Raw genomic sequence first — 57106 nt, 5'->3', positions numbered from 1 at the left:
CCACCGGCGCGGGCGCGCAGCAGGACATCGACGACGCCCGCCGCGTCTGCGAGGCCCTGGGCATCGAACACCGGGTTCTCGATTTGACCGATGCCTTCTGCCGCTGCGTGGTGGACGAGTTCGCCGCCGAATATCTGGCCGGCCGCACTCCCAACCCCTGCGTGACCTGCAACCGCACCATCAAGTTCGGCGCCATGCTGGACTACGCGCTGGAAAACGGCATGGACGGGGTGGCCACCGGCCATTACGCCCGCCGGGAATTTGACGCCGCCGCCGGCCGCTGGGCCCTGTACCGTGCCGATTTCCTCAAGGATCAGAGCTATGTCCTCTATGGCCTGAGCCAGGAGCAGCTGGCCCGCGTCCGCTTCCCCCTCTGGGGCTATGGGAAGGAAGAAGTGCGCGCCCTGGCTCGGGAGGCCTCCCTGCCCGTGGCCGATAAAGGGGACAGCATGGAAACCTGCTTTGTCCCGGATTCCGGCCACGCCGCCTTTATCGAGTGGTATACCGGCGCGGCCATGCAGCCGGGCGATTTCGTTGACGAGTCCGGCCATGTCCTCGGCCGCCACCAGGGGATCGGCCGCTACACCATCGGCCAGCGCAAGGGGCTGGGCGTGGCCCTGGGCCGTCCCATGTACGTCGTGGGCATCGACGCCTCCACCAATACCGTGATCCTGGGGGAGGAGGGCCGCCAGCTGGCCGATACCCTCACCGCCGGCCCGGTGAACTACGTCTCCATCGCTCCACCGGCCGCCCCCCTGCGGGTGCAGGCCAAAATCCGCTACCAGGCCCCCGCCGCCCCCGCCACCCTGACCCCTCTTCCCGGCGGCATGGCGCGGGTGACCTTCGACGCCCCCCAGCGCTCCGTCACCCCCGGTCAGTCGGTGGTGTTTTACGACGGGGATAAGCTGCTCGGCGGCGGCCGTATCGTGAAGGAGGCCGCGCTGTGATCGCGTTTCTGTCCCCGGCCAAGAACATGCGCCCCGCGCCCGCGCCTGGCGTGCCCCTGACCCGCCCCGTCTTTCAGAGGGAGGCCGACCGGCTGGCCGCCCTCCTGCGCAAATACAGCCCCTGGGAGCTGGAATCCCTCCTGCAAATCAACCCCTCCCTCGCCATGAAGGCGGCGGGCTATTACCAGGATTTTGCCGAAGCCCCCGCCTCCGCCGCCCTGTCGGCCTATTATGGGCTGGCCTTCCAGCACCTGGACGCCGCCTCCCTCACCCCGGAGGACTACGCGTGGGCCGGGGAACACCTGCGGATCCTCAGTGCCCTGTATGGCGTGCTCCGGCCCGCCGACGGCATCCGTCCCTACCGGCTGGAACTCCAGTCCCGCCTGCGGGTGGAGGGGCAAAGCCTTTACGCCTTTTGGGGGGAACGGATCGCCCGGGAGCTGTTCAAAACCGGGGAGCCGGTGATCCATCTGGCTTCCGGCGAGTACGCCCGGGCCGTGCTGCCCCACCGGCGGCCGGGAGATATCTGCATCACCTGCGAATTCTCCATCCTCCGCCGGGGCAAACGCACCACCTTGGCCACCGGCGCCAAAATGGCGAGGGGAGAGATGGCTCGCTTTCTCGTCAAAAACCGCCTGGAGCGGCCCACCGATCTGCAGGCCTTCGAGTGGGATGGCTACGCCTTCGCCCCCGCCTTGTCGGACGAAACCCGTTATGTTTTCCTGCAAGCGCCCGTTCGACAGGATACTACAAGGAATATGGAGTGATTTTAATACCATTTGTAAAATAAAATCGAATACCCGCGCCGGTTGTCCGTCCCTGTCCCCGCCGTCTGTCCTCGGTGCGGGCGGGGGCGGACAGGTTTTTCTAACGCGGGCTTGTCCCGCCGCATAGGATAGGCTGAAGATTGCAACAGAAAGGGGAGGGTTCCCATCCATCCCGAACAGCCCGCCGTCCCCGGCCAAGCGGCGGAAGCCCGCGGCCATTTCCTCTGCTACCGCTCCATGGCCCCCTATACCGCCGCCGCCTTTTTGCAGGAGGCGGGCGGCCGCGTGGAGGCCTCCGCCCGCTTCGAGCGGGCCGCAGGAGACGGCCCCGACGCCTCCCGCGGCGTTTGGTGCCTGTCCGTGAGGCTGTACACCGGGCAGGGCCCCCTGGATTTGCTGGGGGCCCACCTGCCTGTTTTTCCGGTGCGGGACGCGGTCAAATTTCCCCGCGCTCTGCGCGCCCTGTCCGGCGGGGCGGACAGCCTCTGGCGCTTTGTGGCCGAGAATCCCGAGGCTTTTCCCTTCGCCGTCTGGTACTTCTCCGACCTGGGTACCGTGGGCAGCCTGCGCCACATCCGCGCCTATGGAAGCCAGACCTGCCTGTGGCGGGGGCCGGAGGGCGTGCACATCGTTCGCTTCCACTGGATCCCGGTGGCGGGGGAGCAATGCCTCAGCCGGCGGGAGGCCGCTCGCCGCTCCGCGCTGGAGCCCGCCTGTGTCCGCCGCGACTTTCACGACACCCTAGCCCTGGGCCGGACGGTGGATTTTGACCTCTGCGTCCAGCTGATGACGCCGGAAGAGGGGGCAGCGCTGCCCTTCGACCCCCTGGATCCCACCAAGATCTGGGATGAGCTCCGCTTTCCCCTCCTGCCCGTGGGCCGCCTGATGCTGGAGCGGAAGGCGGCACCCGGCGAGACCGTGGTGGATTTCGCCCCCACCCGCCTGCCGCCGGGCTTCGCGATCGCCCCGGGCCGTCCGCCCCTTTGCTGGACCCGTCCGGTCCCCCTTGGCCGGGAGGTGCCGGTGCGCCCCGCCGGCCCTCGGCGCGGGGCCGATGGCTTCGTCCAGGCGGGGGAGCGGTACCGCTGCCTGCCCGCACGGGAGAAGGCTGCTCTCATCGATAATATGGCCGCCAGCCTGGCCGTCGAGCCCACCTCGGTGCGCCGCTGCGTGATCGGGTACGCCCGGCAGGCGGACGAGGCCTTTGGCGAGGCTCTGGCCGCGCAGATCCCGGCGTATCGGATCGACCCAGCTTGATGCCGCGCGCTTTTGTGCGAAAAAAATCCCGCACTTTTCGAACTGTTCGAAAAAGTGCGGGATTTTTCAGCTCTATCTGTGGTATTTCTGCATGGCTATTCATTTTGAGGAATAAAGATTAATGCTTTTCCACCGGCACCATATTGGTGTAAATTTTGGCCAGAAACTCGTCGGGATAGTGTTCGTCCAGGAAAGCGGCCACCGCGTTCCTGGCGGGAATCCCCTCTCGCCGCTCCGACTGGCGGTAGACGGCCATGGCGGAAATGGCGATGTCGGCGGCCATGAGCACCGCCAGCGTCCAGGTCAGCGCCACCCCGATTTTGTTGGGGATTTTTTCGATGAGTCTGGACAGCCGGGGATACAGCTCCTTGACCCACAGCAGCCCGAGCAGCCCCCACAGCAGCCCGTGCAGCAGGTTGATGCGCCCCTGCAGGTTGAGAACCGTGCCGTCATACTGCCAGGAGACCGAGCCGAACACCATTTCCTGGAACCAGGAGCAGGCGAATTCCGCCGCGCTGCCCAGCACGGCGCTGCCCAAAAAGACCCAGAGATCCCGCTTCTTGATCAGCCAGTGGAGCCCCACCGACAGTACCAGGGCGCCAAAGCCATAAACCGGGTTGAAGGGGCCGTAAATCAGGCCGGCCCGGCTCTCGAATTTTTGATACAGCACGGCGCACCAGATGAGCTCGATGATCACTCCCAGGAAGCAGCCGATAAGGAACACCCAGAACAGCTTGTAAAAGTTGAGCCCGTGAGCGAAGGAGCGCTCCCGCCGCTCGCCCGTGTCCGGCGGCTCGGAATTGGCCGTTTCCGGCGCCAGGACGGGATGGAGCAGCTCTTCCTCCTCCGGAGAGCGGACGGGCAGTTCGATGACAGACATGGGTACCTCCAGGTCAGCGCCGCGCGGGGCGGCGCGGTATTATGGTGTGTCGTCTGCGGACGGTGGGTCACCGTCCGGCACCGGGATCCCCCGGCGCGCCAGTCGGCGGTTGGTGCTGTCCCGCAGCAGGCTGTACAGCACGGAGCTCAAGGGAACGGCCACCAGCATGCCGAATATGCCCATCACCCCGCCGCCGACGGTCACCGCCGCCAGCACCCAGATGGAGGGCAGTCCCACCGAGGTGCCCACCACCTTGGGATAGATGAAATTGCCCTCGATTTGCTGCAATATCAGGAACATCACCACGAACCAGAAGGCCTGCATCGGGTCGCCCACGAAGATGAGGAAGGCCCCCACCACGCAGCCGATGATGGCTCCGAAAATTGGGATAAGGGCCAGCACGGCGATGAGCACCGCGATCATCAGGGCATAGGGGAAGCGGAAAATGCACATGGTGACGAAGAACATCAGCCCGAGGATCACCGCCTCCAGGCACTGCCCGGTGAGGAACCGGGAGAAGGTGCGGTTAGACAGCCGGCCGATTTCCAGCAGCCGGTCGGTCTTGGCGTCGGGCAGATGGGCCCGCAGCACGTTGGTGATCTGCCGGGCCAGCGTTTCCTTCTGCATCAGCACATACATGGCGAAAATCACGCCGAGGAAGAGGTTGAACACCCCGCTGAATATGGAGGTGGCCAGGCTGACGGTGGAGTTGAATAGATCCACCGCCCCGCTCTGCGCAAAGGCCAGCAGCTTCTGGGCAATGGCGTTCCAGTCCAGCTGCAGGTCGTTTATCCAGTCCTGCCACTGGGGGTATTTCTGTGCCAGCTCCGTCAGCCAGGCCTGGGCCCGGGCGATGAAGCCGGGGATGCTGTCCGCCAGCGTCCTCAGGCTGCGCCCCAGCTCCGGGATGATGAGGAACACCGCCGCCGCCAGCACCCCGAGGGCCAACAGCAGGGTCACGGTGGCCGCCAGCGGCCGGCGAATTTTCCGCCAAATCCGCCCGCATTTTTTGTCGAGCGGCCGGAACAGATGGGTTTCCACCGCCCGCATGGGGACGCTGAGGATAAAGGCGATGCACAGCCCGATAATAAACGGCATCAGCAGCCCGATGAGGATCTGCACGAAGCCCCAGACAGTGCCCAGGTTCTGTAGCCCGACGAACAGCAGGACGCCGAAGGCCACCAGGGCGAAAAGAACACGAATTTGCTTGCGGTTCCACGGCATGGCCGCTTACCTCCTTCGGCTAGCTAACAGTATTGGCCAACATGGCTCTAAATGTTGTCTTCTGCTTCCTCCCAGTCGGTCGCCGGCAGGGGATAGCCGCCCGCCGAATCGCCCAGGAGCATTTCCATGGCGTAGCGGGTGCGCAGCTGGAGGGCCTGGGCCGCGGCCTTGGGCCCCAGGGCCGGGTTGGGATACAGGGGCTCGCCGATGCGCAGGGTCATGTCGTCTCCCCGCCGGAAGAGGGCCCGCAGGCCGGTGGGCTTTCGGAAGACCACCGCCATGGGGACGATGGGACACCCGGCGCGGGCCGCGGTGAGAAACGCGCCGCCGTGGAAGGGGCGCAGCCCTTTGTGATACCGCACCAGCAGCCCTTCGGGATAAAAATGGACGAAATCCCCCTGCCGGATAGCTTGCTCCAGATGCCGCTGATAGGGCACCATGGTGCTGGCCGTCGGGGGCAGGGGCAGCCCGCCGCACAGCTTGACCAGCCACCCGGTGAAGGGCAGCTCCAGGTTGCGGCGCAGGCTGACGAAATACTGGCGGTGGGGGAAGGCGGCGATTTTGGCCATGGTGCAGTCCATGGGATGGACGTGGTTCATCACCGTCACCGCCCCGCCCCGTATTCCCCGCAGATGCCGCCGCCCCTCCACCCGCAGGCCGAAGAACAGCCCGTCGATGAACAGCAGCAGGGGGGTCAGAAAATTGGTCACCGCCCCGAACACCGCCTTTTTCAGCGCCGAGGCGTGATAAAACTGTTGGTTCGCCTTGTCCGGATCGGGGTGGGTCAGGCGGCGCAGCCGGCCCTGCCTGGGCGGCTTGTAGCCATGAAAGCGGCAGTCGTGGATGGCTTCCCGGTACATGTCCTCTGCCCGGGCCACGCAGGCGTCCACCCGCATCTCGTCCCCCCGGGCGGCGTAGGCCCGGCCCTGCGCCGCCCGCTCCTCCGGATGCTCGATCCAGTAGTCGATTTTGTCCGCCAGATCCCCGGCGTTGCCCGCTTGGAACAGGCTGCGATCGTCCAGCGCAAACTGGGGAGTGGCCGACAGGGGGGAATTGGCGATAACCGGCACCAGCCCGCATGCCAGCGCCTCCATGCAGGAGATGCCCTCGATTTCCGCGTCGGAGGCATGGACGTACAAATCGCAGCTGTTGAGCAGCCGCAGCAGCTCCTCCTGGCCGTAGAAGCCTATGACGGGCGGATGGGCCAGGCCCGCGCTCAGCCGGCGGTATTCCTTTTCCTTGGGTCCCTTGCCGGCGAACACCAGCTGGATTTTGTCGGCGTACCGGCTCTTTTTCGCCGCCTCGATAATGAGATCCTGCCGTTTCTCCCCGGACAGGCGGCCCACCATCAGGATGACGAATTTGCCCTCGAATTCCGGGGGCCGCGGGGTGTCCACCGGGCGGAACAGGGGATCCACCCCGTTGGAGATGACCCGCAATTCCGCGTCGTAGCCGTGGGCCTTCAGCTGCCCTGCGATGAACTCGCTTGGGCAGTGGATGTAGCGGAAGCGGTTGTAAAATTTCCGGTAGCACCAGTGGTAAAGAAAATCGTTGAGCCGTTTGCTTTTTCCCATGCCGATGCTGTAGGTGACGTTTTCGGGCTGCATGTGGAAGGCGGCCACGGTGGGCACGCGCATCTGCCGGGCGATTTCCTCCCCCCGGCGGCAAAAGCGGAAGGGCAGGTAGAAATGCACCACGTCGGCGTCCCGGAAGGCCTGGTAATACGCCTCCTCGTCCGGCTTGGCGAAGCCGAAGCCCTGCTTTTCGACCAGGGGCTGAAACACCGGAATTTTATGCACCGGCGCGCAGATCTTCCCCTCCGCCGCTTCTCCCCCTGCCAAAATGGTGACGCGATGGCCTCGCCGCCGCAGCTGCTCGGCGTAGCGCCTGGCGGTGATGGTGGTGCCGTTGTTGCCGTTGTCGAACTGGTCGATGACCAACACGATGTTCATAAAGCGCCTGCCTTTCTCTGGTGGTGATTCCAACAGGGGGTTACTTCGCCCGCCCGCCGCTTTCCAGCTTGCTTAAAAGCCGCCGGAAGGTGCCGGCGCAGGCGAGAAACTCCTGCTTTTCCTCCTCGGTGAACACGGCCATTTCGGGAGTCAGCTGCTCAGCGGCGTTCTCCAGCAGGCCGTCCACCACCTGCTTGCCCCGGTCGGTGATAGCGATCCGTACCTGGCGGCGGTTGTTCCGGTCATGGGTGCGGGTGACCAGGCCCTGATCCTCCATGGGATTGATGAGCTTAGTCAGCTGCTGCTTGGAAATGCCCATCTCCTCGGCCAGGGCCGACATGGTCAGCTCCCTCCCCGGGAACACCTGCAGGGTGAACAGCACGTCGAAGGCGCGGGAATGCAGCTTGATTTCCGCCAGCGGCGCCCGCGGCTTTTTCGATATGGCGAAGAAGAGCATCAGAAACTGAATACATTCTCGCGCCACCGAATGGTTGTCAACGATTTCCATATATACAGCTCCCTCCGTTCGTGTAAAAGTAAATATTCCACCCGGCGGATCGCCGGCTGTCTATCAGTATAAAACATGAGAGAATGATTGTCAAAGGTTTACTATTAAAATTTGATGAAGATCCGCGATCGAAACAGGAAAAAAGAGGAAAGCAGCCGTTCCCAGCTGCGCGGGAAAGCGCCGGTGCGCCCGCCAACCGCGAATCTTGTTGCCAGCGCGGGGGGAAGGATGTATAATGAAAGCACTTCCTGTTTGTATCAGCAATCGGGAAGAATGGAAGGGGCGTGGGAGGATGAAAACAGGCAGACGGCTCGCGGCAATTCTGGCGGCGGCCATGCTGCTCGCGGGGGCGGGCTGCACCAGCGGCCAGGGCGAGACCTCGGGGGAAACGGCGAAAACCGTGAAGCTGGATCCCAACAATCCGGTATCCATTACCCTGTGGCATTACTACAACGGATCCCAGAAAAACGCGCTGACCGACATGGTGGAGGAATTCAACAAGACCGACGGGCGGGACAAGGGCATCGTGGTGGAGGCCGTGAACCTGGGAAGCATCACCGAACTGAAAAACAGTATCCTGGATTCCGCCGCCGGCAAGGTCGGCAGCGATCCCGTGCCTAATATTTTCGCCGCCTATGCCGACACGGCCTATCAAATCGACAGCATGGGGCTGGTCACCGATCTCAGTCAGTACCTGACCCAGGCGGAAATCGACTCGTACATCCCCTCCTATATTGAGGAGGGCCGGATGGGCAAGGACAACGCCCTGAAGATTTTTCCCACTGCCAAATCCACGGAGGTGTTCATGCTCAACCGTACCGACTGGGACACCTTTGCCGCGGCGACCGGGGCGGATATCGGCAAGCTGTCCACCATCGAGGGGGTGACCGCAACCGCCAAGGCGTATTACGAATGGACGGACTCCCTGACGCCGGAGGTCAAGGACGACGGCAAGGCATTCTTCGGCCGGGACGCTGTCGCTAACTATTTTATCATCGGCTGCCGCCAGCTGGGGGCGGAAATCTTCCAGGTCAAGGACGGCGCGGTCACCTTCCAACTGGAGGAGAGCATGCTGCGCAAGTTATGGGATAACTATTATGTGCCCTTTATTCACGGGTATTTCGCCGCCAACGGCAAGTTCCGCTCGGACGACGCCAAAGTGGGCGATATTCTGGCGCTGGTGGGATCCTCCACCACGGCTTCCTATTTTCCGGCTGCGGTGATCAAGGGCGACAAGGACAGCTACGACATTAAGGCCACTGTTCTGCCCGCGCCCCGGTTCGAGGGCGGGCGGCCCTATGCCGTCCAGCAGGGGGCGGGGATGGTGGTCACCAACTCCACCGCGGAAAAAGAGTTTGCGTCGGTGGAGTTTCTCAAATGGTTCACCCAGGCGGATCGCAACCTGTCCTTCTCCGTTTCCTCCGGCTATCTGCCGGTGAAAAAGGAAGCCAACACCATGGAAAAGCTGGAGACGGCCATCGCCAAGCTCGGGCAGGATACCATTTCGGAGAATACCAAGGCCTGCCTGAAGGTGTCCATGCAGACCGTTTTGGACTGCAACCTGTACACTAACCGGGCGTTCAGCGGGGGCAACGAGGCCCGCAACGTGCTGGAGACCACGCTGACCAATCTGCTGAAAACGGACGGGGCGAAGGTGGCGGAGAAGGTCAAGGCCGGGGTGTCCCGCGGCGAAGCGGCCGCCGCCTTGACCACCGACGAGCATTTCCGCGAATGGACGGCCTCCCTGCGTAGGGCGCTGGACGCCGCCGTCAGCAGCGCCTCCGCGCAGGGGTAAACCGAAGCGCGGTTTTCCAGACAAGATAGCCGTTTGAGCCGGCAGGAGAAAGCAGGGTGAGATTCGATGACCTCTCGGAAAACGTCTATTATGAAGCGAATCCTGTGGCCGATCCTGCTGGTTTTCCTGGTGCAGGCGGGGATCTTTTTCGGTTCTATTCAGGTCAGCGGCGTTATTTCCGAGCTGCAGAAAAACGCCTTTGGCACCCTGACGGAAAAATCGTCCAGCCGTTCCAGCGATTTACAGAACCTGATGGTGCAGCGCTGGAGCAACGTGGGGGAGACTCTGAACCGGGTGCTGGCCTCCACGGAAACGGTGCTGGATGCTGCGGGAAAAACCCCGGCCGACATCACCGCCGACGGGGAGCTGACCCGGAAGCTGCTGGAAAAATACAGCAGCTCCATGGTGTATCTGCTGCGCCGGAACGCCGTGAGCGGCGCCTTCATCGTGCTGGACGGCAGCGCGGCGGATCGGGACGCGGACAGCCGGCTGCGCAAGCCGGGGCTGTATTTCCGGGACGCCGACCCGTCCACCGGGCCGACCGACAACTCGGATCTGCTGGCTGAGCGGGCCCCCTCGTATATCACCCAGAACACCAACATCGCCATGGATAGCCTGTGGATGCCCTATTTCACCTTCGACGAGCCGGCGGGCGGGGCGACGGCCGCCGCCTTTCCGGGGGACAGCAGCCAGGCGTTCTATTTCAAGCCTCTGCTGGCCGCCCGGGAGAACCCCGGCGCGGATTTCAGCGATTTGGGCTACTGGAGCCGTCCGTTTTATCTCAACGGCACAAATGGACGCGATGCCCGGGACGCGATGAAAATCATCACCTATTCGGTCCCCCTCCAGTACCGGGACGGGACGGTTTTTGGCGTGCTGGGGGTGGAAATCTCCCTGGAATACCTGAACAAATCCCTGCCCTCCGGCGAGGTGCAGACCGGCAACAAGGGAGGCTACCTGCTGGCCGTCCGGGAGGCGTCGGAGGATCCCGCGCAGTTTGCCTGCGCCCCGATCACCCAGAGCGGCTCCATGCTGGGCAACCTGCTGGGGGATTCGCCGGTCTTCACCTTTGAGAAAAGCGAGAAATTTGAAAACATTTACCACGCGCAGGCCGGCGGAAAGGAGCAGGCGGCCGCGACCGTTCACCCGCTCAAGCTGTATAACAGCCATACCCCATTCGAGGCGGATCAATGGGTGCTCGTCGGCGTGGCCAACCAGCAGGAGCTGCTGCGGTTTTCCCGTTCGGTGCAGAGGCTCATCGCCGTGGCGCTGCTCGCGTCCCTGGTGCTCGGCATCATCGGCATCGAGATTGTGGCCAAGCTCATCACCCGGCCCATCGCGGCGCTGGTGCGCAAGCTGCGGAACAGCGATCCCAGCCAGCCCATCCACCTGGAAGCGGTGCGCATCGCCGAAATTGACGAGCTGTCCGATGCGGTCCAGTCCCTCAGCCAGGAGGTGGCCGACGCGTCCTCCCGCCTGTCCGGCATCATAGAGATGGCGGGGATCGCCATCGGCGCGTTTGAATACGATAAGGAAACGCGGAAAGTGTACTGGACCGGGCAGCTGTTCGAGGTGCTGATGCAGGATCCGCCGCCCGAGGCCGTTCTCTCCGCGGACGAATTTGAGCGGCGGACAGAGGGCTTGAAGGACTGCTGTGAAGAAGTCTCCGAGGACGGGAGCCTGTGTATTTTCCGCCTGGAAAAGAGCGGGAATCCCCGCTGGGTGCGGCTGAAAGCCCTGGAGGCCGGCGATCGGTACATCGGGGTGTTCACCGACATCACCCAGGAGATGGTGGAAAAGAAGAAAATCGAATACGACCGGGATTACGACATCCTGACCAATCTGTATAACCGCCGGGCCTTCCACGAGCGGATGAAAGCGCTCTTTGCCCAGCCGGAAAAGCTACGGGTGTCCGCCCTGATGATGATGGATTTGGACAATCTGAAGTACATCAACGACACCTACGGGCATGATTACGGCGACAGCTATATCCGCCGGGCGGCGGACATGCTGCGGGACAATGCGGGGGATCAGGCGGTGGTATCCCGGCTCTCCGGCGACGAATTCGTGGTCTTTTTCCATGGGTTCGCGGATAAGGAAGGCATCCGGCGGGTGCTCGAGGGGATTCGCCAAGCCATGAAAACGGCGATCATCCGGCTGCCGGATCAGTCCTGCGTGCCGGTGCGGGCCTCGGCGGGGGTGTCGTGGTATCCGGACGATTCCCGGCAGTACGACGTTCTCATCCGGTACGCGGATTTTGCCATGTATATGGTCAAGCGCACCAATAAGGGCCAGTTCAATGAATTCGACCGCGAGAGGTATGTTCGGGAGGCCCACCTGCTGCAGTGCAAGGAGGAGCTCAACGACTTGCTGGAAAACGAGCGGGTGTCCTTCCAATTCCAGCCCATTGTGGACGCCCGTACCGGCGCGTTGTTCGGGGTGGAGGCGCTTATCCGGCCGCACACCGAAAATATCAAGACCCCCTATGAGCTGCTGAGCCTGGCCCGCTCCCAGTCCAAGCTGGGCGAGGTGGAGCGGCTGACCTGGTTCAAGGCGCTGGAGGGCTTCTCCCGTCTGCCGCTGGCGAACACGGGCTGCCGGATTTTCGTCAATTCCATTGCCAACCAGGTGCTGTCCGCCGATGAGCTGCAGCGGCTGGAAGAGACATACGCGCGGCTGCTTCCCCGCCTGGTGATGGAGCTGACCGAGGACGATCGTCCAGATGATCGCTTCACTGCTATCAAGCGGGAATTCGTGCGCCGCTGGAATGGGGCCCTGGCGCTGGACGACTACGGCACGGGCTACAACGGGGAATCCATTCTGGTGGATCTGTCCCCGGATTTCGTCAAGCTGGATATCGCTATCGTGCGCAACATCCATGCGGACAATAACCGTCTGCAGGTGCTGCGCAACCTGGTGTCCTATTCCCGGGAGCGGGGGATCCGTGTCATCGCGGAAGGGGTGGAATGCCAGGAAGAGATGGAGGTTCTCATTGAAAACGGGGTGGATTATCTCCAAGGCTTTTACCTCGGCCGCCCCGCCGATCAGCCCGGCCCGCTGCCGGAGGATATCGTGGGCTCCATCCGTGCCGCCGCGGCCCGCCGTACCGAACCATAAGAAAAGGACGCCGCTAAAACGGCGTCCTCAGGCTGTCGAAAAAGGGAATCCGCCATTCGTGAAACGAAAAAAGCGGAGGCGGGTTACCGATCGGTGTTTGCGAGGACATGTGCCTCGCAAACACACCTTATAGGCGAAAACCGGCGGAAACACATGTGTTTCCGCCGGTTTTCAAGAGCAGGGGTGGCACTGGCGGGGACAGAGGGAACAAGGCGAACGTCAGTGAGCCGCCGTGATCCGGCGTCCCCGTCCAGCAGCTTGTCGACAAAGTCGACAAGCTGAGGACGCCGCTAAAACGGCGTCCTTTTATGCGTTCAGCCCTTGGCGTCGTACCAGGTGGCGCCGGTGTGGACGTCCACGGCCAGCTTGACCTTCAGGCTGGCGGCGGCCTCCATCTCTTCCTTCAGAACGGCGGCGGCCCGCTCCGCCTCGGCGGCGGGCGCCTCCACGATGAGCTCGTCGTGCACCTGAAGGATCAGGCGGGCCTGCAGCCCCTCGGCGGCCAGCCGGTCAGACACCCGGATCATGGCGAATTTGATGATATCGGCCGCGGTGCCCTGGATGGGCATGTTGCGGGCCACCCGCTCACCGAAGGAACGGGTGACCCCGTTGGCGGCTTTCAGCTCAGGCAGGGGCCGGCGGCGGTGGAACAGGGTCTCGGCGCAGCCGGTTTCCTTCGCCCGCTCGATGAGGGCGTCCATGAAGCCCGCCACGGCGGCATAATGATGGAGGTACCCCTCGATATAGGCCTTGGCCTCGCCGTAGGAGACGCCGATGTCCTCGGAGAGGGAGTGGGCGCCGATGCCGTACACGATGCCGAAATTGACCGCCTTGGCCCGGGAGCGCATGAGGGGGGAGACCAGCTCCTCCGGCACCCCAAACACCTGGGAGGCGGTGATGCGGTGAATGTCCATGTCGGAGTTGAAGGCCTCGATCATCGTGGGATCTCCCGCCATGTGGGCCAGCACCCGCAGTTCGATTTGCGAATAGTCCGCGTCCACCAGCACCCAGCCATCCGGCGCACGGAAAAAGCGGCGCAGTTCCCGGCCCAGCTCCTGCCGGACGGGAATGTTCTGGAGATTGGGCTCGGTGGAGGAAATGCGGCCGGTGCGGGTTTCGGTCTGGTTGAAGGAGGAGTGGATCCGGCCGTCCGGTCCGATGACCTTCAGCAGGCCGTCGCAGTAGGTGGATTTCAGCTTGGCCAGCATCCGGTATTCCAGCAGCATGGAGACGGCGGGATGGGCGTCCCGCAGGCTTTCCAACACATCGGCGTTGGTGGAATAGCCGGACTTGGTCTTTTTCTTGGCCGGCAGGCCCAAATCCTCGAACAGGGCCTTGGCCAGCTGCTTGGGCGAATTGAGGTTGAAGGTATAGCCGACGGCGTCGTATATCTGCCGCTGGATGTCATCGATGCGGGCCTGCAGGGTTTCCCCAAAGGCGGCGATGCCGGGGCCGTCCGCCGCCACCCCGATGTGCTCCATGGCGGCCAATACCTGGGACAGGGGGATTTCCATGCCATTTAGCAGCTCCTCCAGTCCCTGGGCGGTGATTTCCTCGGCCAGGCGGTCGGCCGTGCCGGGCAGCAGGCGGATGGGTTCCGCCGCTGGATCCCCCTCGACGGCGTATTCCTGCGCCAGGCGGCCGAGCTCATAGCCGGAGGCCAGCGGGTTGAGCAGATAGGCGGCCAGCATGGTATCAAAGGAGAGGCCGGCCAGCCGGCGGCCCTGCCGCAGCAGCGCCGCGCCCAGCAGCTTGCCGTCGTGGGTGCGCTTGGCCACGGCGGGATCCTCGAGCAGCTCGAGCAGCCGCTCGAAACCGGGCGCGTCGGCGGGAATACAGGCCGTATGGCCCTCCCAGGCGGCGAACAGGCCAGTCAGTTCCCCGTCCGAGGTATCGGGAAGGACGTCCAGCCGCCCGCTCCGGCGGGCGGCTTCGCACAGGATGTCCAGCGCCTCCGGCCCTTCCATGGGCGGGGCGGCGGCCGGGGAAGTGTTCGCTCCGTTTTCGTCCAGCGCGGGGGTGGGCAGGGGGGCGTTCAGCCCCATTTTCTCTATCAGCTTGAAGAATTCCAGCTGGGCGAACAGGCGGGCCAGCGGCTCCCGCTGTACCGGACGGATTTGATAGGCGTCCATGGAGGTGTCCACCGGCGCGGTGCGGCAGATGGTGCCCAGCTCCCGGCTGAGATACGCGCTTTCCCGGCCGTTTTCCAGCTTCTGGCGCAGGCTGTCCCGAATCTCCAGAGCCGCGAGATCGCGGTAGATGGCGTCCAGCGAGCCGTATTTATGAAGCAGGTCCAGTGCGGTTTTTTCCCCCACCCCCGGCACGCCCGGGATGTTGTCGCTTGTGTCGCCCATCAGGGCTTTCAGATCGATGAGCTGATCCGGCGTCAGGCCGTATTTTTCCTGGATGGCGGCGGGGTCGTAGACGGTGGTTTCGGGCCGTCCCATTTTGGTGGCGGCCAGCAGGACGGTGACATGCTCGCCCACCAGCTGGAGGGAATCCCGGTCGCCGGTGGCTAAAAAGCAGTCGCCCTCCTTGGCGGCGGCGTCGGCCAGGGTGCCGAGAATGTCGTCCGCCTCGTACCCCTCGCGCTCCACCAGCGTGTAGCCCATCAGGGGCAGCAGCTGCTTGAGCACGGGGATTTGCTGCCGCAGCTCCTCCGGCATTCCCTTGCGTCCCGCCTTGTACGCGGCGTATTTCTCGTGCCGGAAGGTGGGGGCGGACAAATCAAAGGCCACGGCCACGTGATCGGGCTGGGCCATGTCCTGGAGCTTTTGGAGGATATTGAGAAAGCCGACCAGGGCGTTGGTGTATTGGCCGTCCTTGGTGGACAGCAGCTTGATGCCGTAGAACGCCCGGTTGACAATGCTGTTGCCGTCGATGACCAACAAGCGCATGCGAAGCGCCTCCTTCAAGGAAATTTTCGTTATCCGGATTAGTATAACACGTTTTCCGGAAAAATGAAACGACCGCCCGGCGCGAAAGAATACGCTTGTCCGGAATTCGTATAAAAAACCAGTTGACAGCGCCCGGCACGAATGCTATAATAACCCATGCATCCGAAAGGCGGACGCCTGGCGGAGCCATATGCGGTCGTGCTGGAACTGGCAGACAGGCACGTTTGAGGTGCGTGTGTCTTTGACGTACGGGTTCAAGTCCCGTCGACCGCACCAGACCCGTGGCCGGCAATTCGTAATGAGTTGCCGGCCATTTTTATTGTGTGGCTCGACCGCGAGCGGATATCTTGTTTGTCACCACAGTATATTTTGTCAAGAGAAGCCGATTGCTGTAAAACGATCGACTTCTTTTATTTTTATTACTTAGAATTACGTTAAGACTGGTCGCAGGATGGTCAGCCTGATACCGGGGTGGAATATATCGGCCGGTTCCTGGATAGGATAAGGCATATAGCGCGAAAGGGGATAGCCTTGCGATGGCATGGATTAAGAACATCGAGCACGAGAAATGCCTGGCCGTAACCGACGAGGTATCGTACCAGCCCGGGCAGATTGTCAGCAAAACGCTGGCGCAGACCCGCCACCACAGCCTGACGCTGTTTGCATTCGATCAAGGGGAGGCGATCAGCACCCATGAATCCGGCGGGGACGCCATGGTTCTGGGGCTGGACGGCCAGGGGGTCATCACCATCGACGGCCGGGAGCACCTGGTGCACGCCGGAGAAGCCATCGTTATGCCGGCCAAAAAGCCGCACGCGGTGTTGGCAACGGAGCCCTTCAAAATGCTGCTTATCGTCCTATTTCCGGAGGAGGTGTGACTATGAAAGTAAAAATTGATCGAGACGGCTGCATCGGCTGCGGGCTTTGCGCCGCCACCTGCCCGGAGGTGTTCCGCATGGCGGACGATGGGCTGGCGGAGGTGGCGGCCGCGCCGTCGCCGGATGTCGAGGACGGCGCGAAGGAAGCCGCCGACAACTGTCCGGTTCAGGTAATCGAAACGGAAGACTAACGCAGCTTTCATGCGGCAGAGCCCTCTGTGCGGGCTCTGCCGCTTTTTACTGTCCAAAAAATAAAACGGTGAAATATTCTGACGGGCAGCTCCTTTTGAGAACAAAAACAAAGAAATTTGCCCTGCAAATACCTGAATTTTATGGAAATACCCCGTCAATTTTTATCAGAATGATATTAAATGGGATTGAATATGCTACGCTATTTAAGCGGTTAAATAATGATGTGCCGCGGAAAGAAAGGAGAATCGGCATGAATCAGCTGGGGATTTTTCTGAATTTCTGGGAACAGAGCTGGGCGGCGGACCATGCGAAGTACATACGAAAGGCGGCGGCAATCGGCTACGACGTGCTGGAATTTCAGGCGCAGGCGCTGCTGGACATGGAGGAGGCCCGCCTGCTGGAGCTCAAGAATCTGGCCGGCGAGCAGGGGGTGGAGCTGACCTATAGCCTGGGGCTGGACCAGGCGTATGATATCTCCTCGCCGGATTCGGCGGTGCGGGAGCGAGGAATGGAGTACCTCTCCGCCATCATGGACCGGGTGGCCTTGATGGGCGGGCGAATCCTGTCCGGGGTGTCCTATGCCGGATGGGGCATTCCTGACGGGGCGATCGACAAGGAGGAACGGACGCGGCACAGCGTCGCGTGCATGAAAAAGCTGGCGGCCAAGGCGGAGGCGCTGGGGATTACCTACGGCATCGAGGCGGTGAACCGGTTTGAGGGCGTGGTGGTAAACACGGCCCGGGAGGCGGCGCGGTATGTGGACATGGTGGGCAGTCAGAACGTGGGGATCCTGCTGGATACCTACCACATGAATATCGAGGAGCCGTCCATCGGGGACGCCATAAGGCTGGCCGGAGACAAGCTCGTCGCCTTCCATGTGGGGGAGAATAACCGCAGCTGCCCGGGGCGGGGCCACCTGGACTGGGATGAAATTTTCGGGGCGCTGAAGGCCGTCGGGTATACCGGCCGCATTGTGGCGGAGCCGTTTGTGGCCGTGGGCGGCGAAGTGGGCCGCAGCGTCTGCAGCTGGCGCAGCCTGCTGGAGGATACGACGGAGGCGGCGCTGGACGCAGAAGCCGCCTATATGCTGGCGTTCGAGAAGGCCATGCTGAAAAAATGGGGGTTGTGAGATGCAAAAGACGACGATACGGCTGGGATACTGTCCGACCCGGCGGGATGTGTTCAGCCGGGAGGAGGCTATGCGGTACGGCCGGCTGGTGAAGGAGACGCTGGCGGGCCATCCGGTGGAGCTGGTGGATTTGGCGGGAATCAACGAGGAGGAGCTGCTGTTCCGGGACGCGGACGTGCCGGCGGTGGTGGAAAAATTCCGGGCGGCGGACGTCGACGCCCTGTTCTTCCCCCACTGCAATTTCGGTTCGGAGAACTGCGTGGCCCAGGTGGCACGGGAATTCCGGCTGCCGGTGCTGCTGTGGGGGCCGCGGGATGACGCGCCGGACGCGGAAGGCCTGCGCAGCCGGGATTCCCAGTGCGGCTTGTTCGCCACTGGCAAGGTGCTGCGCCGGCATAACGTCCCCTTCACTTATCTGACCAACTCCTGGGCAGACAGTCGGGAGTTTCATACGGGGATTGATAAATTCCTGCGGGTGGCCAGCGTGGTGAAGGCGGTGACCCGGCTGAAAATCCTGCAGATTTCCACCCGGCCGGCCCCCTTTTGCAGCGTCATCTGCAACGAGAACGAGCTCATCGAGAGGTTCGGCATCCAGTGCTGCCCGGTGACTTTGGACGACCTGGTTACCGAAATGGAGCGCGTCATGGCCGCGCGGGAGCCGGCGTTCCGGGAGACCGTGGAGTATATCCGCTCCATCAGCGCTGCCGGAAGCAAGGAGGGGATCGAAAAGACGGCGGGACTCAAGCTGGCCATGCGGTCACTGGCGGAGGCCCGCGGCTGCCGCGCCGTGGCGATTCAATGCTGGGATTCTCTGCAGCATCTGACGGGCGTCATGCCCTGCCTGTCCAACGCGCTGCTGTCGGACGAGGGACTCCCGGTGGTGTGCGAGACCGACATTCACGGGGCGATCACCGCCGTCATGACCCAGGCCCTGACCTTTAACACGGAGCCGCAGTTTTTCGCGGATTTGACCGTCCGCCATCCGAAGGACGACAACGCCGAACTGCTCTGGCACTGCGGCAACTTCCCCCGCTCCTTGGCGGGGGACCAGGCGAGCGCGACGGCGGGGCTGAATCGATACAACGCCGATCGCTACGGTGTGGCCCAATGGGAGCTGAAAAGCGGTGAGCTGACCATCGCGCGGTTCGACGGCGATCACGGGGATTACCGCCTGCTCATCGGGGAGGCGGTCACCACCGAGGGGCCGCGGAACCTGGGCAGTTATGTCTGGATGAAGGTGAAAAACTGGCCGCTGTGGGAGCACCGGCTGGTGGAAGGGCCCTACATTCACCATGTGTCCGGGGTGTACGGGCATTACGGCGACATTCTTCTAGAGGCCTGCCGATATATCCCCGGCCTGACGGCCGACGTGGTGGAGCCCGGCGCCGACGAACTGCGTCGTCGCTGGATGGCCTAGCCGCGCCGGTTGTCTGATCCCCCGGTTTGTGGTACACTCTGAGAAAACGCTGCTGGAAAGAGGGAAATGCCATGGCTGTGGAAAAGGCGTATAGGACAGACGCGGAGGCGATTCTGTCCCACCGATGGGATAACGGCGGCGATTTGTGGGCCACGCCGGATAAGAGGCTGCTCAAGGGCGCCCCTTTTTCCGCGCTGGAAAGTCCGCTGTACCTGCTGGAGCTGGGAATGGAGCCCGGTGATCCGCTTATGCATCAGGTCGCCGCGCTGTTTTTCAGCGTCTGGCAGGAGGACGGGCGCTTTAAGATGTATCCCCAGGGTGGCATCTATCCCTGCCAGACCATCCATGCGGCCGATCTGCTCTGCCATCTGGGTTATGCCGGCGACGCCCGGCTGCAAAGAACCTGGCGGCACCTGCTGGACACCCAGTGTGCCGACGGCGGCTGGCGCTGCCTGAAGTTCAGCTTCGGCCGCGGCCCGGAAACGGCGTATTCCAACCCTTACCCCACCCTGGTGGCGCTGGACGCCTTCCGCTTTACGGACAGGCTCAACCGGGAGCCGGCGCTGGACAGGGCGGTGGAGTTCCTGCTGGAGCACTGGCGGATAAAACGGCCCATCGGTCCCTGCCATTACGGCATCGGCACCCTGTTCATGCAAGTCGAGTACCCCTTCCGGAACTATAATCTGTTCCAATACCTCTATGTGCTCTCCTTTTACGAGCGGGCCCGGAAAGACGAGCGGTTTCTGGAAGCGCTGGCGGCGCTGGAAACCAAGCTGGACGACGGCCGGATCGTGGTGGAACGCGTGGTGCCCAAGCTGGCCGGCCTGAATTTCTGCCGCAAGGGACAGCCCAGCGAACTGGCCACCAGGCGGTACCGGGAGCTGCGGCGCAACCTGGGCCGGTGATGAGCCGCAGGCGCTGCCCGAACGGGCGGCGCTTTTTTCAAGGAATATTGTAAACCAAAAATAAATTATTGGTTTACAAACGGGACGGCGTATGCTACAATGGCATCATTCGATTCCGGACAAGGAGAGGTGCATATGGCGCTGAAAACCGCGTTGCTGCAAATTCTGGAGGAACATAGGGACGCGCCGGTGTCGGGGCAGGCGCTGGCCGATCGGCTGCACGTTTCCCGTGCTGCCGTCTGGAAAGCCATGAAAGCGCTTCAGGCCGAGGGGCACCGCATTACGGCGGTGACCAACCGGGGCTACCAGCTGGAGAGGGACAGCGACGTACTGACCCCCCAGGGGATCCGCTGCCGCCTGCGGCCCGCTTACCAGGACTGCGCCATCCGGGTGGACGCCCGCGTACCGTCCACCAACACGCAGGCCAAGAAGCTGGCGGCGGACGGGGAGGCCGCGCCCTCCCTGCTGCTGGCCGACGGGCAGACGGCCGGCCGGGGCCGGATGGGGCGGGCCTTTTTCTCCCCGCCCGGGACGGGGCTGTATATGAGCGTGCTGCTGCGCCCGGCGGTACAGGCGGAGGAGCTGCCACTGGTCACCTTGGCGGCGGCGGCCGCCGTCTGCGAGGCCGTGGAGGAAGCCGCCGGGGTGTCCACCCGTGTGAAATGGGTCAACGACATTCTTGTGGACGGCCGAAAGGTGGCGGGCATCCTGACCGAAGCGGTGGGGGATTTGGAGAGCGGCACCATGGAAAGCGTGGTGGTGGGCATCGGCGTCAATGTCAAAACGCCCGCCGACGCGTTCCCTGAGGAGCTGCGGGAGCGGGCCGGGTCCCTTTTGCCCGCCCAGGTGTCCCGCTGCGACCTGGCCGCCGGCATCGCCAACCGCCTGCTGACCTACGCCGATTCCCTGCCCGAGCGCCGGTATCTGGAGCCCTACCGGGAGCGGCTGGCCGTGCTGGGCAAGCCGGTACAGTATAAGCAGCGTGAGCGGTGGATGACCGGCCGTGCCGTGGACTTAAGAGAGGATGGCTGCCTGCTGGTGGAAGGGATCGGCGGCGTGGCCGCCCTGCGGGGCGGAGAAATTCGGATGGAGGGGGAATGGCAATGACAGCTTCGACGCGGGTGCGCCGCATGACCCTGTGCGGGTTGTTTTCCGCTCTGATCGCCATCGGGGCTTTTATCCAGATTCCCGTCCCCTTCATGGATTACTTCACCCTGCAGTTTTTGTTCGTCCTGCTGGCCGGCATGCTGCTCGGGCCGGTCAATGGAACCATCGCGGTGGCGGTGTACGTGGCCGTCGGGCTGGCAGGGGTGCCCATTTTTGCCGCGGGCGGCGGCATTTCGTATCTGTTCCGGCCCAGCTTCGGCTATCTGCTGGGCTTCATCGCCGCCGCCTGGCTGACCGGCTTTCTCTGCCGGAAAACCCGTGCGGCCCGAATGCGGCAGTTCCTGCCCGCCGCCTTCGCCGGCATGGCCGTGACATATGGCGTCGGTTTCCTGTACAAGTATCTTATCCTCAATCAATATTTGGGACAGCCCACCCCTCTGCTGGTGGTCGTTTTGTCCGCCTTTCCGCTGGATATGCCCGGGGACGCTGTGCTGTGCCTGGCCGCGTCGGCGCTGGCGGGCCGGCTGCGGGCTGTTCTGGTAAGGGAGCGGCTGGTATGATACAAAAGCTGAAGGACAGGGTGCTGTCCGGACAAGAGCTTACCGGGGAGGAGGCACTGTCCCTGGCGGAATCCGCGCCCCTGGCGCCTTTGTGCGCGGCGGCGGACGAGATCCGCTCGCATTTCTGCGGGAACCGGTTCGAGCTGTGTTCCATCGTCAACGGGAAATGCGGCCGGTGCTCGGAAAACTGCAAATTCTGCGCCCAATCGGCCCATTATCCCGTGGACACGGAGACCTATCCGCTGCTGGAGGCCGACGAGCTGGCGCGCCGCGCGGCGGCGGACGGGGCCAAGGGAGTGGGGCGCTTTTCGGTGGTCACGTCCGGCCGGACGCTGACCGACGGGGAGACGGAAGCCCTGTGCGGGGCGTACCGCCGGATACGGGACGAGGGGCGCGCGGCCCCCTGCGCCTCCCACGGGCTGCTGACGGAGCCGCAGCTCCGCCGCCTGCGGGGGGCCGGGGTGATCCGATATCACTGCAACCTCGAGACCTCCCGCCGGCATTTTCCCGCCGTCTGCACCACCCACAGCTACGACGACAAAATCGCCACCCTGCGCCGCGCCGGCCGGGCCGGCCTAGAGCTGTGCAGCGGCGGCATCCTGGGGCTGGGGGAGACCATGGCGGATCGGGTGGATATGGCGCTGGATCTGCGCCGGCTGGGGGTGCGCTCGGTGCCGCTCAACGTGCTGAACCCCATCCCTGGCACTCCCTTCGCCGGCTTTCCCCGGGTGACGGGAGAGGAGCTTTGCCGCACGGCGGCGGTGTTCCGCTTCCTGCTGCCCCGGGCCGCCATCCGCCTGGCCGGGGGCAGGGGGCTGCTCACGGACAAGGGAACGGCGGCCTTTCGTTCGGGGGCCAACGCCGCCATCACCGGGGACATGCTGACCACCGCCGGCATCACCATCGCGGAGGACTTGGAGCGGGTGAAGCGGCTGGGCTATGAGGTGGGATTGCTGTGAAACAAGGAATTTTCGTCACCGCCACCGGCACCGACGTGGGCAAAACCTATGTGTCCGGCTTGCTGGTCAAGGCCCTGCGGGCCCGCGGGATAAACGCCGGCTATTTCAAGCCCGCGCTCAGCGGCGCCGAAAGGGAAGGAGGGCGGCTGGTGCCCGGCGACGCCCGCTGGGTCTGCCGGACGGCGGGCCTTCCCGGGGATCCGGCGGATTATGTGGCGTATTTATACGAGCAGGCGGTGTCCCCTCATCTGGCGGCCCGGCTGGAGGGTCCGCCCATCGAGCTGGCGGCCATCCTGGAGCGGCAGCGCGCCGTGGGGGAGCGGTTCGCCTATCTGGTGGCCGAGGGCTGCGGCGGCCTGTTCTGTCCGCTCCGGGAGGGGGAGCCTCCCCTGCTGCTGGCCGATGTGGCCGCCGCCATCGGCTTCGATTTGCTGCTGGTGGCCCCGTCCGGCCTCGGTGCCATCCATGCGGCGGTGGTCACGGCGGCCTATGCCGAGCGCCTGGGCCTCCCGGTGCGAGGGATCCTGCTCAACCGCTTCGACGAGGAGAATATCATTCATCGGGACAACCGGGAGCAAATCGCCCGCTTTACCGGCCTGCCGGTGGCGGCCGTGCCGGAGGGCGCTGTGGAGTGGGATCCGCCTGCCTGGCTGCCCTGAACGGGGAAAAAGACAAATTCGGACAACTAAAAAGCGAAAACGGCTATAGCCGCCGGCGTTTTTTCCATATATAATGTGGATAAGACAGGAGAGGGGGAACCGGTATGCAAACCATCGGATTTATCGATTATTTTCTGGATGAATGGCACGCCAACAATTACCCGGAGTGGATTAAACAGGCGTCCGGCGGGGAGCTTCAAGTGGCGTACGCCTATGGGAAAATCGACAGTCCTCGGCCGGGCGGCCTGACCACCGACGACTGGTGCGCCAAGTACGGCATCACCCGCTGCGCGACCATCGAGGAAGTGGTGGAGAAAAGCGACTGCCTGCTGGTGCTGTCGCCCGATAACTGCGAGATGCACGAGGAGCTCTGTCAGATCCCTCTGCGTTCGGGCAAGCGCACCTATGTGGACAAGACCTTCGCGCCCGACCTGGCGGCGGCCGAACGGCTGTTTGCCATCGCCAGGCAGAGCGGCACCCCCTGCTATTCCACCTCGGCCCTCCGGTTCGCTGCGGAATACCGGGACATCCGGCCCGACGAGGTGACGGCCGTCAGCTGCTGGGGCCCCAACGATTTCGACACCTATTCCGTCCACCAGCTCGAGCCGCTGATGATGCTCATGGGGGCGGAGCCGGCCCGCGTGATGTGGCTGGACGGCGAAAAATGGATGTCCCTGGCCGTGCAGTTCCGGGACGGGCGCTGCGCCACCCTGTCCTGCTTTGCAGGAGGCTCCCCGTTTGTCACCAATGTGAGCCTGCGCTCCGGCAACCGCCTGATCACCGTGGAGTCGGACTTCTTCGCCGCGTTCATCGAGGAGCTCTGCCGCTTTTATCAAACCGGGGAGGTGCGGGTGCCGCACCGGGAAACCCTGGCGATTATGGCGGTGCGGGGCGCCGGCCTGCTGGCCGCTAAAACGCCCGGCGTCTGGGTGGACGTTCCCTCTCCGGCAGCTGCTACCGCCCTGTAATATGCGCCCCGTATGCCGCGAAAGCCGCCGGCATACGGGGCGTTTTTTGCAGGCTGCCGGCCCCCGAAAATCATCGGGCGGTTTCCAGCATAAACTCCCGCCCAAGCGCGTAAGATAATGGTTGTAAATTCAAAAGGGAAGTGCTATAATGTCCCAAGCAATGGTTCCGTACCGCTTCGTACGGGGACGCAATCCCCGTGGCTCTATGACACAGGGATGACCGCTGGGAGGCACCGAAAACCCATGTTGAAAGCCGTTTCTAAACGAATACGTTCACTCAGGCCGGTTCAAATCCTCACGCTGGGATTTTTATCGGTTGTTTTAATAGGCGCCGGCCTGCTGTGCATCCCCTTCGCCACGGTGAAGGAGGGGACGGACATCACCTTTATGGACGCGCTGTTCACCGCCACCTCCGCGGTCTGCGTGACCGGTCTGACGGTGGTGAACACCGGGCTGGTGTTCACCCTGTTCGGCAAGCTGGTCATCCTCTCGCTGATACAAATCGGCGGCCTGGGCTTTATGACCATCGCCTCCATCCTCTTTATGGTGGTGGGCAAGCGGATCTCCTTGAAGGAGCGGCTTCTGATTCAGGAGTCCTTCAATACCGATTCCCTGCAGGGCATGGTGCGCCTGGTGCGCAACGCCGTGGCGGTTACCTTCGCGGTGGAGGGGATTGCGGCCCTGATTCTCTGCGCCAGGCTCATCCCGGAATATGGAGTGGGGAAGGGGATTTTTCACGCGGTGTTCCTGTCCATCTCCGGCTTCTGCAACGCGGGCTTTGACGCCTTCGGCTTTGAGAACTCCATCGAGTACTATATGACCGACCCGGTAATCAATCTGGTGATCATGGCCCTCATCACCCTGGGCGGCATGGGCTTCGCGGTGATTATGGACGTGCTGCGCAACCGCCGGTTCAGCAAGCTGATGCTGCACAGCCGCGTGGTGCTGCTGATGTCCCTGGGGCTGTTCTTCACCGGCTTTATCCTCACGGCGCTGTTCGAGTGGAACAATCCCGGCACCTTGGCCAAGCCGGACGTCGGCCCCGGGGGGAAGGTTCTCGCCTCCGCGTTCCAGTCGGTGACGCTTAGGACCGCCGGCTTCGACACCCTGGGACAGGGGGATCTTACTCCCGCCATGCAGCTGGTGAGTATCATCCTGATGTTCATCGGCGCGTCCCCCGCGTCCACCGGCGGCGGCATTAAGACCACCACCTTTTTCGTGGTGATGCTCTCGGTTATCGCCACCGTCCGGCAGCGGCAGGATTACAATTACCACCACCGCCGTCTGGCGGAAGGGCTGGTCAAGCGGGCCCTGGCCCTGGCCACCCTCGCCCTGAGCCTGGTGATCATGGATACCGTCGTCATCAGCGCCATCGAATACTGGAGCGGCGGGCAGGAAAACATGGTGGATATCCTGTTCGAGGTGGTGTCCGCCTTCGGTACGGTGGGCCTGTCCACCGGCATTACGGCGGGGCTGCACGATGTGGCAAAATTCATGCTGATCATCACCATGTTCTGCGGCCGGGTGGGGCTGCTGACCGTGTCCATGGCCCTGTCGGGCGGCGGGAACAAGGCCAGCGCCGTCCGGTACCCGGAGGATCGGATGATGGTGGGCTGACCCCTCGGACGTATAAGACAGTGGTTTGAAAGAAAGCCGTTTGACTTTCAAACGGGTTGTGTGCCTTTCCGGCTTCGCCGGGATCGGCACATTCCCCGGACTCTGGAAAGGAATGAGCGATTAGTTTGAAACAGATTGCGGTATTGGGGCTCAGCCGGTTCGGCGCCAGCGTGGCCCGCGCCCTGACCAACATGGGCGTGGAAGTGATGGGGGTGGACAAAAACCCCGATAAGGTAGCGGATCTGGCCCACGACATCACCCACGCGGTGCAGGCCGACATTTTGGACGACGACGCCCTGGACTCCCTGGGGCTGCGGAATTTCGACGTGGTGGTGCTCAGCATCAAGGATGTGGAAATCAGCTGCATCGCCACCATGGCCCTCAAGGATCACGGCGCGGTCAAAATCGTCGCCCAGGCCGGTGGGGAGGCCCACGGCAAGATCCTGGAGCGTATCGGCGCCGACAAGGTGATTATGCCGGAAAAGGACATGGGTATCCGCCTGGCCCGCAGCCTGTCCAGCAACAACCTCATCGACTATATGGAATTGTCTGCCAAGCACAGTCTCATGGAGCTGGAGGCCATCGATGAATGGGTGGGCCGCACCCTGAAGCAGAGCAATATCCGCAACCGCTACAAAATCAACGTGGTGGCCATCCGTTCCGGCAAGGTTCTGCGTGTGGCTCCCGGCAGCGACGATATCATCCACGATGGCGATGTGCTGGTCGTCATCGGGGAAAACACGGACCTGGAACGGGTGAATAAGCTGGGCAAGCGCTGATTGGCCGCTGCCTGACGGGAAAGAGGGCGGGACCATGAAAACACGGTACACCGCGCTGCAGATTGCGCTGGAGGCCATAGGGGCCCTGCTGATCGTCTTGATGGCGGTGTTCGTCATCGTCCACTGGAATACCCTGCCGGAGGCGATCCCCGGCCACTACGACAGTCACGGGGACGTCGACCGCTGGGCCAGCCGGTGGGAAATATTCGTCATGCCGCTTATCGGTCTGGCTATTTATCTGCTGCTGACGGTCTTGGCCGTATTCCCGCGCTTGTGGGGGCTGCCCGACTCGTTGCCGCAGGCGCAGCGGCGCGCAATACATATCCGGGTGCGCACCATGCTGGGCGTGTTGAAGCTGGAGATCCTCGGCGCGATTTTCTACATCACGCTGCGTACCGTGGAAAGGATGCCGGTGCCCGGCTGGTTCCTGCTGGCGTTCCTGCTGCTGCTGGGCGGTACGCTGGCCGGTTTCCTGTTTAGTATCAGCCGGCTGAATAAACAGTAAAAAACCCGGCCCGCATCGTCAAGATACGGGCCGGGTTTTTTGCCTCTTTATGCCAGGGTCAGCGCCTGCATGTAGGCCGCGTCCACCCGGATGCTCTCCTCCGGCGGCATGGTGTACTGCTCCTGCTCCACAATGAGCTCCCGCGTCCCCTGGGCCAGCCCTGCCCGGGCCAGCGCCGCGAAGTCGAGACATCCCCGCCCCAGCTCCACGTTGGCGTTTTCCGCGCCGAACTCCTTAAAATGGAGCAGCGGCACCCGCCCGGCATAGGTCTGGATAAAGGCCAGCGGGTCCACCCCTGCATAGGCCGCCCAGAACACGTCCAGCTCGGCCCCTAGCTTGCTGGTGTTATGCAGCAGCACGTCAAACAGGGTTTCGCCGTTTCCCGCGTCCGCGAACTCGTGGGCATGGTTGTGGTAGGCGAAGGGAATTCCCTCGGCCCCGAACCGCTCGGCGCAGGCTTCCAGGAATTCCGCCTGGGCCAGCGCCTGATCCCGGTCGTTCATCTCACAGCCCGGACAGGCGGCGGAGGTGATCCCCGCCTCCAGGCAGTACCGCACGCAGCCGTCCAAATCGTCCCGCAGCGCGTCGTAGGCGATGTGGGAACCGGTGCCTCGCAGCCCCAGGGAGGCCAGCAGCCGGCGCATCTCGGGACCGGCTATGCCGTCGTAGCCGGCAAACTCCACCCCGGTATAGCCGGCCTGTGCCGCGATTTCCATCCGCTGGCGCAGGGTCGGCACCTCCCGCAGGGAATAAAGCTGTAGGCTGAAATCTTTCATCGTAATGACTCATCCTTTCGCAGGAATGTCTGGTTTGCAAAGCAAATTCACGCCGGGCTTCTGGCGCGAAAGGACAAAATTCCCGTTTGAAAGAAAGGCGAATGCCTTTCTTTCAAACTAGGACGCCTTCCTTTCTGCAGAGGTTTTTACTCGAAATACACAGCCTTGCCGGTCTTGGCGGAGGTATAGATGGCCTCCAGAATCTGGGTGACCACCAGCGCCTGCTCCGGCAGCACCAACGGTGTCTTGTCGTTCAGCACGGCGTTCAGCCACTGCGCGCATTCCACCTCGGCCGGATCGCCGGAGGACGCGCCGTCGAAGAAGGCGACCCCGCCGCCGCTCAGGTCGGGCTTCTGCACGCACTGCTTGCCCCATTCCACCTTGTTGAAACGCAGGCCGTCGGCCATGTCCGCGCCGCCCAGGGTGCCGCACAGGGTGGTCTGCGCCTCCCGCACGTCCAGGGTGTTGAGCGCCCAGCTGGATTCCAGAATGATGGTGGCGCCGTTCTCCATGGTCACGAAGCCGAAGGCGGAATCCTCCACCGTAAACTCCTTGGGATCCCAGTCGCCCCACGCGTTGCCCGTCTCGGTCTGGTTGCCCAGCTTCTTGAAGGTGGAGCCCAGCACCGCCTTGGGCTTGTAGTTGTCCATCATCCACAGGGTCAGGTCGAGGGCGTGGGTGCCGATGTCGATGAGGGGGCCGCCGCCCTGCTCGTACTCGTTGAGGAACACACCCCAGGTCGGGACGGCGCGCCGGCGGATGGCGTGGGCCTTGGCGAAATAGATGTCACCGAGCGCCCCGGCGTCCACCGCTTTTTTCATCAGCAGGCTGTCCGGACGGCAGCGGTTCTGATACCCGATGGTCAGCTTTTTGCCGGTCTTACGGGCGGCGTCCAGCATTTTCTGGGCGTCGGCGGCGGTCTTGGCCATGGGCTTCTCGCACATCACATGCTTGCCCGCCTCCAGCGCGGCCACCGTGATTTCACAGTGGGAGCGGTTGGGGGTGCAGACATGCACCACGTCGATGCTGCCGTCCTCAAGCAGCTCCCGATAGTTCTCGTACACCTTGGCCCCCGGCGCGCCAAATTCCTTGGCCGCCTTTTCGGCCCGCTCCACGACGATGTCGCAGAACGCCACCATGTCGGCCTTGTCCGCCTGCGACCGCAGGGCGGGCATGTGCTTGCCGTTGGCGATGCCGCCGCAGCCGATGATGCCTACGCGAAGTTTTTCCATGTAAAGTACCTCCTTTAATATGAATCTGCTGTCTTCATAGTATCGGATCTGGCGGACAAGAGCAACAGCTATTTTTAGGTCTTCATACAACTATTTTCCTAATAAAAAACCGCCTGCTCGGCAGACGGTAAAAAAGGGCAGTAAAAACCCCGCCTGCGGCGGCGGGGTTTTTACTAAGTTAGAGGGGTGTTTTGAGGAGGGTAGAACGTACTCATTTTGGATGAGGCAAGAGCGGTGCGGCTCCGTCTTGCTTCTGAGTACATTGTTATTATAGTTTTATTTGCGTAACTTTGTGTGAATTGACTATGAATAAACTGTAAGCTTTTTTTGAGAGTCGTGTGAAGATCCTGTGAACTGTCCGGACTGCGGAAAATTCAAACATTTGTTTGCAATTGTCGAACACATGTGCTATACTGGCAGTAAAGAATCCGCGGGATCCCCCCGTATAGAACCGGTAGATGAAAGGATGGCGCCTATCCATGAAACCACTCAATGAGAAGCAGCAGAAAATCCTGACCTTTCTGAAGGAACGGGCCCAGGACGGCCTGCCCCCCACCGTGCGCGAAATCTGCGCCGCCGCTGGTATCAAGTCCACCTCCACCGTCCACGCGTATCTGAAGGTGCTCGAGGATGAGGGATATATTTCCCGTAAAAGCGGCCTCAACCGCGCCATCCGCCTGCCGGGGGAGAGCGTGGCCCGCGTGCCCCTGCTCGGCAAGGTGACCGCCGGCGTGCCCATCCTGGCCGTGGAAGAGGTGGAGGATTACGTCCCCTATTCGGGCGGCGGGTATAATCCGGGGGATCTGTTTGCTCTGCGGGTGTCGGGCACCAGCATGATCAAGGCGGGGATTTTCGATCGGGACGTGGTGATTGTCAAGAAAACCCCGGTGGCGGAAAACGGCGACATCGTCGTCGCCCTGGTGGGGGACGAGGCCACGGTCAAGCGCATTTTCGTGGAAAAGGATCACATCCGCCTCCAGCCGGAAAACGACGAGTTCGAGCCGATTATCGTCAAGGAGGCCGTGGTGCTCGGCAAGGTCGTTTCCCTGCTGCGGTATTTCTGATGGAGACGAAGCTGCGCCCGGAGTTCGTCGTCAGCGCCTGCCTATGCGGCGAGAGGGTGCGGTATGACGGCGGCGGGTTCAATATCCCCGGCCTGCGCCTCCTGGCGGAGAGCGGCCGGGCCGTTCCGGTTTGTCCCGAATGCCTGGGCGGCCTGCCCACGCCCCGCTGCCCGGCGGAAATCCGGGCGGGTCGGGTGCTGAACCGGGAGGGTGTGGACGTGACCGCCGCCTATGAGGCGGGGGCGCGTCAGGTATTAGAGCTGTGCCGTCGGCTGGGGATCCGCCGGGCCATCCTTAAGGAGAACAGTCCCTCCTGCGGCTGCCGCCATGTGTACGACGGCACCTTTTCCGGCCATAAAATCCCCGGCGCCGGCGTCGCCGCCCGCCTCCTGATGGACAATGGCGTTGAGGTGCTGACCGAGGACGACTGGCAAAAGATGAGTTCCGAATAAAAACAGCGGCCGAAAAGGCCGCTGTTTCAGGCCGTCAAAAAAGGGAAATCCGCCATTCGGAAGACGAAAAAAGCGGAGGCGGGTTACCGATTTGTGTTTGCGAGGACATGTGCCTCGCAAACACACCTTATAGGCGAAAACCGGCGGAAACACCCGTGTTTCCGCCGGCTTTCAAGAGCAGGGGTGGGACTGGCGGGGACAGAGGGAGTAAGGCTCGTATTAACGAGCCGCCGCGATCCGGCGTCCCCGTCCAGCAGCTTGTCGACAACGTCGACAAGCTGAAACAGCGGCCGAAAAGGCCGCTGTTTTTGCGCAACGCTCCGGCGGGGCGAAATAGGGACAACCAGGGTCTTGACAGACAAAGGGATTCTGTGTATACTATAAATCATACTAAACCTATATGAATATATGGAGGCGTTGATGATGTCCCGTGTGTATACCAAAATGACCGATTTGATCGGCCGCACCCCCCTGCTGGAGTTGACCCGCGTGGAAGAGGCCGAGGAGCTCAAAGCGTCCCTGCTGGTCAAGCTGGAGAGCTTTAACCCGGCGGGTAGCGCCAAGGATCGGATTGCCAAGGCCATGATTGAGGACGCGGAGGCCCGGGGCCTGCTGGGACCGGGCTCGGTTATCATCGAGCCCACAAGCGGTAATACCGGCATCGGCCTGGCCGCCGTGGCAGCCTCCAAGGGCTACCGGGTGATTCTTACCATGCCGGAGACCATGAGCGTCGAGCGCCGCAACCTGCTGCGCGCCTACGGGGCGGAGCTGGTGCTGACCGAGGGGGCCAAGGGGATGCCCGGCGCCATCGCCAAGGCGGAGGAGCTGGCCGCCGAAACACCTGGCTCCTTCCTGCCGGGCCAGTTTGTCAATCCCGCCAATCCCGCAGTGCATAAGGCGACCACCGGCCCGGAAATTTGGGAGGATACCGACGGCCGGGTGGATATCTTTGTCGCCGGTGTGGGCACTGGCGGCACCATCAGCGGCGTGGGCGCTTTCCTAAAGGAGAAGAATCCGGCTGTCCGCGTGGTGGCGGTGGAGCCTGCCGCTTCCCCCGTCCTGTCCGGCGGCGCGGCCGGCCCGCATAAGATTCAGGGCATCGGGGCGGGCTTTGTGCCCGATACCCTGGACACGGGAATTTACGACGAAGTCCTGACCATCGGGAACGAGGAGGCCTTCGCCGCCGCCCGCCGGGTGGCCCACCTGGAAGGCGTGCTCGCGGGGATTTCCTCCGGCGCGGCGGTGGCCGCCGCCATTCAGCTGGCTCGCCGGCCGGAGAACGAGGGGAAAACCATCGTCGCCCTCCTGCCCGACACCGGGGAGCGGTACCTATCCATGCCGGTGTTCTTCGACTGAGCCACCGTGACAAAAAGCCCGGCAGAATTTTCTGCCGGACTTTTTTACGTCCATTTATAGGCTCTCATACATGGCGGCCAGCCTCTTGGCCGCGTCCGCCAACTGCCGGATGCCCTCGAAAACCGTCTCGCTGGTATAATTGCGCAGGAACTGATCGGCTTCCAGCGTAAAATACCCGGCATAGCCGATGGCCTTCAGCGCCCGAACCACCCCGTCAAAATCGATTTTCATGGAAAACGGTATTTGATGCGCGTCGTGCCATTGATCGTTGTCGTGGATATGCAGCGCCTGCAGCTTATCGCCCAAAGCCTGAATCATCTGGACGGCCGACGTATCGGATCCCTTCATTTCGGCATGACCGATATCGAGGCACGCGACGAAGGCATCGTCGTTCACGGCCTGCAAATGCGCGCAAAAGCTCTCCGGCGTGGCGCAGGCGGCGAAGGAGGAGCAGTCCTTTTCCGCGTTCCAGTTCCACATGTTTTCGGTGGCGATTTTGACGCCGCACCCTTTCGCAAAGGGCAGCAGCTCCCTGTACATGTCCGCGTTTTCCTCGGGCGATTGATCGTTATCCGGATGGATGATGCAGATTTGTCCCCCCGCCTCCGCGGTGCACTCGATGGCCCGCTGAAAATAGGAGCGGATTTCCCGGCAGCTGCTTGGGAAGGGCGCGTGCGACTGATTGCACACCATGCCGTTGTCCTCTCCCACCCGCCTCAGCTTTCTGGCGAAGGACAGATAGCCGCCGCCCGCCAGCGGGTGATCGCTTTTCAGAGCCGTCTTGGTCCCCCAATCGTAGCCGCACATTTCGAACATGGAAAAGTCCCAGGCGTCAAAGCCGGCCTTCGCGATGTATTCGACGGCCCTTTCTTCGCCTACATGACGAGCGGCGGAACCGATTTCCGTAGAAATTTTCATCCACTATCACCTCACAAAAATTATAGCCCAAATCTTTATAAATGACAAGCGGCAATCCGTATGGACACGGGGGAGCGGCCAAAGAGAAAAAACGGTGCGAAAAAATGCAAAATCGCATAGGAAAAGTGCGCCGCCCGGTTGATTAAAGTGGGAAAAAGAGGTATAATATTTCAGTTATTGCGCTTTTGAGTGGAGGAAAGAACTTGGCTATCAATCCGGAAGAGACGGCGGCCCCCGCGGGCACGCCCTTGGAAAGGGAAATCCGGCGGCGGCGCACCTTCGCCATCATTTCCCACCCCGACGCGGGCAAAACCACCCTGACTGAAAAACTGCTGCTCTACGGCGGGGCCATCCAGACCGCCGGCATGGTCAAAGGCAAAAAATCCATGAAGCACGCGGTTTCCGACTGGATGGAAATCGAGAAGCAGCGCGGTATTTCGGTGACCTCCTCGGTGATGCAGTTCAATTACAGGGACTTCTGCATCAACATCCTGGACACCCCGGGACACCAGGATTTCTCGGAGGATACCTACCGTACCCTGATGGCGGCGGATTCGGCCGTCATGGTCATTGACGCCTCCAAGGGCGTCGAGAAGCAGACTATCAAGCTGTTCAAGGTCTGCCTGCTGCGGGACATCCCGATCTTCACCTTCATCAACAAGATGGATCGCGAGGCTCGCAGCCCCTTCGATTTGCTGGACGAGATCGAGACGGTGCTGGGCATCAAGACCTATCCCATGAACTGGCCCATCGGCTCGGGCAAGGAGTTCAAGGGGGTGTTTGACCGCCAGCGCAGCCGGATCATCGCCTTCACGGCGAACAACGGCCAGCATGAGGTGGACGCCACCGAGGTGGATCTGGCCGACGAGAGCCTCAAAGGGATGCTCGGAGAAAGGCTGTACCAGAATCTGGCCGACGACGTGGAGCTGCTCGACGGCGCGGGATATGACTTCGACATGGACGCGGTGCGCCACGGGCGGCTGTCTCCGGTGTTTTTCGGCTCGGCCCTGACCAATTTTGGGGTGGAGCCGTTCCTGCAGGAGTTTTTGCGCATGACCTCTCCGCCTCTGCCCCGCCATTCCAGCGGGGGAGAGGTGGATCCCTTCTCCCCGGCGTTTTCCGCCTTTGTGTTTAAGATCCAGGCCAACATGAACAAGGCCCACCGGGACCGGGTGGCTTTCATGCGCATTTGCTCCGGCCGGTTCGACAAAAACGCCGACGTGCTGCATGTCCAGGGCGGGCGGAAAATGAAACTCTCCCAGCCCCAGCAGCTGATGGCCCAGGATCGGGAAATCATCGAGGAGGCTTATGCAGGGGACATCATCGGCGTGTTCGATCCCGGCGTTTTCTCCATCGGCGATACCCTGTGCGCGCCCGGCAAGGCTTTTACCTTCGAGGGGATCCCCACCTTCGCCCCGGAGCATTTCAGCTTGGTGCGGCAGGTGGACACCATGAAGCGCAAGCAGTTTATCAAGGGCACCACCCAGATCGCCCAGGAGGGCGCCATCCAAATCTTCCAGGAGATTGGCGGCGGCATGGAGGAGGTCATCGTGGGGGTGGTGGGCACGCTCCAGTTCGACGTGCTGGAATACCGGCTGAAAAATGAGTACAATGTGGATATCCGCATGGAGGGCCTGCCCTATCAGTATATCCGCTGGATCGAGAACGAGGAGCTGGATCCCAAGACCCTCAACCTCACCTCCGACACCAAGCGGATCCAGGACGTCCGCGGCCGGTATCTGCTGCTGTTCACCAACAGCTGGAACATCAACTGGGCGGAGGAGCACAACCCGGATCTCGTCCTGTCCGAGTTCGGACGGAATTAAGCGGAACTACAAACCCGCCTTGGAATGGCTTTTACAGCTATTTCAAGGCGGGTTTCTTGTTTGATTTAGTCATAATCGTAGCCCGCACATTGACTAAAAACAGTAATACTCTAATATAAATACTGGTTTTTAAACGGAAGATTGCAAAAAATAGCATAAACTTTATGTGTTAGCTATACCAAAGTGTGACAACCATATATTTACTTTAATAACAAAATTTAAAAAAATTTTTAAAAAATATATTTATTTCAATTTATTTCTTTACATTATAATACTCATGTGTTATGCTAAGTATATCAAGAAAAACATATTATATTTTTACAAGATATATAAGATTAATAATAAATGTAGTGGTTTTGATGTATTTCAATATAGACATTAGATCGACTGTAATTTAAATAGGGGTGATTCCAATGCACTAATTAATCGGATACGTAAATGGAAATTATTTGAAGGAGGAAATGAAATGTTAAGAAGAAAAAAATTTTTAAGAGGAGTGGCCCTTTTAATTTTGACATTTTTTACTTTTTCAATGATGTGTGCAGCAGGTTCTTCTACCTGTAGCAATGGTCTCGATTCTACAGAAATTACTCGGGATGTAATTGGTAAAGACAGTCGCATCAACGTTGCAACTAGTGATTTGAAAAAAATGCCTTATAGCGCAATTTGTGCTTTACTAATTAAAGATACGAATGGTAATGAATATGGTGGAACGGGATTTCTTGTCAAAGCAAATAATTCTAGTAAGCTTTTATTAACGGCAGCACATAACGTTCAAATTAGTGGAAAAACTATTGCGTCGGTTAAAGTTTATCCAGGTGGGATGGATTCCGGTTTAGAATCTGCTAACATGATAGCTAAATATGTTCCTCCAGAATATAGTAGTGGGAAATATGATTATGATTGGGCGATAGTAAAACTAGATAAAGATTTATCTTCTAGTTGTGGCGCTTTTGCTATGAGGCAAGGGATTATTGCTAATGAACAAGTGGCTATTGCTGGATTTGGAAAAAATACCCCTAAAGGTCGTATGGCAAGAGACGAAGGCCCGATTAGCTCAGCTCAAATTAGCAAAGATTCAAATCAGTTTGGTTACAAAATTGATACAAGTGCTGGGGATAGTGGAGCACCAGTTATAAAATACTATATGGGTCAATATGTTGCTATCGGCGTGCATAACAATAGTGGAAATGCTAATTTTTTTGGTGGTGAAAATCGTGGAGTTTCATTTTATCCGGCTTTCTATAATAAGGTCAACAGCTATTCGTAATATACAATTAAGGATATATACTATAAATTATGAATAATTTGTATTTTTTCAGGAAGCGTAAGTCGCGCATATGCTTGTATATTCTGTTGATTATTTTTATCGTATTTACCGTGGTTTTTTCCATTCCAAATCAAATCGTAATAAATTTGCAGTCATCTGATGGGCAGCCTCTATCGAATATAAATGTAGAGGTTCATTATGATAATTCAAGTATTGAACTTGTTCGTATCTATGATTTAGGCACTACTGATGCGGATGGAAAGGTAGTATGGAAGTATGCAAAAACAGGTAAATATACAATTGTAGTGCTTCCGGTTGCCGAAGAAATACAGACATTTAAATTCGTTGTCATAAAAATAGGTCATCATATTTTATTTCCCCAAAAGACTATTATTTTAGAAGATAAATAGAAAAAATCACCTTTTGTATCATACAAAAGGTGATTTTTTCTATTTGAGAGACATTTTACAATAACTACTATGCCACCGGTTGCACCGATTGGAGACCGAAGCCGTTGTCTTGGTAGTGTCAAGAGTTATGCGCAAATTAGTTTGCAGTCAAAAACAGAAAGAAGTCAACCGGCAAAAGAGGCATCGTCACACGCCCCGTCTAAATGCTTCATGTTCATATACTTCTTGCTGCCCCACTGAGTGCCGGCCACATGACGCAGCCGGGCACAGACAAGCATGAGGGCAGAATTACCGTCTGGGAAAGCCCCCACCACGCGAGTGCGACGGCGGATCTCCCGGTTAAGACGTTCAATCACATTGTTGGTGCGGATGCGCGTCCAGTGCTCATAGGGGAAAGCAGTGTAAGCAAGTGTTTCCTCCAGCCCATCCTCTACCTTTTTCGCCGCCTCGGGCAGTTTCATTTCACGCAGAGCGGTCACTACGTCCCGCGCCTTCGCCTGGGCGGCGGCTCTGCTCTCTTGGGCATGGATTGCTTTGAGCATCTTGGCCACCAGCTTCCCCTTGGTGCGTGGGACGCAGGAAAACACGTTGCGGTAGAAGTGTACCACACACCGCTGGTATTTCGCGTCCGGGTACACCTCTCCCACAGCTTCCAGCATACCGAGGCATTTGTCTCCCACGATGAGCTGGACGCCCTCCAGACCCCGCCCTTTGAGCCACTGAAAGAAGCTGACCCAGCTAGCCTTGTCCTCTTTCATACCCTCGGCAGCGCCCAGCACCTCGCGGTAGCCGTCTTCGTTAACCGCAATGGCAACCAGTACGGCCACATTCTCATACTCTCCGCCCCAGTTGCGGCGCAGGTAGATGCCGTCTACATACACATACGGGTACTTACCGCCCTGTAAGGGGCGGTTGCGCCAGTCTTCAATGTGGACATAGGCTTTCTTGTTCAGTTCGCTGATGGTAGAGGGGGACACCTTGCTGCCCCACAGTGCCTCGGTGATGTCCTCCACGCGGCGCACAGATACTCCAGCCAGATACATTTCAATCAGCGCTTCCTCCACGCTGCTCTCCCGGCGGCGATACCGCTCGATGATGGCGGTTTCAAAGGTTGCTCCCTTTAAACGAGGGACGTTCAAGGTCACGTCGCCGGAGCTGGTGGTCAAGTTACGCTGGTAGTGACCGCTGCGGTAGGCCTGCCGCTCCTCGCTGCGCTCGTAGCGCGCCGCCTGGGTCAGTTTCTGCGCCTCCGCCTCCAACAGGCCGTTGAGGGTCTCCTCCACGCTCCCACGCACCAGTTCCCTGATTTCACCCTTGATTACTTCCTCATTTAGTTGTACAATTTTCTCGGACATAGTTTATTGTCTCCTTTCAGAATGGTGTGTCGTGACTTCATTCTACCAAAGACTGCAAACTATGTCTCTTTTTTTATCCCTTTTTCAATTTGCGCAACTTATTCTACCTTATCGTTGTCTTTGGCGATGAAGCTGGTTCTTTCCAGCATGACCTGCATGGTGTTTGTCTCCTTTTTTATCCTTCCGGCGGCAAGCGCTTGCATTTGCGCGGAGGTCTGGTATACTGATAAAGACTTTACCGCTGGATTTTCCGGCCTTGTATCCGGTATTGCGCGGGCAGCATCAGCCGGGTAGGCAGCAGCTTGCCTAACAGGTGGAGCAGCTTGGCCCCCGCGCCGGGGAGGATGACGGCTTTCCCCCGCGCCAGGCCCCGCAAAGCGATGCGGGCGCAGCGGGTCGGGGACATGCCACGCCGGACGGCTGTCGCCCCCGCCGCCCGGTCGAAGCCGGTGGCCAGCGGCCCCGGGCAGAGCACGGCCAGACGCACCGGGCGGCCTTCCCGCTTGAGCTCATAGCCCACCGCCCGGCTCCATTGGAGAAGGAACGCCTTAGACGCCGCGTAGGAGGCCATGCCCGGCTCGGGCTGAAAACCCGCCAGGCTGGCGACGTTGAGGATGCTGCCCCGCTCCATAGAGGCGGCGAAGGCCTTGGTCAGCCGGCAGGGGGCCAGCATATTGGCTGTCAGCAGCGCCTCCTCGACCTCCCACGGGATGTCTGAGGAGGGGCCGATTTGCCCGGCGCCCGCGTTGTTAATTACCAGCCCGACCGGCAGATCGGCGCAGGCCCGTAGCAGGGCGTCGACCTCCTCCGGCCGGGATAAATCGGCGGGACACACCTGGACTGCCACTCCGTGGGCCGCCCGCAGGGCGGCGGCCAGGGCTTCCAGCTGCCCGGCCCGACGGGCGGTCAGCAGCAGATCCCAGCCCTTGGCCGCCAGCTGCCCGGCCAGTTCCCGGCCGAGCCCGCCGGACGCGCCGGTTATCACTGCCACCATAGCCCCATCCCCTTCCTTTCCTATTTAGGTATAGTATATCGGATTTCAACACGCCCTGCAACCGAAAGGAGACGCCGCATGAATATTCAGATCTTCGGAAAGGCCAAGTGCTTCGATACTAAAAAGGCGGAGCGGTATTTCAAAGAGCGGGGCATCCGGTTCCAGCGCATTGACCTGGATAAATCCGGCATCAGCAAGGGGGAGCTGGCCAGCGTGAAGGCCGCCGTCGGCGGGCTGGACGCGCTGGTGGACGATAGGCATCCCGACGCGGCGCTGCTGCGGTACCTGGCCTATGAGGAGGACAAGGAACAGAAGCTGCTGGACAATCCCCGGCTGCTGCGCACCCCCATCGTCCGCAACGGCAGGCTGGCCACGGTGGGTTTTTGTCCGGAAATTTGGAAGGGCTGGACGTAACCATTGTGAAAAAGTTGATACTTTTATAATCCCTCTGAACAGTTTCCGCACAATGGCTTGCGAAACTATCAAATATGCTATACTGAGCAGGAAGGGGATTGGAAAGAGCCGTTCGCCGGCCGCACGGGGGGGCCGGCGCTCCGCTGCGCGGGGACACGCCTCTTTCCAGTCGATCGCAGCTGCCTACGGGCGACAGAATGGGAGGATAGCCAGGAAAGCAAACCAGAAAAGGGATTGGAAAGAGCCGTTCGCCGGCCGCACAGGGGGCCGGCGCCCCGCTGCGCGGGGACACGCCTCTTTCCAGTCGACCGCAGCTGCCTATGGGCGACAGAATGGGAGGATAGCCAAGAAAGCAAACCAGAAAAGGGATTGGAAAGAGCCGTTCGCCGGCCGCACGGGGGGCCGGCGCCCCGCTGCGCGGGGACACGCCTCTTTCCAGCCGACCGTAGCTGCCTACGGGCGACAGAATGGGAGGAAGTATTATGCAATTTCAAATTGGAATTATCGCCGACTGGCTGGGCTTGCCTCTGGACAAGGCGCTGGCCAAATGCGCCGCGCTGGGGGCCGATGGCGTACAGCTGTACGCTGTCGGCGGGGAAATGGCGCCGGAAAACATGACGCCCGCTTCCCTGCAAGAGAAACGGGCGCTGCTGAAGGACAACGGGCTGACGGTGTCGGCGCTGTGCGGCGATCTGGGCGGACACGGCTTCGCCCGGGCGGCGGAGAATCCAGCCAAAATCGAGAAATCCAAGCGGATTGTGGATTTGGCCCTGGAGCTGGGCTCCAAGGTGGTGACCACCCACATCGGCGTGGTGCCGGCGGACACGGCCAGCGACACCTATCAGGTGATGCAGGCGGCCTGCAACGAGCTGGCGGAGTACGCCCATGAAAACGGGGCGTTTTTCGCCATTGAAACGGGGCCAGAACCGGCTGAACGACTGAAAACCTTCCTGGACGGCCTGTCCTCGAAGGGGGTGGCGGTCAACCTGGATCCCGCCAATCTCGTGATGGTGACCGGGGACGACCCAGTGAGGGCGGTATATACCCTGAAGGACTACATTGTTCATACCCACGCCAAGGACGGGCGGATGCTGCGGAAAACCGACCCGCGTGTCATCTACGACTTTTTTGCCGAGGGCGGCATCGGGGATCTTCGGCTGGACGACTATTTCAAGGAAGTGCCTCTCGGCCAGGGCGGCGTGGATTTCGACGGCTACATGAAGGCGCTGGAGAATATCGGCTACACCGGCTTTCTCACCATCGAACGGGAAGTGAAGGAGAACCCGGCGGCGGACATCGCTTTGGCTGTGGAATTCCTGAACAGATATCGATAAAGGCAAGAGGGATCGAATCATGAACAAGCGGTACGGCGTGGTGCTCATCGGCTGCGGCCACATCGGGCAGGAGCACATAGAGGACATCTATTTCCGGGACAACATACGGGTGGTGGCGACGGTGGACACCCGCGAGGAGCAGGCGCGCCTGTTCGCCCGCCGGTACGGGGCCGACCATTACGGGACGGATTATCGCCCCTTTCTGCGGCTGCCTGAAACGGACATCGTCATCATCGCCACCTATGTCAACACCCATCTGTCCATTCTCCGGGACTGCCTGGAGGCGGGCAAGCATGTCCTGTGCGAAAAGCCCATTGCCGGTACCCTGGAGGAGGGGGAGGCCTTTTACCGTCTGGTTAAGGGCGCCTCGAGCCAGGTGCTGGTGGCCCATATCCTGCGGCACAACCGTACCTATCAAACCGCGGCCCGCCTGATCGGAGAGGGGGCTGTCGGCCGGCTGTCCCTGATGCGGATGGTACAAAATCATCACGCCATGGACTGGCCCCGGTATAAGCGGCTGATGGCCGACTGCCCGCCTATCGTGGACTGCGGCGTCCATTATATCGACGTCATGCAGTGGTTCAGCGGCTCCCGGGTGGTGGAGGTCAGCGGCGTGGGCTGCCGCCTGGACGCGGACAGCGGGCAGGACAACTACGGCATGATCCAGGCCCGGCTGGCCAACGGCTGCATCGCCAGCTATGAGGCGGGTTGGAGCCGGAACCTGGCGGCCCAAAACCTGAAGGAATTCATTGGGGACAAGGGCCGGCTGACCATCACGCTGCGGGACAACCGGATAACCAACAAGGAGGAGGGCGACTGCATTACCCTCTATACCAGCGACACCGGGGAATACCGCACCATCAACGTGGCCGCCAAATACAAGGACATGTACGCCCAGCTGTCGGCGCTTATCGGCATGATAGAGGGCAAGGCTTCCGCCTCGCCCTCTATCGACGAGGTTTACAGCGCCTTCGTTATCGCCATGACGGCCAAAAAGGCCATCGAGACCCGCACCGTCCAGTTTGTTCCCGCTCTCATCGAGGGAAAGCGGGAAAAGGGCGCGTCCTAATGAAAAGGCGCCGGATTGCTCCGGCGCCTCAGCGTGTCGACAAAGTCGACACGCTGCTGGACGGGGATGCCGGATCGCGGCGGCTCGTTATACTCGCCTTGCTCCCTCTATGCCCCGCTGGCGGAGCGTTCGCTCCGCCCGGCCACGCCCTGCTCTTGAAAAATAGCGGAAACACACGTGTTTCCGTTATTTTTCGCCTATAAGGTGTGTTTGCGAGGCACATGTCCTCGCAAACACCGATCGGTAACCCGCCTCCGCTTTTTTCGTTTCACGAATGGCGGATTCCATTTTTCGACAGCCTCCGGCGCCGGATTGCTCCGGCGCCTTTTCGCACTCATACCACCGCCGAGCCGAAGGGGAAGAGGGCCAGACGGGCCAGTTTGAAGCTCTGCAGCCCCAGGGGGATGCCCACGATGGTCACGCAGTACACCAGGCCGACGGCCACGGAGCTGAGAAACAGCTCCCAGCCGAACAGCAGGATCCACACCACATTCATCAGGCAGGAGCCGGGGCCGCCCCCGCCCTCGATTTCTTTGCCGAAGGGGGACAGCACCAGGCCCGCGATTTTGAAACACTGCACCCCGAAGGGAATCCCGATGATGGTGACGCAGCACAGGAGGCCGGCGAGCGCCCACATAATGCCCAAAACCAGGCCGCCGAGCAGCAGCCAAAAAATATTTCCAAGTACGTTCATCGATGAAGACCTGTCCTTTCCGGGCGAATTGCTCTAAGCTTTGTTACAGGAATCAGTATAGCGGACAAAGCGGAAAAACAGCTCGGCAAAATGCGGAAGATTTTCTTGAGATTGCATGAAGGGATCGCGGCGGGGCGTTGACAAGCGGCCGGAATATGGTGTACACTGGACAAGCCGGCGAAAGGAGAGGGTTCCGGATGAAATGGGGAAAACGGATATTGTGCATCGCGCTGGCCGCCGCTATGCTGCTGGGGTCACTGGTGCTGGGGGTCCTCAGCTTTCAAGGCTGAATACAGACGCGCGCCCGCCGGCCGGACAGGCCAGAGCGGGCATTTTTGCGCCTTGAAAGCCTGCGCGGACAAGCTGCCGAAAAAATGCCACAAGGGAAAAGCAACTATATCTTGTGTTTGGGATTGACAAGTCTGCGCATATGTTGTAATATTATAGCCGTTCCCGCTAACGGCCCGTTCGGACGGGCCGGCCAGGCCGATGCGAGGCGTTCGGGCTTTTTCCAGCGGGAATTCGCGCCGGCTTTGCCTGGCGCCGCGACGATTTGGGGCGGAGCTGCCGCCCCTATATGGCAGGAAAGCGGAGGATCACGCGGGTTTCTGCAGAAGGAATGGGTGGTTGGAAGAATGGTAGAACAGGTAAAGAAGCGCAACGGAGAAATCGTCATTTTTGACGCGAAGAAAATCCGCGAAGCCATACATAAAGCCAATATCGCCGTGGCGGACGAGAAGATCCCCGCGAAATCCCTGCGGGAACTGACCGACAAGGTGGTCGGCTCCCTGCCGGCGGGCCAGGTGCCCACGGTGGAGCAGATTCAGGACAAGGTGGAGGAAATCCTTATCGGCGCGGACTACGCGAAAACCGCCAAGGCTTACATCCTCTACCGCGCCGAACATGCTAAAATCCGCCAGAGCGAGGCGGACTTGATGGACATTTACAAGGAGCTGACCTTTGCCTACGCCAAGGACGCCGACATTAAGCGGGAAAACGCCAACATCGACGCCGACACCGCCATGGGCACCATGCTCAAGTATGGGTCGGAGGGGTCCAAATATTTCATCGACAACTATATCCTGCCCAAGGACATTGCCGCCGCCCACATCAACGGCGACATCCATATCCACGACAAGGATTTTTACATGCTGACCGAGACCTGCTGCCAGATTGACCTGCTCAAGCTGTTCCACAACGGCTTTTCCACCGGTCACGGCACCCTGCGGGAGCCCAACAGCATCCAGAGCTATTCCGCCCTGGCTTGCATCGCCATCCAGGCCAACCAGAACGAGATGCACGGCGGCCAGAGCGTGCCCAACTTCGATTATTCCATGGCGCCGGGTGTGGCGAAAACCTTTATCAAGGAATATTTCCGTGCCCTGGCTGCCTATTTCCATATCCGGCTCGGCCTGTCCATGCCCGACGCCAAGGCGCTCGCGGACAGGGTACGGGAGGACATCCCCCTGACGGTTTCCATGCGGGAGGCCGACGCGTACAAGGACGCGCTGAAGGCCTGGCTGCCCGCTCACCAGCGGGAGGGCGGCTTCCAGGACATCACGTCCGAGCAGGCGGGGGAAGCGCACGATTTCGCGGCGGACACCGCCTGGTATGAGACGGACAGGGCCACCTACCAGGCGATGGAGGCCTTCATCCACAACCTGAACACCATGAACTCCCGGGCGGGCGCCCAGGTGCCCTTCAGCTCTGTCAATTACGGCACCGACACCTCCCCCGAGGCGCGCATGGTGGTGCGCAATCTGCTCGAGGCCACCGACGCGGGGCTGGGAGACGGGGAAACCCCGATTTTCCCGGTGCAGATTTTCAAGGTGAAGGAAGGGGTCAATTTCAACCCCGGCGATCCCAACTACGACCTGTTCAAGCTGGCTATCAAGACGTCGGCCAAGCGGCTGTTCCCCAACTTCAGCTTCATCGACGCCCCCTTCAACCTGCAGTATTACAAGGAAGGGGATTACGACACCGAAATCGCCTATATGGGCTGCCGCACCCGGGTGATGGGCAATCATTTCGATCCCAGCAGGGAGACCACCTGCGGGCGCGGGAATCTCAGCTTTACCTCCATCAACCTGCCCCGGATCGGCATTGAGGCCAAGGGGGACATTCAGAAATTCTACCAGCTGCTGGACAGCCGCATCGAGCTGGTCTGCCGCCAGCTGCTGCATCGTTTCCAGATTCAGTGCACCAAAAAGGGCCGCAATTATCCCTTCCTGATGGGACAGGGCGTCTGGATCGATTCCGACAAGCTGGGCCCGGACGACAGTGTGGAGGAGGTGCTCAAGCACGGCACGCTGAGCGTGGGCTTCATCGGGCTGGCTGAAACCTTGAAAGCCTTGACCGGCAAGCACCATGGGGAGAGCGAGGAGAGCCAGAAGCTGGGGCTGGAAATCGTTAGCTATATGCGGCGGCGCATGGACGAGGAGTCGGAAAAGACGGGGCTGAATTTCACCCTGCTGGCCACCCCGGCCGAAGGGCTCAGCGGCCGGTTCCTGCGGATTGACAAGGAGCTTTACGGGGAGCTCCCCGGCATTACGGATCGGGACTATTACACCAATTCCTTCCATGTGCCGGTGTATTATCCCATCCAGGCGTACAAGAAAATCCGCACCGAGGCGCCGTATCACGCGCTGACCAACGCCGGACATATCAGCTATGTGGAGCTGGATGGGGACACCTGCAAGAACCTGGACGCTTTCGAGGCGGTCATCCGCTGCATGAAGGAGGCGGGCGTGGGCTACGGCTCGGTGAATCACCCGGTGGACCGGGATCCCATCTGCGGCTATACCGGCGTTATCGACGAGGTCTGTCCCCGCTGCGGCCGCCGGGAGGGCGAGCCGGTCAGCGTGGAAAAGCTGATGGAGCTTCGAAAAAAATATCCGCACATGCCTCACATCTGCGGATGCGAATAAAAACAATCGACTGATAAAAGGAGAGGGAACAGCATGAACGAGAAGAAGAACACCCAGGCAACGGTGGGAGAGAGCGTCGGCTTTGAGCGGATTCGCCGGATCACCGGCTATCTGGTGGGCACCACCGATCGGTTCAACAATGCCAAGCGCGCGGAAGAAAAGGACAGAGTTAAGCATGGCCTCCAAGCTGAGAATTAGCGGCATCGTACCCGAGTCCATCGTGGATGGGCCGGGTATCCGCTTCACGGTATTCACCCAGGGGTGTCCCCATCACTGCCCGGGCTGTCACAATCCGCAGACCCATGCCTTCGACGGCGGGCGTCTGGTGGATGTGGCGGATCTGGCGGCGCAGGTAGAGGAGAACCCGCTGCTGACCGGGGTCACCTTTTCGGGCGGCGAGCCCTTCTGCCAGCCGGAGCCGCTTTGCGAGCTGGCTCAGCTGGTCAAGGTCCGCGGAAAGCACGTCATGGTGTATTCCGGCTATACGCTGGAGCAGCTGCTGGAGATGGGGAAAACCAAGCCGGCAGTGCTGCGCCTGCTGCGGCTGGCGGACACGCTGGTGGACGGACGGTACGTGGAAGAGCTGCGGGATCTGACCCTGGAATTCCGGGGAAGCAGCAACCAGCGGATCATCGATTTGCATACCGTATTCGACGTGTAGAAAGGCGCCCCGTCCGGGGCGCCTTTTTTGCAATTTGATCTTGTGTAAAAAGAACGAAAATACAGCCATTTTCGGCCGGAAACGGGGATGAGGAGCGCTTAGTGACGAATATGAGCGGATAGGTGCGTTTTTCTCTTGCAATCGTGGAATATTGTGCTATAATTAGGGAGGCCGAGAGGCCGCCGGATTTTCCGGCGGATTTGATTATACTAGGAGGTGGGTAGGGTGAATCCTGACCCTGGCAGTCGAAGTAGACAAACGCAGGTCCATAGATTATGGGGGATGCACCGTATCCGCTGCAAACGGAACGGCGCCTGCCGGTAGGCGGGGCGGCTGTTTCGTGCGCTTTACGTGCGTCCCTGAAAGGGGTATGCACGTATGATTCAATACTACAAAACCATCAACGGCCGCGTCCGTCCGTTGGAGGAGATGGAGGACGGCTGCTGGATTAATGTGATCAATCCGGATGAAAAGGAGATAAACGGCCTGATTCAGGAGTTTTCCCTGGAGCCGGATTTCCTGCGCGCCGCGCTGGACGAGGAGGAGTCCTCCCGTATCGAAAGCGAGGACGACAACACCCTCATCATTCTGGACGCGCCGGTGGCGGAAAAGAATGGGGACAGCATCTCCTATTACACCTTACCCATCGGCATTCTGGTGACCCAGTCCCATGTCATCACCGTCTGCTTGCGGGAGAATCCCATCATCGCGGAATTCACCGAGGGCGTGGTCAAGGGGGTGCAGACCGAGCTGCGCACGCAGTTTGTGCTGCATCTGATGCTGCGGGTCGCCACCCGGTTTCTCCAGTTCCTCAAGCAGATCGACAAGCTGTCCAGTTCCCTGGAAAAGCAGCTGCGCAAATCCATGAAGAACAAAGAGCTGATTCAGCTTTTGGACGTACAGAAGTCCCTGGTGTATTTTTCCACCTCCCTGAAGGCGGACGAAACCACCCTGGAAAAGCTGATGCGGGGCCGGTATATCAAGCTGTATGAGGATGACCAGGATTTGCTGGAGGACGTGCTGATTGAAATCAAGCAGGCCATCGAAATGTCCAGCATCTATCTGAACATCTTGTCCGGCACCATGGACGCCTTCGCCTCGGTGATTTCCAACAACCTGAACATTGTGATGAAGGTGCTCGCGTCGGTGACCATCGTGATTTCCATCCCCAACATCATCGCTGGCTTCTACGGCATGAACGTGGAAGGGCTGCCGCTGCATCATTTGTGGTGGTTCCCCATCATCATCGCCGTGGTGCTGATGGGTCTGGTCGGCTGGCTGCTGCACAAAAAGGATATGCTATAAGCACTTCGAACGAAAAACGCCCTGCGGCCATGCCGCAAGGCGTTTTTTTAGGTCACGTGTTTAATCCAGCGGTTGCTTTTCAGTCGTACCAGAGAAAGGATGCATTTGACGATTTCCTCCGCGCAGATGAGCAGCACCACCAGCTCCACCGGCCATTGGAGCAGCAGGGCACCGATGAAGGCCAGGGGTACCCCGATGAGCCACATGGTGCCGGCTTCCACCTTGAGCCCGAAGGAGGCGTCGCCGCCGCCGCGGAACACGCCGACGATAAGCACCACGTTGAGCATCCGTACCGGCAGGATGATGCCGAAGATCCGCAGCATGGCAACGGCGGCCAGCCGGGCTTCTTCCGATACCTTAAACAGGGAGAGGATGGCCGGCGCCGTGAACAGCACCACCGCCCCGATGACCATCCCCATCAAAACGGACAGCCACGAGAAACGGCGGGCGTAGGCCTTGGCCGTGTCTTCCTCCTTGGCCCCCACCTGGTTGCCGATCATCACCAGCGCCGCACTCGCCGAACTGAAGCAGAACACCATGAACAGATTTTGGATCGAGTTGCAGATCTGAGAGGCGGCGATGGCGCGGGTGCCGTCGCCGATAAACCCGTAGGCCACCGTATACAGCACGAAGCCCAGCGCCCAGCAGCCCTCGTTGAGCACCACCGGCACCATGGCACCCATGACCTTGCGGGCGAAGGCTTTACCATAGCGGAGGTATTCCCCCGCTTTTCCGGCGAAGGGAGAACGGGGACGGAAGGTCAATATAAGCAGCAGCAGGGTCTCCACCACCCGGGCGATCAGGGTGGCGATGGCGGCGCCCCGCACGCCCAGAACGGGAAAACCGCCCTTGCCGAAGATGAGAAGGTAGTTGAGGCCGGTGTTGGTCAGAACGGCGAATAGGCTGACCAGCATGGGCAGATAAGCGCTCCCCACGCTGCGCAGGGCGTTGGCCAGCATGTAGGATATGCCGGTGAACAGATAGCTCAGGCAGACAATGACCAGATAGTCCTTGCTCAGCGGCACGACCTCCTCGCTGCGGCTGAACAGCCGGACGATAAACTCCGGCGCGAGCAGGGCGGTGGCAGTGAAGAGCAGGCTGATGACGACGTTGACGGTCAGGCCGAAGCCCATCACCTTTTTGATGCTCGCGGTGTCCTTCTGGCCCCAATACTGGCTGATAAAAATACTGCAGCCCATGGCGGCGCCATTGCCGATTAGGTTGAACAGAAAGAAAAATTGGTTGGCGATGCCGACGGCGGCCACCTCATTTTCCCCCACCCGGCCGATCATCAGGGTATCCACCATGTTGAGAGAGGAGGCCAGAAAATTCTGCACCAGGATGGGCAGGGCCAGCACCGCGAGCGTGCGGTAGAATTGCTTGTCAAAAAACCATGTTTTACGCAAGAGGATTCACGCCTTTCAAAACAAAAACCACCTTGAAGGGAAACCGCTTCCCCACAAAGTGGTAACTCCCGGCTCCTATCGGCGGGAGGACTTCCCGACTATGATACAAGAAAGGCGCCGGTTTGTCAACTGGCGGTTCGATGTGGTATACTGAATGAAAAAGGAGGGATATGATGAAAAAACTGATCCGCGCCGCCTTTGTGTACGCCATGCTCGCGCTGGCGGGCGGCGTGTTTTATCGGGAATTTACCAAATTCAACGGATTCACAGGCAAAACCGCTCTGTCCACCGTCCATGTGCACCTGTTTGTGCTGGGGATGGCATTTTTCCTCATTGCCGCCTTATGGGATAAAACCGGACGGCTGTCTGCCCAGAAGGGGTTTGGCTGGTTCTTCGGGCTGTACAACGCGGGGCTTTCGGTGACGGTGGCGGCTTTGATAACCCGCGGGGTTATTCAGGTTCTGGAGATCACGCCTTCCAAGGGGCTGGACGCCTCCCTGTCCGGCGTTGCCGGCCTGGGGCATATCCTGCTGGGAGTCGGGCTCCTTCTGTTTTTCCTCACGCTGCAGTGCACGGTGCGCGTCAACAAGGGTAAATGAAAACTCCCCGCCGGTTTCGGCGGGGAGTTTCTCGTTCAGCGGGTGCGGGCCAGCACCTTGGTGATTTCCCCGACATAAATCCGGTGGAAATCGCCGTCCTTATAGCTGGCCATGATGGAGGGGTCAAGGAAGCGGCTGGGATCCATGTCCTGAGTATACAGCTTCCGGCAGACCAGGGCCAGCTCCGCCTCTTCAAAGTAGGGGGCGGGCGCGTCGAACACGGGGGTTAAGCCGGCCTCGGCCACCTTGTCGGTATCCCGGCCCGACTTGGAACCGCAGATTTGCAGCGCGCGGCGCTGGCTGAGGCCGAGAAAGGACAGGGTGTAGTATTTCTCCCTTTCCAGGAACTCGAAGGTATAGCGGGATGGCCGCACGAAGGCGAAACTGACATTGGCGTTCCACAGAACGCCCAGCCCGCCCCAGCTCGCGGTCATGGTGTTGTATTTTTCCGGTTTCCCGGCGGTGATGAGCATCCATTCCTTGCCGATGCGATCGAAAACGTTCCCGGTGATCTCGCTGGGATCCAACTCAATAAACTTGGCCATAGCACGCCCTCCCAAAGGTTTTGTTATCCACAGTATACCACAGTGTATGCGGCGGCGTCTGCAAATTTTCTGTGAATGCGGAATTTTTCCGGGAGGAAGGGGCCGTCAGACCCCGGAATAGGCGCTGAAGCCGCCGTCCACGGGGATGACCACGCCGGTGATAAAACCGGCGGCGGGTTTGGACAGCAGAAAGAGCAGGGAGCCGATGAGCTCCTCCGCCTCGCCGAACCGGCCCATGGGGGTGCTGTTCAGGATTTTGGCGGTGCGGGCCGTCGGGTTGCCGGCCTCGTCGAACAGCAGGGCCTGGTTCTGCGCGGTGACGAAAAAGCCGGGGGCGATGGCGTTGACCCGGATATTCGCCTTGGAGAAGTGAACGGCCAGCCACTCGGTGAAATTGCTGACCGCGGCCTTTGCGCCCGAATAGGCGGGGATTTTGGTCAGCGGGGTGAAAGCGTTCATGGAGGAGACGTTGAGAATGCTCGCGTCCTCCTTGCCCAGCATATCCTCGGCGAATACCTGGGTGGGAATCAGGGTGCCCAGGAAATTCAGGTTGAAGACGAACTCCACACCGGCGGGCTCCAGGTTGAAAAAGGTGGTGATATCCTTCTCCATGTCGCCGTCGAGGTAGTATTCGTTGGTGGTGGTGGCGCGGGGATTGTTGCCTCCCGCCCCGTTCACCAGGATGTCGCAGGTGCCGAAATCCCGGCGGATTTGTTCCCGGGCCTCCAGCAGGGTTTCCTTTTTGAGGACGTTGGCGGCATACGCCTTGGCCGTGCCGCCCTCGGCGGCGATATCGGCGGCAAACTTGGCGGCGGCCTCCAGATTGAGATCCAGCAGGGCGACCTTGGCGCCGCACCGGGCGATGGCTTTGGCGAACAGGCTGCACAGCACGCCGCCCGCGCCGGTCACCACCGCGACTTTGTCTTTCAGATCGATTTCAAATGGCAGGTTCATCATCACAAGGTCTCCTCCCGATGCAGCTTATTCAGGGTTTCCCAGATGCCATTGATGTAAGACGCGCCCAGCGCCCGATCGTACAGGCCGTAGCCGGGGCGACCGGTTTCTCCCCAAATCATCCGGCCGTGATCCGGCCGCAGATACCCATCAAACCGATTACGATGAAGGATGTCGAGGATCCGCACAATGTCCAGAGATCCGCAGGCGGAGAAATGCGCGCTTTCCTCGAAGCCGCCGTCCGGCAGGATTTTGACGTTGCGCACGTGCATAAAGTGAATGCGGCCCTGCGCGGCGTATTTGTCGATCATTCGGTAGATATCGTTGGAGGCGGCGCAGCCCAGAGAGCCGGTGCAGAGGGTCAAGCCGTTGGCTGGGCTGACCACCAGTTTCAGGAACCGGTCTAGATTAGCCTCACAGGTGATAATGCGGGGCAGGCCGAAGATGTTCCATGGCGGATCGTCCGGATGGATGGCCATGTTCACGCCGCTTTCCTCGGCCACGGGGATGACAGCTTCCAGAAAATAGCGGAGGTTTTCCCACAAATCTTCTTCGGTCAGCCGGCTGTAAGCCTCAAACAGGGCTTTCAGATCCTCCTTTTTGTAGCTGGCATCCCAGCCGGGGAGGGATAGCTCGCCGGTCAGGGGATCCATCTTTTCCAACTGATCCTTATAGTATACCAAGGCGGTGGAGCCATCGGCCAGCGGCTTGTCCAGCTGGGTCCGGGTCCAGTCGAACACCGGCATGAAGTTGTAGCAGATGCATTTGACGCCCGCTTCTCCCAGACGGCGGATGTTCTCCTGATAATTGGCGATCAAACGGTCGCGGGTGGGGCGGCCCAGCTTGATGTCCTCGTGGACGGGCACGCTTTCCACCACGTCGAAAATAAGTCCGTTGGCTTCCACCTCCGTTTTCAGGGCGGCGATGCTTTCCCGGCTCCAGACCTCGCCGACCGGCACGTCGTAGACAGCGGTGACGATGCTGCGCATATTGGGAATTTGACGGATGTAGCCCAGGGTGACGGGGTCGTCCTGGCCATACCAGCGAAAAGACAGTTTCATGGGCGTTGTTCTTCCTTTCTAAACAGACAGTCCGAAGTACCGGACAGCGTTGTTGTAACAGATATCCTGCACCATGCCGCCCAGGGCGGCCGGATCGCCGGGAGCCAGCCCCTGTTCGGCCCAGCCGCCTAGCAGGTCGCAGAGGATGCGGCGGAAATACTCGTGCCGGGTATAGGATAAGAAGCTGCGGGAATCGGTCAGCATCCCAATGAAGGTGCTGAGAAGGCCGGTGTTGGCCAGCGTTTTCATCTGATCCAGCATGCCGTCCAGATGATCGTTGAACCACCAGGCGGCGCCGCACTGGACTTTGCCGCGGGCCGGGCCGCTTTGGAAGCTGCCGGCCACGGAGGCAAATTTGGCGTTATCCGCCGGGTTGAGGGTATAGAGCACGGTCCGGGGCAGCTCTCCAGTGACCTCCAGCCCGTCCAGCAGGGCGATGAGGGAGGCGGCGGGCAGGGAATCGCCGATGGAATCAAAGCCCGTGTCGGGACCGAGAACGCGGAACTGGCGGGTATTGGTGTTGCGCACCACGCCGAAATGCAGCTGCATGGAAAAATCGAGACGGTGATACAGCCGGCCCAGCTCCAGCATCAGCTCGGTCTGATAGGCCGCCAGCTCCTCGGCGGGGATGGGCTCGCCTTTCAGCAGGCGGGAGAAGGCGGCGCGGGCCTTGGCGGCGTCCCGCACAGTAAAATCCGGGGAGCCAAAGGAGTGGTCGGACAGGCGACAGCCCGCCGCCTTGAAGGTAGCCGCCCGGTCGGCCAGCGCGGCCAGGAGGCTGTCGAAGGAATCAATGGCGCGTCCGGCCGCGACGCCCAGCCGCTCCACCCATTCCCGGGCACCGGGGTTTTGCAGATGGATGGCCTTGTCCGGGCGGAAGGTGGGCAGCACCTGCACGGGAAAGGCGGCGTCGTTTGCCAAGGCCTGGTGCCAGCGCAGGTCGTCGGCGGGGTCGTCGGTGGTGCACAGGGCTTTGACGCCGCTGTTCACGATAAGCGAGCGGGGACGCCCCGCCCCGGACGCCAGCAGGCGGTTGCATGTCTCCCAGATGCGGGGGGCGCTTTCGGCGGTGAGCAGCTCCTCCACGCCAAAGTAGCGCAGAAGCTCCAGCTGGCACCAGTGATACAGCGGGTTGCCCACGCTGTGCGACACCGTGTCGGCCCAGCGGAGGAATTTCTCATAGGGTTCGGCGCCGCCGGTTATAAAGCGCTCCTCCACGCCGTGGGCGCGCATCAGCCGCCACTTGTAATGATCGCCTCCTAGCCATAGCGCGGTCATATCGGCGGCCGGCTCGTTTTCCCAAATTTCCCGGGGACTTAAATGACAGTGGTAGTCAAAAATGGGCATGTTCCGGGCATACTCTTCGTACAAGCGGCGAGCTGTGGTGGATTGCAGCAGAAAATCGTCCCGGATAAAGGTTGTCAAGGAATACCACCTCCATAGCCTATCGGTAGAACTGCTTCTAGTGTACATCAAACTTTGCCCGGTTTCATGGGATTTGTTGCTTGAAACATGGTAAAACTTGCGGTATACTAAAAAGCAGGAGGGATGCGGTATGGGATTGGAATGTCCTTTCGACGATCGGCAGGAAATGCTGCGGCCGGATTACGAGTTTTTTCATAGTCAGGGCAGCCGTCCGCTGGATATCGCCTACCACAGCCACGATTTTTACGAGGTGTTTTTGTTCGTTTCTGGCCGGGCGGAGTATATTATCGAGGGAAAAACCTATGTGCTGCGTCCGGGAGACATTCTTCTGACCAACGATCGGGAGCTGCATCGGCCGCTGGTGGAGCCGGGACGGCTGTACGAGCGGTATGTGCTGTGGATTCGCCCCGAGTATATCCGGAAGCTGCAGGAGGATGGGACGGATTTAGCGGCGTGCTTTGTAGACGCGGCTCGGCGGGAATATAAGCGCATTCGTCCCGGCGGCGAGCTGATCGCCCGCCTGATGCGGCTGTGCGGGCGGCTGGAGGAGGTATACGGCGGCAGCGCCTACGGATGCCGGGTGCTGGAGCGGGCCTATGTGATGGAGTTGCTGGTGTATCTTAACCGGGCGTATTTCGAAACGGCGGAGGAACTGGTCCCCGATGTGGTGGAAAACCAGAAGATAAACGCCGTGGTGGAGTATATCAATCGGCATTTGGATGCGGATTTGTCACTGGACGCCTTGGCTGGAAGGTTTTATGTCAGCAAGTACCATTTAAGCCGGCAGTTCAAGCAGTATATTGGGGTGCCGATTCACCAGTATATTACCAAGAAGCGGCTGATGACCGCGCGGGGTATGCTGCGAAGGGGACAGCCTGTGCGCAGTGCGTATCTCGAGAGCGGGTTTAACGATTATGCCAACTTTTCCAAGGCGTTCAAGGCGGAGTTCGGCCTGTCGCCCAAGGACTATGTGCGGCAGCTATAAGGAGGGCGTATATGAAAGCGAGAATACCGGTAACAAAAGATCCGGCGGCGGTGCTGCTGTATGGGGCGGATGAATCCACCAGGGAAAAGCTGGCGGGGATTTTGAAAAGCATGGGTTTGCCCTATCGGCTGGCTCAGGCCGGACAGGAAGGGGAGAGCGTGGGCTATTTGCTGGGGCTTGCCGGGTATGCCCATACGCAAGCAGCTGCGTCGGATCTGGTTCCGGAGACATGCCTGGTGATGTGCGGGCTTGAGGAAGCGCAGCTGGACGGGCTGCTCGGGGCGATGAAGGCGGCGGGGATAATCATACCGTTTAAGGCGATTGCCACGCCGCACAATAAAGGGTGGAGTCTGGCGCAGCTGATGAGGGAGCTGCGCCGCGAAAGGGATGCGCTGCGTCCGGTTTGAATAAAAATCAAGGGGGAATATGAAATTCCCCCTTGATTTTATGGAAGGGGTATGCTATAATCTCATTCGCGGCACAACGGCAGGACTTAAAATGCGCCGATTGCTGTATAATTGCATATCCGGGTGTAGCGCAGATTGGTAGCGCGCTTGAATGGGGTTCAAGAGGCCGCAGGTTCGACTCCTGTCACTCGGACCAGTGGGAGTGTCCTTATAGGACTCTCCCATTTTTTATTTTCCTAAAATCCTATAATTCCACTCCGACCAAATGCAGAAGAAACCTTGATTTTTCAGGGTTTCTTCTTTTTTTGCCCCAAAAGGATGGTTGATTTCTTGAATAAATAGGAGTTCCCATTTCGATTGTTTTCATGTAGCCGGAAAGAATAGTGAAACATCAATTTCTCTTTTTCATATACTGCTAGTAATACTGCGACGATGGGGAGGAGGGGGATTATGTGTAATGGATATACCAAACAGCAGATGTGTTTGATGAATCGGATACGCCAACTATGGGAGCAGCACGTGTATTGGACGCGGTTCTTCATTATTAGTACAGCGGCTGACCTGGGCGATTTAGAGCCGGTCACCAATAGGCTGCTCCAAAATCCAAAGGATTTTGCAAGGCTGTTAACGCCGATTTACGGCATAAGAATAGCCAGTCGGTTTCAGAAACTTTTCACTCAGCATTTGCTGATTGCAGCCGAACTGGTAAACGCAGCGAAAAACGCGGAAGGCGAAAAAGCTGATAACGCTCGTAAAAGATGGTATAAAAACGCGGATGAGATTGCCGGCTTTCTAGCTTCCATCAATCCGTGCTGGGAAGAAGCAACATGGAGGGACATGCTGTATAGCCATCTGGAAATGACGGAAAAAGAAGCGACGCTGCGCCTGCAGGGAAACTACACGGCGGATATTAAGGTGTTCGATAACATCGAAAACGAAGCATTAAACATGGCCGATTATATGTTTTGCGGTATCATGAGACGGTGCTTCTGCTAGTAGGAATACCGCTTTTTAAGACCCATGACTGCATTTCAGCCAAGAAATAACGCGTCGTCCGAAAGGACGGCGCGTTATGTTTACTCTGTTTGAGTGGAGTGAAGAGTTTGAAATATGCGTATTACCGGCGCTTGCTCTGCACGTCTTGTTCGTAACGGCGGAGAACGGTCAGCCAATCGGTACCGACGGGCACGCCTTCCTGGAGGCAGAGGTATTCCCATACCGCGTTGGCGGGCAGGTTTTTAAATTCCTCCGTCAATGCCAGGCGAGCGGTGAAATCGCCGTCTGCTTCGGCCTGCTCCAGCAAAGCGCTCGGCTCCAGCAGGGCGGTCAACATGGCTTTCCCGGCGGCACGCAGCCCGATCACCCAGGCCGCCACGCGGTTGATGCTGGCGTCAAAATAGTCGAGGCCCATGCCGACCTGGTGGAAGAAGCCGCCCCGTTTCATTTCCTGCATCAGCGCGCTCAAATCGTCCCCCTGAATCAGCACGTGATCGCTGTCCCAGCGCAGCCCGCGGCTGATGTGCAGCAGCACATCGTCAATGAGCGGCACCACGGCGGACAGCTTATCCGCCACGTTTTCCGTCGGATGATAGTGTCCCGTATCCATGCATATCCCCACATGATGCCCCGCCGCATACGCCAGATAAAATTCATGGGAGCCCACTGTGAAGCTCTCGGTGCCGATGCCGAATACCTTGCCTTCAAGGACGTCCCGCATCAGCGATCGATCCAGCCGCTTTTCGAAAATACGATCCAGGGATTCCCGCAGATGCTCCCGGTACAGCAGTCGATTGGCCGGCATATCTTTGAGACCGTCCGGCACCCAGATGTTGTTGATGCAGGGGGTGCCCAGTTCCCGGCCCATATCGGCCGCGATTTCCCTCGCACCCTTGCCCGCCTCTACCCAATAATCCCGCACCTCCCGGCGCCGGGAGGCCAGGGAAAACCCGTCCGCCATCATGGGATGCGTGAAGAAGGAGGCGTTGAAATCCAGGCCGTATCCGTTTGCCTTCGCCCACTCGATCCAGCGGCGGAAATCCTCCGTGGTCAGCTTGTTGCGGGGCGTCGGGGTTTTGGGCTCGGCATACATGCTGTGAAGATTGACGCGATGCCGGCAGGGAGAAAGGCGAAAAGCCATATCCATGTCGGCCCGCAGCTCGTCGCCGTTGCGGGCGGCTCCCGGATACTGTCCGGTGACCAAGTTCTGGCTGGCCACGTCGCCCACGTCCTCAAACCCTTTAACATCGTCGCCCTGCCAGCAGTGCAGGGATAAGGGGATGCGCCGGAATTCCGCCAGCGCTTCGTCGGTATCCACGCCGAAACCGGCGTAGACCGCCTTGGCGTCCTCGTATTGCCTCTGAATGCGTTCCTCGTTCTGTGCCATGACTTTTTCGTCCCTTCTGTCGTTTATTCCTGGGCTTCGCCGGTGTGCTCCAGAAAGCCGGCCACCAGCATATTGAAATACATGCCGTCCAAATCGGGCTGTACGGCGGTTTCCGCCTCCGATACCAGACGGCGCAGCGTCTGTGCTAATTCTTTCAAGCGGGCGGGCGGCGCACCCGCCGCTTTTTCCGCCAGAGCGTCGGCCAGATGGGAGAAAATGGCCGTCGATACCGCCAGCACGCGCCAGGCCCGGCCATGTCCGCTCG

General features: G+C 60.3%; 52 protein-coding genes, 2 tRNA genes and 1 pseudogene (2 of these 55 only partly in view). 37 read left to right on the top strand and 18 right to left on the bottom strand.

Translation table 11 applies throughout. From position 1 onward, the window contains the following. The 3 genes from mnmA to ACSAMM_RS09605 all read left to right on the top strand — a co-directional run. Nucleotides 1-947, top strand: partial view of a tRNA 2-thiouridine(34) synthase MnmA gene (gene mnmA, locus ACSAMM_RS09615; protein WP_457791187.1) — the 3' portion only. The gene continues 127 nt to the left of window position 1, outside the view; the window shows 947 of its 1074 coding nt (coding positions 128-1074); its start codon lies off the left edge, out of view; its stop codon occupies nt 945-947. After that, nucleotides 944-1714 carry a YaaA family protein gene (locus ACSAMM_RS09610; RefSeq protein ID WP_457791186.1) on the top strand — a complete coding sequence of 257 codons (771 nt, stop codon included), beginning with the start codon at nt 944-946 and terminating at the stop codon, nt 1712-1714. The genes mnmA and ACSAMM_RS09610 overlap by 4 nt, the downstream gene beginning before the upstream one ends. 165 nt (nt 1715-1879) lie before the next feature. Further along, nucleotides 1880-2971: a catalase gene (locus tag ACSAMM_RS09605; protein ID WP_457792172.1), complete on the top strand. Its 1092-nt coding sequence runs from the start codon at nt 1880-1882 to the stop codon at nt 2969-2971. Nucleotides 2972-3089: 118 nt separating this feature from the next. Here ACSAMM_RS09605 and ACSAMM_RS09600 read toward each other — a convergent pair whose 3' ends face one another. Genes ACSAMM_RS09600 through ACSAMM_RS09585 form a run of 4 tightly spaced genes read right to left on the bottom strand, consistent with a single transcriptional unit; the run spans nt 3090 to nt 7535 of the window. After that, on the bottom strand, nt 3090-3851 hold the full coding sequence (locus ACSAMM_RS09600; RefSeq protein WP_178723386.1) for a putative ABC transporter permease: 762 nt from the start codon (nt 3849-3851) through the stop codon (nt 3090-3092). A 39-nt stretch (nt 3852-3890) separates the two neighbouring features. After that, on the bottom strand, nt 3891-5075 hold the full coding sequence (locus ACSAMM_RS09595; RefSeq protein WP_178723388.1) for an AI-2E family transporter: 1185 nt from the start codon (nt 5073-5075) through the stop codon (nt 3891-3893). Between the two features lie 47 nt (nt 5076-5122). Continuing rightward, nucleotides 5123-7027, bottom strand: a complete 1905-nt coding sequence (locus tag ACSAMM_RS09590) for a glycosyltransferase (protein WP_457791185.1) — start codon at nt 7025-7027, stop codon at nt 5123-5125. 40 nt (nt 7028-7067) lie between these two features. Continuing rightward, nucleotides 7068-7535 carry a MarR family transcriptional regulator gene (locus ACSAMM_RS09585; RefSeq protein WP_178723392.1) on the bottom strand — a complete coding sequence of 156 codons (468 nt, stop codon included), beginning with the start codon at nt 7533-7535 and terminating at the stop codon, nt 7068-7070. Nucleotides 7536-7827: 292 nt separating this feature from the next. Here ACSAMM_RS09585 and ACSAMM_RS09580 point away from each other — a divergent pair, with 292 nt between their 5' ends. Together ACSAMM_RS09580 and ACSAMM_RS09575 are read left to right on the top strand one after the other, a co-directional pair. Next, entirely contained in the window at nt 7828-9330 is a 1503-nt protein-coding gene (locus ACSAMM_RS09580; RefSeq protein ID WP_457791184.1) for an extracellular solute-binding protein, read from the top strand. A 90-nt stretch (nt 9331-9420) separates the two neighbouring features. Next, on the top strand, nt 9421-12447 hold the full coding sequence (locus tag ACSAMM_RS09575; RefSeq protein WP_457791183.1) for an EAL domain-containing protein: 3027 nt from the start codon (nt 9421-9423) through the stop codon (nt 12445-12447). Nucleotides 12448-12761: 314 nt separating this feature from the next. Here the strand turns inward: ACSAMM_RS09575 and polA are convergent, their stop codons facing one another. Beyond that, nucleotides 12762-15344: a DNA polymerase I gene (polA, locus tag ACSAMM_RS09570; protein ID WP_457791182.1), complete on the bottom strand. Its 2583-nt coding sequence runs from the start codon at nt 15342-15344 to the stop codon at nt 12762-12764. 192 nt (nt 15345-15536) lie between these two features. Between polA and ACSAMM_RS09565 the strand changes: the two genes are divergently transcribed. The 14 genes from ACSAMM_RS09565 to ACSAMM_RS09500 all read left to right on the top strand — a co-directional run bounded on the left by ACSAMM_RS09565 (nt 15537) and on the right by ACSAMM_RS09500 (nt 27019). Continuing rightward, a tRNA-Leu gene (locus ACSAMM_RS09565) sits at nt 15537-15620 on the top strand. A gap of 260 nt (nt 15621-15880) precedes the next feature. Then, on the top strand, nt 15881-16222 hold the full coding sequence (locus ACSAMM_RS09560; protein WP_178722929.1) for a cupin domain-containing protein: 342 nt from the start codon (nt 15881-15883) through the stop codon (nt 16220-16222). 2 nt (nt 16223-16224) lie between these two features. Continuing rightward, nucleotides 16225-16413, top strand: coding sequence for a 4Fe-4S domain-containing protein (locus tag ACSAMM_RS09555; RefSeq protein ID WP_178722930.1), 189 nt, complete (start codon nt 16225-16227; stop codon nt 16411-16413). Between the two features lie 251 nt (nt 16414-16664). Further along, complete coding sequence (locus ACSAMM_RS09550; RefSeq protein WP_457791181.1) at nt 16665-17543, top strand: D-psicose 3-epimerase; 879 nt, start codon at nt 16665-16667, stop codon at nt 17541-17543. A 1-nt stretch (nt 17544) separates the two neighbouring features. Beyond that, nucleotides 17545-18960: an L-fucose/L-arabinose isomerase family protein gene (locus ACSAMM_RS09545; protein ID WP_457791180.1), complete on the top strand. Its 1416-nt coding sequence runs from the start codon at nt 17545-17547 to the stop codon at nt 18958-18960. A 71-nt stretch (nt 18961-19031) separates the two neighbouring features. After that, nucleotides 19032-19865, top strand: a complete 834-nt coding sequence (locus ACSAMM_RS09540) for a prenyltransferase (RefSeq protein ID WP_457791179.1) — start codon at nt 19032-19034, stop codon at nt 19863-19865. 135 nt (nt 19866-20000) lie between these two features. Next, complete coding sequence (locus tag ACSAMM_RS09535) at nt 20001-20972, top strand: biotin--[acetyl-CoA-carboxylase] ligase (protein WP_457791178.1); 972 nt, start codon at nt 20001-20003, stop codon at nt 20970-20972. Further along, nucleotides 20969-21532: a biotin transporter BioY gene (locus tag ACSAMM_RS09530; protein ID WP_457791177.1), complete on the top strand. Its 564-nt coding sequence runs from the start codon at nt 20969-20971 to the stop codon at nt 21530-21532. Before ACSAMM_RS09535 ends, ACSAMM_RS09530 begins: the two co-directional genes overlap by 4 nt. Then, a complete protein-coding gene (gene bioB, locus ACSAMM_RS09525; protein WP_457791176.1) occupies nt 21529-22491 on the top strand; it encodes a biotin synthase BioB in 963 nt (320 codons plus the stop codon). Before ACSAMM_RS09530 ends, bioB begins: the two co-directional genes overlap by 4 nt. Continuing rightward, complete coding sequence (gene bioD / locus ACSAMM_RS09520; protein WP_457791175.1) at nt 22488-23150, top strand: dethiobiotin synthase; 663 nt, start codon at nt 22488-22490, stop codon at nt 23148-23150. Before bioB ends, bioD begins: the two co-directional genes overlap by 4 nt. 104 nt (nt 23151-23254) lie before the next feature. Beyond that, nucleotides 23255-24118, top strand: coding sequence for a hypothetical protein (locus tag ACSAMM_RS09515; protein ID WP_457791174.1), 864 nt, complete (start codon nt 23255-23257; stop codon nt 24116-24118). 243 nt (nt 24119-24361) lie between these two features. Continuing rightward, on the top strand, nt 24362-25735 hold the full coding sequence (locus ACSAMM_RS09510) for a TrkH family potassium uptake protein (protein ID WP_457791173.1): 1374 nt from the start codon (nt 24362-24364) through the stop codon (nt 25733-25735). A gap of 125 nt (nt 25736-25860) precedes the next feature. Next, nucleotides 25861-26514, top strand: a complete 654-nt coding sequence (locus tag ACSAMM_RS09505; protein WP_178722949.1) for an NAD-binding protein — start codon at nt 25861-25863, stop codon at nt 26512-26514. Between the two features lie 34 nt (nt 26515-26548). Further along, nucleotides 26549-27019 (top strand): DUF1648 domain-containing protein, encoded by a 471-nt coding sequence (locus tag ACSAMM_RS09500; RefSeq protein WP_457791172.1) that lies wholly within the window; start codon nt 26549-26551, stop codon nt 27017-27019. 47 nt (nt 27020-27066) lie between these two features. Here the strand turns inward: ACSAMM_RS09500 and ACSAMM_RS09495 are convergent, their stop codons facing one another. Both ACSAMM_RS09495 and ACSAMM_RS09490 read right to left on the bottom strand, forming a co-directional pair. Beyond that, nucleotides 27067-27795: a sugar phosphate isomerase/epimerase family protein gene (locus tag ACSAMM_RS09495; protein WP_457791171.1), complete on the bottom strand. Its 729-nt coding sequence runs from the start codon at nt 27793-27795 to the stop codon at nt 27067-27069. Nucleotides 27796-27941: 146 nt separating this feature from the next. Next, nucleotides 27942-29027: a Gfo/Idh/MocA family oxidoreductase gene (locus ACSAMM_RS09490; RefSeq protein WP_178721080.1), complete on the bottom strand. Its 1086-nt coding sequence runs from the start codon at nt 29025-29027 to the stop codon at nt 27942-27944. A gap of 479 nt (nt 29028-29506) precedes the next feature. Between ACSAMM_RS09490 and lexA the strand changes: the two genes are divergently transcribed. From lexA to cysK, 3 genes are all read left to right on the top strand, one after another. After that, nucleotides 29507-30091: a transcriptional repressor LexA gene (gene lexA, locus ACSAMM_RS09485; protein WP_178721082.1), complete on the top strand. Its 585-nt coding sequence runs from the start codon at nt 29507-29509 to the stop codon at nt 30089-30091. Next, entirely contained in the window at nt 30091-30543 is a 453-nt protein-coding gene (locus ACSAMM_RS09480) for a 2-thiouracil desulfurase family protein (RefSeq protein WP_178721084.1), read from the top strand. Before lexA ends, ACSAMM_RS09480 begins: the two co-directional genes overlap by 1 nt. Before the next feature lie 423 nt (nt 30544-30966). Next, nucleotides 30967-31899, top strand: coding sequence for a cysteine synthase A (cysK, locus tag ACSAMM_RS09475; protein ID WP_457791170.1), 933 nt, complete (start codon nt 30967-30969; stop codon nt 31897-31899). A 54-nt stretch (nt 31900-31953) separates the two neighbouring features. Here the strand turns inward: cysK and ACSAMM_RS09470 are convergent, their stop codons facing one another. Next, complete coding sequence (locus tag ACSAMM_RS09470; protein WP_457791169.1) at nt 31954-32817, bottom strand: sugar phosphate isomerase/epimerase family protein; 864 nt, start codon at nt 32815-32817, stop codon at nt 31954-31956. A 203-nt stretch (nt 32818-33020) separates the two neighbouring features. Here ACSAMM_RS09470 and ACSAMM_RS09465 point away from each other — a divergent pair, with 203 nt between their 5' ends. The 3 genes from ACSAMM_RS09465 (at nt 33021) to ACSAMM_RS09455 (ending at nt 36323) form a co-directional block, all read left to right on the top strand. Next, on the top strand, nt 33021-34643 hold the full coding sequence (locus ACSAMM_RS09465) for a peptide chain release factor 3 (protein WP_457791168.1): 1623 nt from the start codon (nt 33021-33023) through the stop codon (nt 34641-34643). A gap of 466 nt (nt 34644-35109) precedes the next feature. Beyond that, a complete protein-coding gene (locus ACSAMM_RS09460) occupies nt 35110-35913 on the top strand; it encodes a trypsin-like serine peptidase (protein WP_457791167.1) in 804 nt (267 codons plus the stop codon). 74 nt (nt 35914-35987) lie between these two features. Beyond that, nucleotides 35988-36323 (top strand): DUF2606 family protein, encoded by a 336-nt coding sequence (locus ACSAMM_RS09455; protein WP_457791166.1) that lies wholly within the window; start codon nt 35988-35990, stop codon nt 36321-36323. A 164-nt stretch (nt 36324-36487) separates the two neighbouring features. Here ACSAMM_RS09455 and ACSAMM_RS09450 read toward each other — a convergent pair whose 3' ends face one another. Together ACSAMM_RS09450 and ACSAMM_RS09445 are read right to left on the bottom strand one after the other, a co-directional pair. After that, nucleotides 36488-37678, bottom strand: coding sequence for an IS256 family transposase (locus ACSAMM_RS09450; RefSeq protein WP_457789050.1), 1191 nt, complete (start codon nt 37676-37678; stop codon nt 36488-36490). Nucleotides 37679-37913: 235 nt separating this feature from the next. Beyond that, nucleotides 37914-38672 (bottom strand): SDR family NAD(P)-dependent oxidoreductase, encoded by a 759-nt coding sequence (locus tag ACSAMM_RS09445; RefSeq protein ID WP_457791165.1) that lies wholly within the window; start codon nt 38670-38672, stop codon nt 37914-37916. 78 nt (nt 38673-38750) lie between these two features. Between ACSAMM_RS09445 and ACSAMM_RS09440 the strand changes: the two genes are divergently transcribed. The 3 genes from ACSAMM_RS09440 (at nt 38751) to ACSAMM_RS09430 (ending at nt 41489) form a co-directional block, all read left to right on the top strand. After that, complete coding sequence (locus ACSAMM_RS09440) at nt 38751-39086, top strand: ArsC family transcriptional regulator (RefSeq protein ID WP_178725001.1); 336 nt, start codon at nt 38751-38753, stop codon at nt 39084-39086. A gap of 482 nt (nt 39087-39568) precedes the next feature. After that, the gene (locus tag ACSAMM_RS09435; protein ID WP_457791164.1) at nt 39569-40420 is read left to right on the top strand and encodes a sugar phosphate isomerase/epimerase family protein; all 852 of its coding nucleotides are present in this window, start codon (nt 39569-39571) and stop codon (nt 40418-40420) included. A gap of 19 nt (nt 40421-40439) precedes the next feature. Beyond that, nucleotides 40440-41489, top strand: coding sequence for a Gfo/Idh/MocA family oxidoreductase (locus ACSAMM_RS09430; RefSeq protein ID WP_178725005.1), 1050 nt, complete (start codon nt 40440-40442; stop codon nt 41487-41489). Nucleotides 41490-41823: 334 nt separating this feature from the next. Here the strand turns inward: ACSAMM_RS09430 and ACSAMM_RS09425 are convergent, their stop codons facing one another. Further along, nucleotides 41824-42183, bottom strand: coding sequence for a YccF domain-containing protein (locus ACSAMM_RS09425; RefSeq protein ID WP_178725007.1), 360 nt, complete (start codon nt 42181-42183; stop codon nt 41824-41826). Nucleotides 42184-42818: 635 nt separating this feature from the next. Here ACSAMM_RS09425 and ACSAMM_RS09420 point away from each other — a divergent pair. The 4 genes and pseudogenes from ACSAMM_RS09420 (at nt 42819) to ACSAMM_RS09405 (ending at nt 47076) form a co-directional block, all read left to right on the top strand. Then, nucleotides 42819-45110 (top strand): anaerobic ribonucleoside triphosphate reductase, encoded by a 2292-nt coding sequence (locus ACSAMM_RS09420; RefSeq protein WP_457791163.1) that lies wholly within the window; start codon nt 42819-42821, stop codon nt 45108-45110. Between the two features lie 66 nt (nt 45111-45176). Further along, a pseudogene (gene nrdD, locus ACSAMM_RS09415) lies at nt 45177-45308 on the top strand (anaerobic ribonucleoside-triphosphate reductase); the annotation flags it as partial. Continuing rightward, entirely contained in the window at nt 45286-45771 is a 486-nt protein-coding gene (nrdG, locus tag ACSAMM_RS09410; protein WP_178725014.1) for an anaerobic ribonucleoside-triphosphate reductase activating protein, read from the top strand. The pseudogene nrdD and the gene nrdG, both read left to right, overlap by 23 nt. A 378-nt stretch (nt 45772-46149) precedes the next feature. Further along, on the top strand, nt 46150-47076 hold the full coding sequence (locus ACSAMM_RS09405; RefSeq protein WP_457791162.1) for a magnesium transporter CorA family protein: 927 nt from the start codon (nt 46150-46152) through the stop codon (nt 47074-47076). A 47-nt stretch (nt 47077-47123) separates the two neighbouring features. Here ACSAMM_RS09405 and ACSAMM_RS09400 read toward each other — a convergent pair whose 3' ends face one another. Further along, the gene (locus ACSAMM_RS09400; RefSeq protein ID WP_457791161.1) at nt 47124-48482 is read right to left on the bottom strand and encodes an MATE family efflux transporter; all 1359 of its coding nucleotides are present in this window, start codon (nt 48480-48482) and stop codon (nt 47124-47126) included. A 170-nt stretch (nt 48483-48652) separates the two neighbouring features. On the opposite strand from ACSAMM_RS09400, the gene ACSAMM_RS09395 reads away from it, so the two are divergent. Continuing rightward, entirely contained in the window at nt 48653-49081 is a 429-nt protein-coding gene (locus ACSAMM_RS09395; protein ID WP_457791160.1) for a DUF2871 domain-containing protein, read from the top strand. A 35-nt stretch (nt 49082-49116) separates the two neighbouring features. Here ACSAMM_RS09395 and ACSAMM_RS09390 read toward each other — a convergent pair whose 3' ends face one another. From ACSAMM_RS09390 to uxaC, 4 genes are all read right to left on the bottom strand, one after another. Beyond that, entirely contained in the window at nt 49117-49626 is a 510-nt protein-coding gene (locus tag ACSAMM_RS09390; RefSeq protein ID WP_178725273.1) for a flavin reductase, read from the bottom strand. A gap of 105 nt (nt 49627-49731) precedes the next feature. Beyond that, entirely contained in the window at nt 49732-50580 is an 849-nt protein-coding gene (locus ACSAMM_RS09385) for an SDR family oxidoreductase (RefSeq protein ID WP_457792171.1), read from the bottom strand. 2 nt (nt 50581-50582) lie between these two features. Next, complete coding sequence (gene uxuA, locus ACSAMM_RS09380) at nt 50583-51641, bottom strand: mannonate dehydratase (protein WP_457791159.1); 1059 nt, start codon at nt 51639-51641, stop codon at nt 50583-50585. 18 nt (nt 51642-51659) lie between these two features. Continuing rightward, the gene (gene uxaC / locus ACSAMM_RS09375) at nt 51660-53066 is read right to left on the bottom strand and encodes a glucuronate isomerase (RefSeq protein ID WP_457791158.1); all 1407 of its coding nucleotides are present in this window, start codon (nt 53064-53066) and stop codon (nt 51660-51662) included. Between the two features lie 130 nt (nt 53067-53196). On the opposite strand from uxaC, the gene ACSAMM_RS09370 reads away from it, so the two are divergent. From ACSAMM_RS09370 to ACSAMM_RS09355, 4 genes are all read left to right on the top strand, one after another. Then, entirely contained in the window at nt 53197-54051 is an 855-nt protein-coding gene (locus ACSAMM_RS09370) for a helix-turn-helix domain-containing protein (RefSeq protein ID WP_457791157.1), read from the top strand. Nucleotides 54052-54062: 11 nt separating this feature from the next. Next, nucleotides 54063-54458 (top strand): DUF3783 domain-containing protein, encoded by a 396-nt coding sequence (locus ACSAMM_RS09365; RefSeq protein ID WP_457791156.1) that lies wholly within the window; start codon nt 54063-54065, stop codon nt 54456-54458. A gap of 119 nt (nt 54459-54577) precedes the next feature. Beyond that, a tRNA-Pro gene (locus ACSAMM_RS09360) sits at nt 54578-54654 on the top strand. 254 nt (nt 54655-54908) lie between these two features. Then, nucleotides 54909-55454 carry an acetylglutamate kinase gene (locus tag ACSAMM_RS09355; protein WP_457791155.1) on the top strand — a complete coding sequence of 182 codons (546 nt, stop codon included), beginning with the start codon at nt 54909-54911 and terminating at the stop codon, nt 55452-55454. 121 nt (nt 55455-55575) lie between these two features. Here the strand turns inward: ACSAMM_RS09355 and ACSAMM_RS09350 are convergent, their stop codons facing one another. Together ACSAMM_RS09350 and ACSAMM_RS09345 are read right to left on the bottom strand one after the other, a co-directional pair. Continuing rightward, entirely contained in the window at nt 55576-56841 is a 1266-nt protein-coding gene (locus ACSAMM_RS09350; protein WP_457791154.1) for an L-rhamnose isomerase, read from the bottom strand. A gap of 23 nt (nt 56842-56864) precedes the next feature. Then, nucleotides 56865-57106, bottom strand: partial view of a DUF4838 domain-containing protein gene (locus ACSAMM_RS09345; RefSeq protein ID WP_457791153.1) — the end only. The gene runs 1633 nt beyond the window's last position; only the last 242 of its 1875 coding nucleotides appear in the window; the start codon falls outside the window, past its right edge — the gene reads right to left on this strand; it ends in the stop codon at nt 56865-56867.

This window comes from Anaeromassilibacillus sp. SJQ-5 (assembly GCF_054108045.1).
This window is presented reverse-complemented; position numbering and strand designations above follow the sequence as displayed.

Excerpts from the sequence above, each read along its gene's own strand:
- ACSAMM_RS09355 (WP_457791155.1), top strand. The coding sequence starts at position 54,909 with ATGTGTAATGGATATACCAAACAGCAGATGTGTTTGATGAATCGGATA.
- ACSAMM_RS09515 (WP_457791174.1), top strand. The coding sequence starts at position 23,255 with ATGCAAACCATCGGATTTATCGATTATTTTCTGGATGAATGGCACGCC.
- ACSAMM_RS09550 (WP_457791181.1), top strand. The coding sequence starts at position 16,665 with ATGAATCAGCTGGGGATTTTTCTGAATTTCTGGGAACAGAGCTGGGCG.
- ACSAMM_RS09545 (WP_457791180.1), top strand. The coding sequence starts at position 17,545 with ATGCAAAAGACGACGATACGGCTGGGATACTGTCCGACCCGGCGGGAT.
- ACSAMM_RS09600 (WP_178723386.1), bottom strand. The coding sequence starts at position 3,851 with ATGTCTGTCATCGAACTGCCCGTCCGCTCTCCGGAGGAGGAAGAGCTG.
- ACSAMM_RS09405 (WP_457791162.1), top strand. The coding sequence starts at position 46,150 with ATGATTCAATACTACAAAACCATCAACGGCCGCGTCCGTCCGTTGGAG.
- uxuA (WP_457791159.1), bottom strand. The coding sequence starts at position 51,641 with ATGAAACTGTCTTTTCGCTGGTATGGCCAGGACGACCCCGTCACCCTG.
- ACSAMM_RS09555 (WP_178722930.1), top strand. The coding sequence starts at position 16,225 with ATGAAAGTAAAAATTGATCGAGACGGCTGCATCGGCTGCGGGCTTTGC.
- ACSAMM_RS09420 (WP_457791163.1), top strand. The coding sequence starts at position 42,819 with ATGGTAGAACAGGTAAAGAAGCGCAACGGAGAAATCGTCATTTTTGAC.
- polA (WP_457791182.1), bottom strand. The coding sequence starts at position 15,344 with ATGCGCTTGTTGGTCATCGACGGCAACAGCATTGTCAACCGGGCGTTC.
- ACSAMM_RS09575 (WP_457791183.1), top strand. The coding sequence starts at position 9,421 with ATGAAGCGAATCCTGTGGCCGATCCTGCTGGTTTTCCTGGTGCAGGCG.
- ACSAMM_RS09430 (WP_178725005.1), top strand. The coding sequence starts at position 40,440 with ATGAACAAGCGGTACGGCGTGGTGCTCATCGGCTGCGGCCACATCGGG.
- ACSAMM_RS09540 (WP_457791179.1), top strand. The coding sequence starts at position 19,032 with ATGGCTGTGGAAAAGGCGTATAGGACAGACGCGGAGGCGATTCTGTCC.
- ACSAMM_RS09535 (WP_457791178.1), top strand. The coding sequence starts at position 20,001 with ATGGCGCTGAAAACCGCGTTGCTGCAAATTCTGGAGGAACATAGGGAC.
- ACSAMM_RS09490 (WP_178721080.1), bottom strand. The coding sequence starts at position 29,027 with ATGGAAAAACTTCGCGTAGGCATCATCGGCTGCGGCGGCATCGCCAAC.
- bioB (WP_457791176.1), top strand. The coding sequence starts at position 21,529 with ATGATACAAAAGCTGAAGGACAGGGTGCTGTCCGGACAAGAGCTTACC.
- ACSAMM_RS09470 (WP_457791169.1), bottom strand. The coding sequence starts at position 32,817 with ATGAAAATTTCTACGGAAATCGGTTCCGCCGCTCGTCATGTAGGCGAA.
- ACSAMM_RS09580 (WP_457791184.1), top strand. The coding sequence starts at position 7,828 with ATGAAAACAGGCAGACGGCTCGCGGCAATTCTGGCGGCGGCCATGCTG.
- nrdG (WP_178725014.1), top strand. The coding sequence starts at position 45,286 with ATGGCCTCCAAGCTGAGAATTAGCGGCATCGTACCCGAGTCCATCGTG.
- ACSAMM_RS09510 (WP_457791173.1), top strand. The coding sequence starts at position 24,362 with ATGTTGAAAGCCGTTTCTAAACGAATACGTTCACTCAGGCCGGTTCAA.
- ACSAMM_RS09385 (WP_457792171.1), bottom strand. The coding sequence starts at position 50,580 with ATGAACCTGCCATTTGAAATCGATCTGAAAGACAAAGTCGCGGTGGTG.
- ACSAMM_RS09460 (WP_457791167.1), top strand. The coding sequence starts at position 35,110 with ATGTTAAGAAGAAAAAAATTTTTAAGAGGAGTGGCCCTTTTAATTTTG.
- ACSAMM_RS09560 (WP_178722929.1), top strand. The coding sequence starts at position 15,881 with ATGGCATGGATTAAGAACATCGAGCACGAGAAATGCCTGGCCGTAACC.
- ACSAMM_RS09445 (WP_457791165.1), bottom strand. The coding sequence starts at position 38,672 with ATGGTGGCAGTGATAACCGGCGCGTCCGGCGGGCTCGGCCGGGAACTG.
- ACSAMM_RS09480 (WP_178721084.1), top strand. The coding sequence starts at position 30,091 with ATGGAGACGAAGCTGCGCCCGGAGTTCGTCGTCAGCGCCTGCCTATGC.
- ACSAMM_RS09530 (WP_457791177.1), top strand. The coding sequence starts at position 20,969 with ATGACAGCTTCGACGCGGGTGCGCCGCATGACCCTGTGCGGGTTGTTT.
- ACSAMM_RS09370 (WP_457791157.1), top strand. The coding sequence starts at position 53,197 with ATGGGATTGGAATGTCCTTTCGACGATCGGCAGGAAATGCTGCGGCCG.
- ACSAMM_RS09395 (WP_457791160.1), top strand. The coding sequence starts at position 48,653 with ATGATGAAAAAACTGATCCGCGCCGCCTTTGTGTACGCCATGCTCGCG.
- ACSAMM_RS09500 (WP_457791172.1), top strand. The coding sequence starts at position 26,549 with ATGAAAACACGGTACACCGCGCTGCAGATTGCGCTGGAGGCCATAGGG.
- cysK (WP_457791170.1), top strand. The coding sequence starts at position 30,967 with ATGTCCCGTGTGTATACCAAAATGACCGATTTGATCGGCCGCACCCCC.
- ACSAMM_RS09435 (WP_457791164.1), top strand. The coding sequence starts at position 39,569 with ATGCAATTTCAAATTGGAATTATCGCCGACTGGCTGGGCTTGCCTCTG.
- ACSAMM_RS09390 (WP_178725273.1), bottom strand. The coding sequence starts at position 49,626 with ATGGCCAAGTTTATTGAGTTGGATCCCAGCGAGATCACCGGGAACGTT.
- ACSAMM_RS09350 (WP_457791154.1), bottom strand. The coding sequence starts at position 56,841 with ATGGCACAGAACGAGGAACGCATTCAGAGGCAATACGAGGACGCCAAG.
- ACSAMM_RS09590 (WP_457791185.1), bottom strand. The coding sequence starts at position 7,027 with ATGAACATCGTGTTGGTCATCGACCAGTTCGACAACGGCAACAACGGC.
- ACSAMM_RS09365 (WP_457791156.1), top strand. The coding sequence starts at position 54,063 with ATGAAAGCGAGAATACCGGTAACAAAAGATCCGGCGGCGGTGCTGCTG.
- lexA (WP_178721082.1), top strand. The coding sequence starts at position 29,507 with ATGAAACCACTCAATGAGAAGCAGCAGAAAATCCTGACCTTTCTGAAG.
- ACSAMM_RS09595 (WP_178723388.1), bottom strand. The coding sequence starts at position 5,075 with ATGCCGTGGAACCGCAAGCAAATTCGTGTTCTTTTCGCCCTGGTGGCC.
- ACSAMM_RS09495 (WP_457791171.1), bottom strand. The coding sequence starts at position 27,795 with ATGAAAGATTTCAGCCTACAGCTTTATTCCCTGCGGGAGGTGCCGACC.
- ACSAMM_RS09450 (WP_457789050.1), bottom strand. The coding sequence starts at position 37,678 with ATGTCCGAGAAAATTGTACAACTAAATGAGGAAGTAATCAAGGGTGAA.
- ACSAMM_RS09585 (WP_178723392.1), bottom strand. The coding sequence starts at position 7,535 with ATGGAAATCGTTGACAACCATTCGGTGGCGCGAGAATGTATTCAGTTT.
- ACSAMM_RS09425 (WP_178725007.1), bottom strand. The coding sequence starts at position 42,183 with ATGAACGTACTTGGAAATATTTTTTGGCTGCTGCTCGGCGGCCTGGTT.
- ACSAMM_RS09440 (WP_178725001.1), top strand. The coding sequence starts at position 38,751 with ATGAATATTCAGATCTTCGGAAAGGCCAAGTGCTTCGATACTAAAAAG.